Source organism: Gordonia sp. DT218, assembly GCF_049847105.1.
Classification (GTDB): Bacteria; Actinomycetota; Actinomycetes; order Mycobacteriales; family Mycobacteriaceae; genus Gordonia.
Genome location: NZ_JBNCNS010000002.1, coordinates 171,057 through 228,727, shown reverse-complemented (window position 1 = coordinate 228,727; position 57,671 = coordinate 171,057). Strand labels below are relative to the sequence as shown.

The 57,671-nt window shown below is 68.3% G+C and carries 24 protein-coding genes (2 of these 24 cut by a window edge); 13 read left to right on the top strand and 11 right to left on the bottom strand.

What is annotated here, in order from left to right; all coding sequences use genetic code 11:
• The 4 genes in view from ACPXCG_RS07745 to ACPXCG_RS07730 are tightly spaced (each overlapping or abutting the next) and all read left to right on the top strand, a layout consistent with a single transcriptional unit that may run on beyond the window.
• Window positions 1–7,064, top strand: partial view of an amino acid adenylation domain-containing protein gene (locus tag ACPXCG_RS07745; protein WP_425790771.1) — the 3' portion only. The gene continues 6,718 nt to the left of window position 1, outside the view; the window shows 7,064 of its 13,782 coding nt (coding positions 6,719–13,782); the start codon falls outside the window, past its left edge; it ends in the stop codon at window positions 7,062–7,064.
• Window positions 7,061–7,321 carry an MbtH family protein gene (locus tag ACPXCG_RS07740; protein ID WP_425790769.1) on the top strand — a complete coding sequence of 87 codons (261 nt, stop codon included), beginning with the start codon at window positions 7,061–7,063 and terminating at the stop codon, window positions 7,319–7,321. The genes ACPXCG_RS07745 and ACPXCG_RS07740 overlap by 4 nt, the downstream gene beginning before the upstream one ends.
• Window positions 7,314–8,396 carry an ABC transporter ATP-binding protein gene (locus tag ACPXCG_RS07735; RefSeq protein ID WP_425790767.1) on the top strand — a complete coding sequence of 361 codons (1,083 nt, stop codon included), beginning with the start codon at window positions 7,314–7,316 and terminating at the stop codon, window positions 8,394–8,396. Before ACPXCG_RS07740 ends, ACPXCG_RS07735 begins: the two co-directional genes overlap by 8 nt.
• Window positions 8,396–9,175, top strand: a complete 780-nt coding sequence (locus ACPXCG_RS07730) for an ABC transporter permease (RefSeq protein WP_425790765.1) — start codon at window positions 8,396–8,398, stop codon at window positions 9,173–9,175. Before ACPXCG_RS07735 ends, ACPXCG_RS07730 begins: the two co-directional genes overlap by 1 nt.
• Window positions 9,176–9,260: 85 nt before the next feature.
• Here ACPXCG_RS07730 and ACPXCG_RS07725 read toward each other — a convergent pair whose 3' ends face one another.
• Together ACPXCG_RS07725 and ACPXCG_RS07720 are read right to left on the bottom strand one after the other, a co-directional pair.
• Window positions 9,261–10,112: an anti-sigma factor gene (locus ACPXCG_RS07725; RefSeq protein WP_425790763.1), complete on the bottom strand. Its 852-nt coding sequence runs from the start codon at window positions 10,110–10,112 to the stop codon at window positions 9,261–9,263.
• On the bottom strand, window positions 10,105–10,686 hold the full coding sequence (locus ACPXCG_RS07720; RefSeq protein WP_425790761.1) for a sigma-70 family RNA polymerase sigma factor: 582 nt from the start codon (window positions 10,684–10,686) through the stop codon (window positions 10,105–10,107). Before ACPXCG_RS07720 ends, ACPXCG_RS07725 begins: the two co-directional genes overlap by 8 nt.
• Before the next feature lie 118 nt (window positions 10,687–10,804).
• Here ACPXCG_RS07720 and ACPXCG_RS07715 point away from each other — a divergent pair, with 118 nt between their 5' ends.
• Window positions 10,805–11,818 carry an alpha/beta hydrolase gene (locus tag ACPXCG_RS07715; RefSeq protein WP_425790759.1) on the top strand — a complete coding sequence of 338 codons (1,014 nt, stop codon included), beginning with the start codon at window positions 10,805–10,807 and terminating at the stop codon, window positions 11,816–11,818.
• A gap of 26 nt (window positions 11,819–11,844) precedes the next feature.
• On the opposite strand, the gene ACPXCG_RS07710 is transcribed toward ACPXCG_RS07715, so the two are convergent.
• Complete coding sequence (locus ACPXCG_RS07710) at window positions 11,845–12,174, bottom strand: response regulator transcription factor (protein ID WP_425792071.1); 330 nt, start codon at window positions 12,172–12,174, stop codon at window positions 11,845–11,847.
• Window positions 12,175–12,455: 281 nt separating this feature from the next.
• Window positions 12,456–13,172, bottom strand: coding sequence for a LuxR C-terminal-related transcriptional regulator (locus tag ACPXCG_RS07705; protein WP_425790757.1), 717 nt, complete (start codon window positions 13,170–13,172; stop codon window positions 12,456–12,458).
• A gap of 187 nt (window positions 13,173–13,359) precedes the next feature.
• Here ACPXCG_RS07705 and ACPXCG_RS07700 point away from each other — a divergent pair, with 187 nt between their 5' ends.
• Entirely contained in the window at window positions 13,360–14,133 is a 774-nt protein-coding gene (locus tag ACPXCG_RS07700; RefSeq protein ID WP_425790756.1) for an acetoacetate decarboxylase family protein, read from the top strand.
• 130 nt (window positions 14,134–14,263) lie between these two features.
• Complete coding sequence (locus tag ACPXCG_RS07695) at window positions 14,264–15,271, top strand: alpha/beta hydrolase (protein WP_425790754.1); 1,008 nt, start codon at window positions 14,264–14,266, stop codon at window positions 15,269–15,271.
• Between the two features lie 102 nt (window positions 15,272–15,373).
• On the opposite strand, the gene ACPXCG_RS07690 is transcribed toward ACPXCG_RS07695, so the two are convergent.
• Window positions 15,374–16,231 (bottom strand): glycosyltransferase family 2 protein, encoded by an 858-nt coding sequence (locus ACPXCG_RS07690; RefSeq protein WP_425790752.1) that lies wholly within the window; start codon window positions 16,229–16,231, stop codon window positions 15,374–15,376.
• Between the two features lie 187 nt (window positions 16,232–16,418).
• On the opposite strand from ACPXCG_RS07690, the gene ACPXCG_RS07685 reads away from it, so the two are divergent.
• Window positions 16,419–17,429: a pirin family protein gene (locus tag ACPXCG_RS07685; protein WP_425790750.1), complete on the top strand. Its 1,011-nt coding sequence runs from the start codon at window positions 16,419–16,421 to the stop codon at window positions 17,427–17,429.
• Window positions 17,430–17,436: 7 nt separating this feature from the next.
• Here the strand turns inward: ACPXCG_RS07685 and ACPXCG_RS07680 are convergent, their stop codons facing one another.
• Window positions 17,437–18,120 carry a CE1759 family FMN reductase gene (locus ACPXCG_RS07680; protein ID WP_425792070.1) on the bottom strand — a complete coding sequence of 228 codons (684 nt, stop codon included), beginning with the start codon at window positions 18,118–18,120 and terminating at the stop codon, window positions 17,437–17,439.
• A 2-nt stretch (window positions 18,121–18,122) separates the two neighbouring features.
• Window positions 18,123–19,247 (bottom strand): LLM class flavin-dependent oxidoreductase, encoded by a 1,125-nt coding sequence (locus ACPXCG_RS07675; RefSeq protein ID WP_425790749.1) that lies wholly within the window; start codon window positions 19,245–19,247, stop codon window positions 18,123–18,125.
• Window positions 19,248–19,385: 138 nt separating this feature from the next.
• On the opposite strand from ACPXCG_RS07675, the gene ACPXCG_RS07670 reads away from it, so the two are divergent.
• Both ACPXCG_RS07670 and ACPXCG_RS07665 read left to right on the top strand, forming a co-directional pair.
• Window positions 19,386–19,898: a DUF4878 domain-containing protein gene (locus ACPXCG_RS07670; protein ID WP_425790747.1), complete on the top strand. Its 513-nt coding sequence runs from the start codon at window positions 19,386–19,388 to the stop codon at window positions 19,896–19,898.
• Window positions 19,899–20,077: 179 nt separating this feature from the next.
• On the top strand, window positions 20,078–20,740 hold the full coding sequence (locus tag ACPXCG_RS07665) for a DUF4190 domain-containing protein (RefSeq protein WP_425790745.1): 663 nt from the start codon (window positions 20,078–20,080) through the stop codon (window positions 20,738–20,740).
• Window positions 20,741–20,790: 50 nt separating this feature from the next.
• Here the strand turns inward: ACPXCG_RS07665 and ACPXCG_RS07660 are convergent, their stop codons facing one another.
• From ACPXCG_RS07660 to ACPXCG_RS07645, 4 genes are all read right to left on the bottom strand, one after another.
• Window positions 20,791–21,099, bottom strand: a complete 309-nt coding sequence (locus ACPXCG_RS07660) for a hypothetical protein (RefSeq protein ID WP_425790743.1) — start codon at window positions 21,097–21,099, stop codon at window positions 20,791–20,793.
• A 257-nt stretch (window positions 21,100–21,356) separates the two neighbouring features.
• Window positions 21,357–21,599 (bottom strand): MbtH family protein, encoded by a 243-nt coding sequence (locus ACPXCG_RS07655; RefSeq protein WP_425790741.1) that lies wholly within the window; start codon window positions 21,597–21,599, stop codon window positions 21,357–21,359.
• Window positions 21,596–46,618 carry a non-ribosomal peptide synthase/polyketide synthase gene (locus ACPXCG_RS07650; protein WP_425790739.1) on the bottom strand — a complete coding sequence of 8,341 codons (25,023 nt, stop codon included), beginning with the start codon at window positions 46,616–46,618 and terminating at the stop codon, window positions 21,596–21,598. The genes ACPXCG_RS07655 and ACPXCG_RS07650 overlap by 4 nt, the downstream gene beginning before the upstream one ends.
• Entirely contained in the window at window positions 46,615–54,696 is an 8,082-nt protein-coding gene (locus tag ACPXCG_RS07645; protein ID WP_425790737.1) for an amino acid adenylation domain-containing protein, read from the bottom strand. Before ACPXCG_RS07645 ends, ACPXCG_RS07650 begins: the two co-directional genes overlap by 4 nt.
• 502 nt (window positions 54,697–55,198) lie before the next feature.
• Between ACPXCG_RS07645 and ACPXCG_RS07640 the strand changes: the two genes are divergently transcribed.
• The 3 genes in view from ACPXCG_RS07640 to ACPXCG_RS07630 are tightly spaced (each overlapping or abutting the next) and all read left to right on the top strand, a layout consistent with a single transcriptional unit that may run on beyond the window.
• Window positions 55,199–56,623 carry an ATP-binding cassette domain-containing protein gene (locus ACPXCG_RS07640; protein ID WP_425790735.1) on the top strand — a complete coding sequence of 475 codons (1,425 nt, stop codon included), beginning with the start codon at window positions 55,199–55,201 and terminating at the stop codon, window positions 56,621–56,623.
• A complete protein-coding gene (locus tag ACPXCG_RS07635) occupies window positions 56,620–57,414 on the top strand; it encodes an ABC transporter permease (RefSeq protein WP_425790733.1) in 795 nt (264 codons plus the stop codon). The genes ACPXCG_RS07640 and ACPXCG_RS07635 overlap by 4 nt, the downstream gene beginning before the upstream one ends.
• Window positions 57,411–57,671: the start of an ABC transporter permease gene (locus ACPXCG_RS07630; RefSeq protein WP_425790731.1), read on the top strand. 561 nt of this gene lie beyond the right edge of the window; the window shows 261 of its 822 coding nt (coding positions 1–261); its start codon is at window positions 57,411–57,413; its stop codon lies off the right edge, out of view. The genes ACPXCG_RS07635 and ACPXCG_RS07630 overlap by 4 nt, the downstream gene beginning before the upstream one ends.

Here is a 57,671-nt window from a genome sequence, read left to right as displayed (position 1 = left end):
CGCACGACGGCCATCCGGTCATCGACATCCTGCCCGCCGATGCCGTGACCCTGGATCTGACGCCGACGGAGATCGGCGAGGACGAGTGGGTCACCGCCTCGGAGCAGTTGGCCCGCACGGCCTTCGACCTCACGACCCAGGCACCGGTCCGGGTGGTGCTGCACCGCATCACCGATCGGGTGGCCGGGGAGCCGGACACCGAGGGTCACCACAAGCTGACCATCGTCGTGCATCACATCGCTGCCGACGGATGGTCGATGGCGCCGCTCGCGCGTGACATCGCCGGCGCCTACGCGGACCTGCGAGACGGTCGATCACCGTCGCAGGCCGCACTTCCGGTCGGCTACCGCGACTATCTCCGGTGGCAGGCCGAGAATCTGGAAGGCCGGCTCGACGAGCTGGCCGGGTGGTGGGGTCGAGAACTCGACGGTCTCGACTCCACCCCCATCCTGATCCCTGAGCCCGCATCGACCGCGGAGTCCGTGGACGCCGACGCCACCACGGCGGCGGCGGACGTCGTCGAGGTGGAACTCGACGGTGCGCTGCGGTCGGCGCTCGGCGCCATCTCGGACGGCCGGACAACGGAGTTCATGACGATCCACGCCGTCTTCGCGGCGCTCCTGCACCGGCTGCACGCCGACCCCGACACACACATCGGCGGAACCCCGTCGGATGTCGTCATCGGCACCCCGGTGGCCGGTCGCACCGACCCGCGCCTGTCCGACCTGGTCGGCATGTTCGTGAACTCCGTCGTGCTCCGCACCCCGGTGGACGGTTCGGCCGGGTTCACCCACCTGCTCGACGAGATCCGGCCCCGCGACCTCGAAGCACTGTCGCAGGCCGACATGCCGTTCGAGAACGTGGTGGCGACCGTCAATCCGCCCCGCACAGGCCGGCATCCGATCTTCTCGATCGCACTCGCGTTCGACGCGGTACCCGGAGTCTCCAACTCGGCGCTGGGCGTCGACGTCCACCTCGACGGACTCGAGGTGACCGCGGAAGAGGTCGAGACCGGTGCTGCCCGCTTCGATCTCGAGCTGCGCCTGCGTGGCGACACAGCCCGGTTCACCTACGCGACCGATGTCTTCAGTCGCCCCCGTGTCGAGGCCATCGCACGGGGCCTGGTGGAGATCACCCAGCAGATCGTCGCCGACCCGGAGCGGCCGATCGATGATCTCCCGCTGTCGATCGACACCCCGGAACCCGTTGCGGCACTCACGGAGCCACTCCATCTGGCCGACATCCTGCGAACCACCGTCGCCGAGCATCCGGATGCGATCGCACTTCGCGACGGCGAGACCTCGTTCACCTACGCGGAACTCGATCGACGCGCCGCACGCTGGGCCGATCGTCTGAGCCTCCTGGGTGTCGGCGCCGAGGACGTGATCGCCGTGGCCTTGGATCGGTCCGCGGAATCGGTGGTCGCCACCTGGGCGGTCACCCGCACCGGTGCGGCCGTGCTGCCGCTCGATCCTCGCTACCCGTCCGACCGCGTCCGGCACATGCTCGACGACGCGCAGGCCGTCGTCGGGATCACCGGCCCGGACCGGTTCGGTGAACTGCCACATCATCTCTGGTGGCTGACCACCGACGAGCTCGACCTGCTGCCGGTGCCGACGGATCGCGCAGATCTCGCTGCCGACGATGTCCGCCGGAACCCGGACACCGTGGCCTACATCGTCTACACCAGCGGCTCGACCGGGAAGCCCAAGGGCGTCACCGTGACCCACCGCGGTCTCGCGGCCTACGCCGCCGCCCAACAGCAGACCTACGAACTCGCCGAGGGCGACCGCACCCTGCACTTCGCCTCGCCGGGTTTCGACGCGTCGATGCTCGAGTTCCTGATGGCGTTCGCCACCGGCGCGACCATGGTCGTCGCCCCGCAGTCGATCTACGGCGGCGACGAACTCGTGGAGTTCATGGCGACCGAGCAGGTGACCCACGCGTTCATCACCCCGGCCGCGCTCTCCGCCGCCACCACGTCCGACCTCCCTGCGCTGCGATGCCTCGGCGTCGGCGGCGAGGCTTCGAGCCCGGCCCTGGTGGCGCAGTGGGGCGCCGACAGGCGCTATCTGAACCAGTACGGGCCCACCGAGACCACCATCGTCTCCACCATCTCCCGGCCGCTGCGTCCCGGTGACCCGATCACCATCGGCACCCCGATTCCCGGCTGTGGCGCCCTCGTCCTCGACCATCGGTTGCACCCGGTGCCGCCGATGGTGCCCGGAGAGCTCTACCTGTCCGGCCCCGGTGTCGCACGCGGCTACCTGGGACGCGCGGACGTCACCGCATCCCGATTCGTCGCGGCACCGGACGGTTCCGGCACGGTGATGTACCGGACCGGCGACATCGTGCACCGCGACCCGTCCGGATCGCTGGTCTACCACGGCCGCACCGACAATCAGGTGAAGGTGCGGGGCTTCCGCATCGAACTCGACGAGGTGTCGGGTGCACTCGCGGAGCATCCCGCCGTCGACTTCGCGACCACGCTCGTCCGCGGCACCGGCGCCGATGCCGTCCTGGCGTCATACGTGACGCTGCACGACCACACCGATCCGGCCTCGGCACCGACCGGTACCGATCTCCGGAACACGGTGCGCGGTCGGCTACCCCGTCAGATGGTGCCGTCGTCGGTCACCGTGCTCGACCGGATTCCGCTGACCACCAACGGGAAGCTGGACCGGGCGGCGCTGCCCGAGCCGGTGGCCGTCGCCGATCCGGGTGGCCGCGCACCGTCCACCGCCGCGGAGACCTCGATCATCGGGATCCTCGCCGATGTCCTGGGTGTCGACACCGGTGCCGTCTCCGCCGACGACGACTTCTTCGGTCTCGGGGGCACCTCGCTCCAGGCGACCACCGTGGTCGGTCGGCTGAACAACGCCTACCCGTCGGTGGACTGGCGGGTGCGGGACATCTTCGACACCCCCACCATCGCCGGGCTGGCCCGGATGGTCCCCGCCGACGCGGTGGCCGCTGCGGCGTCCGCACCTGCGGAGCCGGCCGCCGATCGGCCCCGACCGACGCGGGTGCCGCTGGCACCGGTCCAGCGTCGCCTGTGGTCGCTGGCGCGCACGGCACCGGACGCCACCGACTACCTGATGCCCTTCGCGGTCCGTCTGAGCGGCGCACTCGATCCGGAGATCCTCCGCGACACCCTGATCGACCTCGTGAATCGGCATGCGTCCCTGCGCACCATCTACCCGGTGGTCGAGGACACTCCCGTCGGTGTGGTGCTCGACGACACGGCGAGCATCGTCGGCGATCTCACCCCGATCGCGGGCGACGACACGATGCGCGATCGGCTGCTCGCGCCGATGGATGTCACCACCGATGCGCCGCTGCGCGCCGCGGTCATCGAACACGCCTGCGACGAGCACACTCTGGTGCTGGTGATCCATCACATCGCCGCCGACGGCGCCTCACTGCCGGTGCTGATGGGCGATCTCGTGACCGCCTACACCGAGCGCGCGGCCGGACGCACGGAGATCTGGACGCCGGCGGTGGTCGACTACCGGGATTACGCATCGGAGGTCGCCGGTGACGGAGGCGTCGCGGATTCCGCCGAGGCGGATCGACGCTACTGGGCCGACGTACTCGCCGGTTCACCTGCCGAGACGACGATCCCCACCTCGTCCCCGGCCGACCGACCCGACGGCGGCGAAGGGGCATCGGTGGTGACCGCGGTGGACGACGAACTCCGCACCGCACTGGCCGAGTTCGCCCGTGAACGCTCGACGACGCCGTTCGCCGTGCTGCACACCGCACTCGCGGTTCTGCTGCATCGCCTCGGGCTCGGTGACGACCTGGTCATCGGTACCCCGGTGGCCAATCGCGCACCGCGCGGCTCCTCGGCCGGCTACGAACGTGTCGTCGGGATGTTCGTGAACACCCTGGCGCTGCGCACCCGTCTCACACCCGAGGAAACGGTTGCGCACCTGCTCGACGCGACGCGAGCCGCCGATCTCGAGGCGCTCGACCACCTCGACGCGCCCTTCGACGACGTCGTCACCGACGTCAACCCCACGCGCGAGATCGGGAGGCATCCCCTGTTCCAGATCGCGTTGTCGGTGCACGACTTCGCCGAGTCCTCGCCGGCGGATGGCGGATCGATCCCGATGACCGACGAGCTCACGCTCGGACTATCCGAGATCGGCACGCGCACCGCCAAGTTCGACATGCAGTTCACCGTGACCGGGATGGCCCCGGCCGCAACCGAGGCGGCCGTCGAGCTGACCTATGCGACCGCACGGTACTCCCGAGGGGATGCCGAGCAGATCGTCACGCGACTGCTGCGCGTGGTCCGCGCGTTCATCTGCGACCCGGACCGTGCGGTCGGGGACATCCGGATCACCGACCCGCTCGAGGTCGCTGAGGTCAGTCCCGCCACCGGCCCGGACGCGGCGCCGCAGGCCACCTTCGGCGAACTGCTCGCCGACGCCGTCCGGCGCAATCCAGAGGGCTGGGCCGCGGTCACCGACGGTGACGCGATCACCTACGCCGATCTGGACGCACGATCGAACCGCCTGGCCCGGGTCCTGCTCGGACGCGGGGTCGGTGACCAGCCGGAAACCGTTGTCGCGATGGCCATCCCCCGATCGATTCAGGCCGTCGTGACGATCTGGGCGATCATCAAGTCCGGCGCCGCGTATGTGCCGGTCGACCCGACCTACCCACCCGAGCGAATCCGTCACATGCTCGACGACAGCGGCGCATCGATGGTGGTCACCACCTCGTCGAGCCGCGCAGGCTTCGGCGACGCCCTCCACCTCCCCGTCCTGGTGCTCGACGACCTGTCGACCCGGACCCGGTTGGGCCATTCCTCGCCCACCCCCATCCGGGAGAGCGAGCTGGCCGCGCCGGTCCGGCCGGATCAGTTGGCGTACATCATCTACACCTCGGGTTCCACCGGCCGCCCGAAGGGTGTCCTGGTCCCGCACAGCGGCCTCGCCGCCGTCCACGAGGAGCTCCGGACCCGGATGCACCCGGACCGCGAATCCCGTGTCCTGCACTTCGCCTCGCCCAGTTTCGATGCGTCGGTGCTGGAGTTCCTCATGGCCGCCGCCGGCGGCGCGGCCCTCGCGATCGTGCCGCCAGGGATCTACGGGGGCACCGAACTCGAACGCTTCATCGATCGTCATCAGGTCAGTCACGCGTTCATCACGCCGGCCGCGGTGGCCACCATGGACCCGGCTGCGGTGCCGCGACTGCGGGAGCTCGCCGTCGGCGGCGAGGACTTCGGCTCCGAGCTGGTCCGCCGCTGGGCACCCGGCCGCATGATGTTCAACGTCTACGGTCCCACCGAGACCACCGTGATCATCACCGGCAGTACCGCATTGGACCCGGGCGGCCTGCTGACCATCGGAACCCCGAACAACGGGGTGGGCACACTGGTGCTCGACCGGCGTCTACACCCCGTGCCGACCGGTGTGGTCGGTGAGCTCTACCTCATCGGCGACCAGGTCACCCGCGGCTATCACCGACGACCGGAGCTCACCGCGACCAGGTTCGTCCCGGCGCCGATGGTCACCGGCGACGCATATGCCGGTCAGCGGATGTACCGCACCGGCGACCTGGTGCGGTGGACTCCGGACGGCCGTATCGAGTACGTCGGCCGCGCCGACAATCAGGTGCAGGTCCGCGGCTTCCGGATCGAGCTCGGGGAGATCGACGATGCCCTCGCCGCCCATCCCGCAGTGGATTTCGCGGTCACCGTGGTGGACGAGTCCGCCGGTGCCCCGACGTTGCGCAGCTATCTGACGACCTACCAGGGCGTGACGATGGACAGCGACGACATCCGCGCCCATCTCGGATCGCGGCTACCGCGGCACATGCTGCCGTCGTCGATCACCCGGCTGGACGAGGTGCCGCTCACGCCGACCGGCAAACTCGATCGCGAGGCGTTGCCCGCCGCATCCGGGGCGACACCGTCACGCGCGCCGCGTCCGGGCATCGAACAGCAGATCGCCGCGGTCTTCTCCGACGTGCTGGCGCTCGACGAGAACTCGGTGGGCGCCGACGACGGCTTCTTCGATCTGGGCGGCAACTCGCTGATGGCCACCACCGTCGCCGCTCGGCTGGGCGACCTGCTCGGCTGCGAGGTCCCTGTCCAGACGCTGTTCGCGGCGCCGACCGTCGCCGAGTTGGCCGCGGTCACCGAGACTGCCGGGCGCCGGGCCGGCGCCGGACCCGATGGCGCGCCCTCGATCACCGGCGTCGGTTTCGACCCGCTGCTGGCGCTGCGACGGGCACCGTCGAACGCGGAGACGACGCAACCACCACTGTTCGTGATCCACCCGGCGATCGGGCTCTCGTGGAGCTTCGCGTCGCTGCTGCCCCACGTGGCACCGGACCGTGCGGTCTACGGACTGCAGAATCCGATGCTCACCGGCGAGCCCGCGGCACAGACGATCTCCGAGCTGGCCGCCGACTATGTGGCCCGAATCCGCACCGTCGCGCCGCACGGGCCCTATCACCTGGTGGGTTGGTCGCTCGGTGGACTGATCGCCCATGAGGTGGCGATCGCGCTGCAGGCGGCCGGCGAGGAGGTGGCACAGCTGGTGCTGCTGGACTCGTTCGTGCTCGCCGACCGCCCGGACCTCGCGACCGAACCGTCGGTGGCGGAACTGCTGTCCGAGTTCGGCATCACTGCCGCCGATGATGGGCGAGAGCCCTCGGTCACCGAGGCATGGCAGGCCGTGCGTGCCGCGGGCGGACCCCTCGCCGGGCTCTCCGAGGCCGACTTCGCGGCCGTCCACCGAACGTTCCGGCACGCGACACCGCTCGCCGCGCACTGGCGTCCCGGCACGTTCCACGGCGACATGACATTCGTGACGGCGGCGGGTGACCCACCGCCCGGGCGCCCCGCGGTGGACGACTGGCGCGATCACGTCAGCGGTGAGATCGCCGAGACCATCGTGGACTGCGCCCACGCGCGGATGCTGCTGCCGGAGAACGTGACCGGATTCGCGGCCGCGATCGACTGCACCACCGGCGATGCCAACCCGGCACCCGCCACCACCGATCTGGACACCGATAACGGAATCGCCAACGAGGAGGAAGCATGACTAATCCGTTCGACGACACCGAAGGGGTGTTCTTCGTGCTGGTCAACGACGAAGGGCAGCACTCACTCTGGCCCGAGTTCGCACCGGTACCGGAGGGCTGGCGCACCATGCACGGCCCCGCCGGACACGACGACTGCCTCGCCTACGTGGAAGAGAATTGGCGCGACATGCGGCCGACCAGCCTGATCCGGGCGATGGAGTCGGCTGCGGCAGCAAAGGAGAGCGAGGACCGCATTGGGACGGCACAGCATGATTGACGCCACCGATCACACCGACGACATCGAGGACACCGGCGATGCGCGTGCCCTCCGGCTGTCGGGCGTCCGGAAGACCTACCGCTCCGGCCTTTTCGGGCGTGGGCCGCGGGTCCATGCGCTCGACGGACTGGATCTGACCGTTCCCACCGGAACCGTGCACGCGCTCCTCGGACCCAACGGCGCAGGCAAGACCACCACGGTCCGGACCGTCGCGACCCTGCTCCGGCCGGACGAGGGAGAGGTGGAGGTCTGCGGGCTCGACGCGGTGGCCGAACCGGACGCCGTGCGTGCCCGGATCGGCGTCTCCGGCCAATATGCCGCCGTGGACGGCACTCTCACCGGTTTCGAGAATCTCCGTCTGGTCGGTCAGCTGTACAAGCAGTCCCGCGGCGAGGCCTCCGACCGTGCCCGCGAACTGATCGCGGACCTCGCGTTGGAGGACGCCGCCGACCGGCCGATGCGTACCTACTCGGGTGGCATGCGCCGACGGCTCGACCTCGCCGGAGCGCTCATCAACCGCCCCGAGCTGATCATCCTGGACGAACCGACCACCGGTCTCGATCCCCGTGGCCGGCGACAGATCTGGGAGGTGATCGAGACCCAGGTGGCGGCCGGTACGACCGTGTTGCTCACCACCCAGTACCTCGAAGAGGCCGATGCGCTCGCCGATGCCATCACCGTCATCGACCATGGGCGCGTGCGGGCACAGGGCACCGCCGACGAGCTGAAATCGACCACCGCACAGTCGCTGCTCACCATCGAAGTACGCGGGACCGACGATTCCGAGGATTCCGACGAGCGATCCGGCCTGGTGGCCACCACCCTCGCCGAGGTCGGCCTCGGGATGCCGAGCAGGCTCGGGCCCAACCGCTGGTCGGTGCCGGTCGCCGACGGCACCCGAAGCGGCGTGGACGCCGTGAAGATCTGCGACCGCGCCGGAATCGACGTGGTCGACGCCGAGGTGACCACCCCGACCCTCGACGACGTGTTCCTGCGCCTCACCGGCAGACCCGAGGACGACGATCCCGACGCAGGCGAGGCGCAGGCCCGCACCGAACGATTGGAGCGAGTGTGATGTTCGCCGACACCGCCGTCATCGTCGAACGCAATCTCCTGACCGTCCGACGTATCCCGACCCTGCTGGTGAGCGCGACGATCCAGCCGCTGATGTTCGTGTTCCTGTTCGCCTACGTGTTCGGCGCCACCTTCGGCGGCGGATCGTATCGAGAGTTCCTGATGGCCGGGATCTTCACCCAGACCGTCGTCTTCAATGCCGCCTTCACCACCGTCGGACTGGCAAACGACATGTCCGACGGCATCATCGACCGGCTCCGGTCCCTGCCGATGTCCCGGCTCGGCGTGATCGCGGGCCGGGTCACCTCGGACATGTTGCTCGGGATACTCGGACTCGGGGTGATGGTGGCCTGCGGGCTGGCCATCGGCTGGCGCGTCCGTGGCAGTGCTCTCGATGCGGCCATCGCCTTCGGGGTCCTGTTGCTGTTCGCTCTGGCGATGGCGTGGGTCGGTGCGGTGACCGGATTGGCGGCGCCCAATGTCGAAGTGGCCCAGAGCATCGGGTTCCTGTGGATGTTCCCGGTGACCTTCCTGTCCAGCGCCTTCATCTCGGCGCAGAGCCTGCCCGGTTTCCTCCGGCCGATCGCGGAGTGGAATCCGGTCACGGCCGTCGCCACCGCCTGTCGCCAGAAATTCGGCAATGTCTCACCGCCGGATTTCCCGGCGCCCACCGGCTGGGTCGCCGAGCATGCGGTGAGCTACTCGATCGGCTGCAGCGTCGCCATCCTGGCGATCTGTATCCCGTTGTCGCTCATCCTCTACCGCAAGTCCACCGCGTAGGGGCTCGCCCCGACGTCTCCGGCGGCGTCCCCGCATCGGCTCACGCCGGCGCGGGGACGCTTGCGTTTCTCACACCCGAGGGTCCCTAGATCGGGATCTGGGTGAGGATCGGCGTGGTGGGCTGAGCCGACCCGCCTCGGGGTTCGATGGTCACCGCCAGCACCTTCGAGTTGTCGAGAGCATCGACGAGCGTGGGTGCGTTCGCCCCGCCGGGCGGGATGAGTCCGGCCGAGACCGGATTGTCCGCCTTGCCGACGAGCCAGAGTTGGTATTCGCGGTCGTCGGCGATCGGATTGCGCAGGTCACGCAGGAGGGCGACCGCCTGATTGCGTTCGCGCGAGGTCACCACCGACATCGTGCCGCGATCGTCCTGCAGATCACCGACGGCCAGTTGGGCATCGGGCGCCTTGAGGACGTCGAGAACCTGCTGATCCGACTCGGCCACCGTGGAGGCGGGCGGCGCATCGGGAGCGGTCGTCCGGCCGACGATCACGCCGGCGCCGAGCGCGACGACGACCGCCGCGGCAGCGGCGGCCACCCCGACGGCCCATCGTCGGCGGCGGCGATGCTCATCCATCGACACGACGTTGCCGGCCGTCGGTGCATCCGGCTGATCGGGCTGATCGACCTGCGGCGGAACGGGTTCGTCGGGTCCGCCGACCGCGGCGCCGCCCGCGTCCGCCGCCTCGATGTCGACAGTGGCGGCGAAAACAGTCTCGAGAACACGACCCCGCAACGCGTTCGGCGGTTCGAGAGCATACGAGCTCGCGAGATCGGCCATCGCCGAGCGGGTGTCGGCGATGCGTCCGTCGTAGATCCGACGCTCCACCGGCGACAATCCGCCCAATTCGCGCTCCACCCGGGCGTCCTCGGCTGCGGTGAGGATGTCCACGGCGAAGAGTTCGACGTGGTCGTCGAGCCAGTCGGTGTCAGGCATCGTTCTGGCTCCTCAGGCAATGGCGCAGCTTACGCAATCCGTCCCGGATACGGGACTTGATGGTGGGCAACGGCGTCGAGGTCTGCTCAGCGACCTCGGGATAGCTCATTCCGCTGAAATAGGACATCTCGATGCTATCCCGTTGCAGATCGGTGAGCCGGTTCAGACACGTCCGGAGTTCGTCGTTCTCCTCACGATCGACCACGATCTCCAGCGGCGCAGGCGTTCCCGCGGGCGCCTGATTGGTGGCGCCGTACTCGGCGATCTTCCGGTGTTGCAGTTCTTCGGTCCGTACCCGGTCGACGGCCCGTCGGTGCGCGATCGTCATCATCCAGCTGATCACGGTGCCTCGCGCGGGGTGATAGTCGGCGGCCTTCTGCCAGAACACAAGATAGGCCTCCTGCACCACCTCCTCCGCATAATTGCGGTCGCGCACGACACGGAGGGCCAAACCATAGATCCGGGCGCTCGTGAGGTCATACAGACGCGCGAATGCCCCCCGGTCGCCGCCGGCCGAATCGGCCAGCAGCGTTCGGAGGAGATCGGTGTCGTTACCCGCACCTGTGGAAGTCACTCCCCCACGGTAGCCAAAGAGTCCCGCATCATGCGCGCGTTCACGATGTCCCGAGCGGCTCACGGAACGGTCAGGTTCATCACCTAGACTGAGCAGCCACGCTCTCGGACCAGAACGGATGTACATCGTGGGTAGATCTCAGCGCCTCCTCCTCGGGGCGATACTGACGGTGGTCGCAACCGTCGCGGCACTGGTCGCAGCCGTTCCCGGTATGTCCGCTGCGGCCACGACATCGCATGTCGTGAGCCGCTACGACGACGATCCCCAGCAGGTCACGCTGATGGTCTACTCGGCATCCATGGGACGCAACATCCCGGTCACCGTGTTGACGCCGCGTAATCGATCCACCCCGAGTCCCACCCTGTATCTCCTCAACGGTGCCGGCGGCGGCGAGGACTCCGCGACCTGGGATGCCCGGACCGATTACAAGCAGTACTTCGCCGACCAGAACGCCTATGTGGTGACGCCCATCGGCGGCGCGTTCTCGTACTACACGGACTGGCAGCGCGACGACCCCGCACTCGGGCGCAACAAGTGGCAGACCTTCCTCACCAAGGAACTCCCGCCCCTCATCGACGCCGAGTTCAACACGACCAAACGCAACGGCCTCGCCGGGATCTCCATGGCGGGTACCTCGGTGCTCAACCTGGCCATCGCCGCACCCGGTCTGTACAAGTCCGTGGCGGCCTTCAGCGGTTGCGCGCGGACCAGCGACCCGGTCGGGCAGGAGTACATCCGCCTCGTCGTGCAGGATCGCGGCGGCGCGAACATGACCAACATGTGGGGACCGCTCAACGGCCCGGGATGGCGTGCGAACGATCCGTACCTCAACGCCCAGAAGTTGCGCGGCACCAAGCTGTACATGACCGCCGGCACAGGGTTGTCCGGACCGCACGAGCAACTCAGCGACCCGGGCGTGAATGGCGATCCGTTGTTCCTCGCGAACCAGGCGGCGCTGGGCGGTGTGATCGAGGCCGCCATCGACCAGTGCACGCGACAGATGGCGACCCGGCTGGCCGACCTCCACATCCCGGCCAGCGTCAAGCTACGACCGACCGGCACCCATTCATGGGGCTACTGGCAGGACGACCTGCACCAGACCTGGCCGCGGATGGCCGCCGACCTGCGCTGAGGACCAGGGCCACGCCGGCAGGCCGGTCACCAACGATCGAGGCTGGTGTACCCGTCCTGCAGCGCACGGGCGAGCAGATGTGTCTTGGTCGGGGCGTCCCGCCCGACCGCCGAGTACTTTGCCCGGATGCGTGCGAGATGAGTGCTCACCGTCGACGCCGAGATGAACAACGACGCGGCCGCGTCTTCCTTCGACTCGGCCGCCAACCAGCCGAGCAACACCTCGACCTCACGTGACGAGAGCACCGGCCGTCGGTGCGGCGTCACCGCCCCGTCGAAGTTCCGATGGTCCGAGATTCGGGCCACACTGCGATCCGGCCTGTCCTCACCGGAGGTGTGGTGCTGCGGCGCCGGCACGCCGATCTCGCCGCGGCGGGCATCGGCGCCCCGCGCCAAGTGAATGGGCACTCGTGAACTGGCGGTCACTGGTCATCCTTCGCTCTGCACGACCGCATGCGTAATACGGTCTGTTGTCCCACGGAGCGCCCCAGTCCCCCCGACAAGACCGCACCACAGGTAATGAACATTAGGGACTTGTCGCCGTGATCGTTAGACCCAGAACTGGGGACATCGCGTGTTCACGCGATCGTGCAGAGCGTTTGCGACGGGTGCGACCTGGCTGATTCGGTCGCGCCGGGTCACCCCTCGGACCGTCCTGGCCCGTCGCGGCGCGATTGCCGGCCCGCCGCGGCCCCCCGTCCGGGAACCGGCAACCAGCCGTCCTCGACTGCTCGCTTGAACAGATCGAGTTTCGTCCGTGTGGGCCGGCCCGCGGCCGCATATTTTTGACGGATCCGTTTGAGGTACTCGTTGACCGTTTCCGCGGTCACCCCGAGCGCCGCCCCGACGCCGGCGGATGTCTCACCCGACGCATAGAGGGTGAGTACCCGCTGCAGCTGCGGACTCAGGTCCACGGCCTCGAGCTCCGGGTCGGCATCGATCGCGGCGGCCCACTCGGTGGTCAACACCTCACATCCCGACCCTGCCGACCTGATGGCTTTCACGATCTCGTCTTCGGATGCCGATTTGAGGACGACCCCGAGCGTGCCGGCGCGGGCCGCCGAGCGCAGCAAGGAAGGGTGCTCCCCAGAGGTGTAGACCACCGTGCCGATACCCGCGTCCGTGAGACGGGTCACGTTCTGGCCCGGCGTCGTCCCGTCGTCGAGGCGCAGGTCCAGGATCACGATGTCGGTCTGGATTCCTTGTTCGAGAAGGCCGCTGACCGTGGACGCCGAGCACACGAGATCCATGTCGGGTTGCCGATCCAGGATGCGTTCGATGCCCCAGACCGGGGAAGGGTGATCGTCGACCATTCCGACCCTCAGCACCGTCGGCGCATCCGGTGTCATCGCCATCCCTTCCGGTCATTCCCTCCTCCGTCGAGGGTATCGGCATCACCGTCCGCAGTCCTGCCCACCCGGCGACCTCGCGTCGGTTCACTCGACCCGCTGGCCCCGCGACGATCGACCTGGCACCATGAGAAAACGAGAACGTGTTCTAGTAGAACCCCCGATTTCCGGTCGAACCCGAGGAGACCCGCCGATGGCTTCCGCCGCATCCACTCACGACGTACTGGGCACCACAGTCACCATGCCGGTCGAGATCCGGCATGCCCGATGCTTCGTCGCCGGCTTCACCGCGGACAGCGACGCCGTCGAGCACGCGATCCGCACCGGTGGCGATGCGGGCGACGCGTACCCGCGTCCGCTGCGCATCCGGCCCGGACGCACCATGTGCATGCTGGTGTTCGTCGACTACGTCGACGGCGACCTCGGACCGTACAACGAGTTCGGTGTCTGCTTCCTCGTCGAGGATCCGACCCGGCCTCCCTCGTCACCGATCCGGGCTCTTCGCTCCCTGATCGGCGGCGATGCCCGTGCGCTGATCCATCACCTGCCGGTGGACGGCGACTTCACCCTGGCCGCGGGCCGCGGCATCTGGGGCTTCCCCAAGACCCTCGCCGATTTCGAGGTCGATCACGATTCGTCGACCAAGCACGGCCGCGTCGTCGCCGACGGACAGCTCGTCGCGGACCTGACGGTCCGCCCGGGGATACGGGTCCCGGACTCCGCGCAGGACACCGTCCTCAACGCCTACTCCCAGCTCGACGGCGTCCTGCGGATGACGCCGTGGCGACTCACCTCGACCTCGGGCACCCGCACCCGCATGGGCGGCGCCGACCTCGTCCTCGGGACCCACCCGATCGCCGACGAGCTACGCTCCCTGAAGCTGAGCCGGCACGCGCTGATGGCGTCCTCGGTCTCCCGGGTCACGATGGCTTTCGAGGACGCGACGGTCATCTCCGCCACACCGTGACCACCCTGTAACAATCCGCCGCCGCGGACCGACTACTTTGTGAGTTCATCCGCCCGCAACCCGTGGGCCGTCCTCGACCGTGCCGGATCCGGCGACGGTCGGAATCCCGACCAAAGGAGTGAATCGCACCGTGAGCCCGCTCAGGCGCTGGACAACGGTCCTGTTGATCGTCGTCGGGTCGGTGGCGTCACTCCTCGCCACCGCCGGCACCGCTCAGGCCGCGCCGGCGAAGCCGTCGCGGATCGTGAAGGTCGTCCACGACGGACCGCAACAGGACACCCTGACCGTCTACTCGGCCGCAATGGGCAAGACCTTCCCGGTCGAGGTGCTCACCCCGCGCGACCGCAGCACCCCGTCTCCGGTCTTCTATCTGCTCAACGGTGCGGGCGGCGGCGAGGACGGGGCGACGTGGGCGGCCCGCACCGATTACAAGAAGTACTTCGCGGACAAGAAGACCTACGTGGTGACTCCCATCGGCGGCGCCGCGTCGTACTACACCGACTGGATCCACGACGACCCCGAGCTCGGACGCGTCAAGTGGCAGACCTTCCTCACGAAGGAACTCCCCCCGCTGATCAACCGACAGTTCTCGACCACCGGACGCAATGCCATCGGCGGCATCTCGATGTCCGGGACGTCGGTGCTGAATCTGGCGATCGCCGCGCCGAAGCTCTACCGGGCCGTCGGTGCATTCAGCGGTTGTGCCCGCACCACCGATCCCCTCGGCGAGGCCTACGTCCGGATCGTCGTCGAGAGTTTCAGTGCACGCAAGGTCACCAGCATGTGGGGCCCACCCGGCGGTCCGGTGTGGCGTGCGAACGACCCGTACCTCAATGCCGAGAAACTGCGTGGCACCAAGATCTACATGACGAGCGGCAACGGTCTGCCGGGTCCGCACGAGACTCTGAACGATCCCTCCGTCAAGGGCGACGCCGCGTGGCTGGCCAACCAGACCCTGGTCGGCGGTGTCCTGGAGAGCGCCGTCGGGCAGTGCACCGGCCAGATGGCCCGGCGCCTCGCCGATCTGCACATCCCGGCCGACGTGTCGGTGCGTCCCAACGGCACCCATTCCTGGGGGTACTGGCAGGACGATCTGCGCCGGACATGGCCGAAGATCGCCCGCGACCTGGCATCCTGACCGCCTGGCATCCTGACCGCGCACGCCCGTCGTCGGGCATCACCCGGCAGGCATCACCCGGCAGGCATCGCCCACCAGGGCCGGTGACCCGACGACGCGGCGTCAGCCCCACTCGGCAGTCATCGGCGACGCCCGCTCGTCCTCTCGCGCGAAGAGCCGCCACGGTCGCCACGTCCGCGTCCGCGGATCGAACGGCTTCACCCGCAGCCACCAGACGAAGAGGGACGTGTACAGCAGCGGTGACTGCGCCACCATGAATCTCGCCTGGCGATGCCGACCGTGAACCTTCGTGGTCTTCACCGCCGCGGCCCGATATTTCCGATTGGCCCACGGGCTCATCCGGAATCGGCGGGGCGACACCCCCGCCAGCATCGCCGGCACCACCCACACGACCGCGTCCTTCTCGAGCAGCGTGAAGAACAGATCGATGTCCTCATGGGTACCCGGAAGATTCGGCACATCCGACCGGACCGAGTCCCATGCGGTGCGGCGTATCGCCATGTTGTTCCCCAGCAGCGTGAACGCCTTGCGGCCCTCCGAGGAGCGTTCGGCGTTACGGCGCTGACGCTTCTCGAACCGGTGCTCGAGTGGGACGTCGTACAGGTAGTCGAAGCCGGTGACCGCGGCGACTTCTGGTCGCCCGGTCATGAACTCGACGAGTGACGCGCACCAGTTCGGGTCCAGCCGCGTGTCTGCATCGATCCGGCCGATGACGTCGGTGGACGACGCGTCGAAACCGGCATCGCGCGCCCACCCGACGCCTTGGCGCGGCGCGGTCACGATGCGGATGGGAAGCCGATGGGAAAACGACTCGGCGACGGCGACCGTCCGGTCGCTGCAGTTGTTGTCGACGACGATGCACTCGTCCACGGCACGAGTCTGAGCGGCGATGCCCTCCAGGCACGCGGCGATGACCTCTTCTTCGTTGTAGACCGGAATCACCACACTGACCGTGAACATCTCGCGTCTCCCTCGCTGTCGGTGCTCGTCGCATGTTAACCAGCGCGACCGCGCAGCGCGGCGTCGGCACCGCGCATCCGGTGGCGGATTCACCCGTCCGGACCCGTCATCCGGATACCGACATCGACGAATCCGCACCAGCGCTTCTCTAGACTGAGACCGCCAGCCCATTCGTCGAAGGATGCCCATGAGCAATCTCGAGATCCAGCCTGCCGAGCTCGACTGCCGGTCGGGTGCGACAGATCCCGCGCAGGACTCGGGGAGGCCGGCCGTGGAGGTGCTGACCGCACGTGACGTCCCGCTCGGCGGGCCGCGGGCGATGACGGTGCGTCGCACGCTGCCGCAGCGCAGACGATCGCTGATCGGCGCATGGTGCTTCGCCGACCATTACGGCCCGGACGACGTCTCCGCGACCGGCGGCATGGACGTTCCGCCGCATCCCCACACCGGGCTGCAGACGGTGAGCTGGCTGTTCTCCGGCGCGATCGAGCACCGCGACACCATGGGCAACCACGCGGTGGTGCGGCCGGGAGAGCTGAATCTGATGACCGCGGGCCACGGGATCGCCCACACCGAGGTCTCTACCCCCGACACCACGTTGCTGCACGGCGTTCAGCTGTGGATCGCGTTGCCGGCGGCCGCGGCCGACACGACCAGGGACTTCGCGCACCACGTACCGGCCGTGATCGAGCGGGAGGGCGTCGCCGTGCGCGTGTTCCTCGGGGAACTGCTCGGCGAACGTTCGCCCGTCCAGACCTTCACGCCACTGATGGGCGCCGAGATCACCATGACGCCCGGCGCCGAGATCGATCTGCCGGTGTCGCCGTCCTTCGAACACGGGATTCTCGTGGACGCCGGGCGCATCCGACTCGTCGACGTCGCCGCCGAACCGCTCGAGCGCACCGAACTGGGATACGTGGGCGTCGGAGCGACACATCTGCGGGTGCGCAATGACGCCGAAGAGGATGCGCGCCTGGTGATCCTGGGCGGCACCCCCCTCGACGAGGAGATCATCATGTGGTGGAACTTCGTCGGCCGCAGTCACGACGACATCGTCCGGTACCGACAGGAATGGACCGATCACAGCGACCGATTCGGGCAGGTGGAGGGCTATCAGGGCGAGGTCCAGCACCTGCCCGCACCGGCCCTGCCCACCACACACCTGCGACCCAGGCGCAACCCGCCGGGCCGCGCCTGAGGCCCGTTCAGGCCTGCTCGCCCAACAACTTTGCGAAGTTGGCGATACCCGCCTTCTCGACCGCCGACTGGTGGGCCCCTCGACTGTCGTCCTTGTCCCGGTCCGCCCCGTTCGCCTGCGCCCGGCCTGCCGGGGCGCCCTGCTCGAGCCGGCCGGGTGGCAGTGCGGCGACGAGTTCGGTTGCCGCACGACGGATTCGGTCCGACAGCAACGCGGTGTCGCCCGACGTGCCGGCCCAATCTTCGGCCGCCGCGTAGACCGCGGTCGGCATGACCACCGCGCGGAGGTAGGCGAACAGCGGACGCATGGCGTGATCGAGAACCATCGAGTGCCGCGGACTGCCGCCGGTCGCCGCGATGACCACCGGGAGGCCCTGCATCCGATCCACCTCGACGAGGTCGAAGAACGACTTGAACAGACCGCTGTAGGACGCATTGAAAACCGGTGTCGCGACGATCAATCCGTCGGCGCCGTGGACCGCGTCCACCGCCGCGCGCACCCCGCCGACCGCAAATCCGGTCGTCATAGACCGCGCGACGTCGACGGCGAGATCCCGGAGGTCGATGACCTCGACGTCGATGTTCAGCCCGTCCCGCACCGCGTGCTCGGTGATGGCGTCCACGAGCCGGTCGACGAGCAGGCGGGTCGACGACGGGTCACCGAGCCCCGCGTTGACCGCGACCACCCGCATGCTCACGAGCGCACCGCCTCCGGCTGTGCCGGCTGACCGGCATCCGCAGTGGCCGACACGTCGCGGGCGGCCACCAGCGAGGCGTGCGTCGGCGCATCGGGAACATCGGCCGGACGGCCCTGTGCGAATCCGGCCCGCAGATCGGGCAGGACGTCGCCGAGCAGGTCGAGTTGCTCGAGCACCGTCTTGAGCGGCAGGCCGGCATGGTCCACCAGGAACAGCTGACGCTGATAGTCACCGAAGGTCTCGCGGAAAGTGAGCGTCTTGTCGACGAATTCCTGTGGGCTGCCGACGGTCAGCGGTGTCTCCGAGGTGAATTCCTCCAGGGACGGACCGTGTCCGTAGACAGGGGCGTTGTCGAAGTACGGACGGAACTCACGGACCGCGTCCTGTGAGTTCTTCCGGATGAAGAACTGTCCGCCGAGACCGACCACGGCCTGGTTCGCCGTGCCGTGCCCGTAGTGCTCGAACCGCTCGCGGTAGAAGCCGATCAACTGCTGGAAGTGCTCCTTCGGCCAGAAGATGTTGTTGGCGAAGAAGCCATCGCCGTAATAGGCGGCCTGCTCCGCGATCTCGGGGCTGCGGATCGATCCGTGCCAGACGAACGGGGCGACGCCGTCCATCGGCCGCGGCGTGGAGGTGAAGGAAGTGAGCGGGGTGCGGAACTTGCCCTCCCAGCTGACCACGTCCTCGGTCCAGAGCCGATGCAGCAGGTGGTAGTTCTCGATGGCGAGCGGGATGCCCTGGCGGATGTCCTGACCGAACCACGGATAGACCGGGCCCGTGTTCCCCCGGCCGAGCATGAGGTCGACGCGGCCGTCCGCGAGATGCTGGAGCATCGCGAAGTCCTCGGCGATCTTCACCGGGTCATTGGTGGTGATGAGGGTGGTGGCCGTCGACAGCTGGAGCGTGCTGGTCTGGGCGGCGATGTAGGCGAGGGTGGTGGTCGGCGACGACGAGAAGAACGGCGGGTTGTGGTGCTCGCCGATTGCGAACACATCGAGGCCGATCTCCTCGGCCTTCTTGGCGATCTCCACGGCTGCCGTGATCCGCTCGTGCTCGGTCGGCGCCACCCCTGTGGTGGGATCGACCGTGATGTCACTGACGCTGAAGAGTCCGAACTGCATGTCGCGCCTCCTGTGTCTGATGCAAATCTGTCTGATACGAACGTCACCCAATCTAACCGGACCGCGGTCCGATTAATTCCGCGATCGGGCCCCCAGCTGCGTAGGTTAGTGTTGGCTCATCCAAGAGGAGGAGGCGAAATGAAGGTTCGGAAGTCCGTGGCCGTAGCGCTGCTCGCCGGAGCGACGATGCTGGTCGCAGCCGGCTGTTCCGACGAGGCGAACGACACCGTCAGCAGCGCCGCAAGCGGTGCGTCGGCAGCGGTGGCGTCGGCAGCCAGCGACGCCAAACAGGCCGTCGTCGGACTGAGCACCGACGATGCCCAGGTGATCCTGCGCAAGTCGGTCGACCCGGCAACCTCGTCAACAGAACTCGACGCAGTGGTCGACACCACGAACCCCGTCACCAAGGCCGCCATTCAGGGCTACGCGAAGGCCTCGAACATGGCCGGCTACACCCCGGAGGTGTACACGGTGAAAGAAGTGAAGGCCGACGGTGACGACAAGGCGGTCGCGACGGTGTCGATCAAGAGCCCGCACGCACCCCAACCGGTCGACGTCACACTCGCCTACGTGAAAGCCGACGGTGACTGGAAGCTCGCCGGCAGCGCGGTGACCCAACTCTCGTCCATGGGTGGCCAGCACGGGGGCTGATCCCGAGACATTCGACGAATCTCGCCGCATCCCCGCAGGGGGTGCGGCGAGATTTCTGTCTGCCGGGCGGTGCGATGTCGTGACCTGCCCGCGTGCGCGGTCACCGGCGGACGCGAGGGGAATCAGGAACAATGGACCGGCGGCGCGGAATCTGCTCGCCGGCCGTCAGGAGGTTCGCCATGCGGGTGACCGAACACCCCACCCAGCCGATCGATGCGCCGGTCACCGATCGCCACCTACGGTGGCCACCGCCCGAGGATGCCGACCGACCGGCCGCCGAAGATCTGTCGATCGCCGACAACCCGGTCACCGGCGAGAACATCGGACACGTGCCTGCTCAGATCATCGCCGCACCGCCGGTGCATGCGCCGTTGCCCAGGGTCGGCGAGATCTGGGACCTGCCGGTACACACGGTCGACCCGGCCTGGTCGGATCCCGCATGGACCGCGGCAGCGTCCACGTATCCAGCATCCGTATATCCAGGGTCCATATATCCAGCGTCCACATATTCGGCGTCGCCATATTCACCCGGATACGGACAGCAGAAGCGGCCGGCGCCGGCCACCGCGACGGCCGCCGTGGTGGCCTCATCAGCGTCCCTGCCACTCGCGCTGCTCGGGGTCGGCGCGGTGCTCGGATTCCTCGGCGTCGTCCTGGGGATCGTGGCGGTCGTCCAGATCGGGTCGGGCCCACAGATCGGTTCGGGCCAACAGATCGGGTCGGGCCAACAGCGCCGTCAGGGGACGGGCCGGGCGGTGGCTGCCATCGTGATGGGTACGGCGAGCGTCGTCGTGGGCACGCCGATCCTACTGGTGATCCTGGCCGTTCTCGCCGTCATCTGAGACCGGCGAGGAACTCCGGAGCCATTCCTGGTCTCGACGGAGACGGGGTCTCAGCCGACGGCGCGCAACTCGTTGTCGGCACCGCCCTCGATGTCCCGTCCCAGCCAGGCGACGACCTCGCCGACCACTCGATTGCGCTCGGCGGTGCCGTCGATGCGGGTCAGGGACGGCATGCAGTGGAGCAGGCCGGCATGGAACGCGGCGTCGCGGGACAGGCCGTGGCGATCCATCACGGACTCGTACGACGAGATGCTCTCGTCGAGGGCACGATAGCTGACGACGTCGTCGCCGAAGCGCACAGCCGTCAGGCGCGGTGTCACCTGCGCCCGCTTCTGGATGTCTTCCAGCACGTCAGTCATCTTCACAGCCACTCCCCCGACTTCGTGATGTCGACCCTGGCCACTCTGCCTCCCAGTTCGAGCCGGCACCGGGTCCTTCTTATATAGCTTGCCTTGCTAACGGCACTTTGGAAACCGGTGACGCGGTATCTGTCGGCGAATCCACAGAAACTCTGCGTTAATTGCCGTGTTCAGATGTTACGTCCGTGAACAGAGTTATCGGAGTGACCAATGGGCTTGATGTGCAAGCGTTATCGCTGCGACATTTCGCCGCGATCTCACTCCGACGCTGAGCCGCCCTGCGCAGCCTTGTCCGCCTCCATGGCGTCGATCAGGCTCTTCGGCCGCAGATCGGTCCAGTTCTGCTCGACGTACTCCAGGCAGGCCGCACGGCTGTCCTCGCCGAAGACCTTGGTCCAACCGGCCGGGATGTCGGCGAACGTCGGCCACAGCGAGTGCTGGTTCTCGTCGTTCACCAGCACGAAGAATCGGCCGTTCTCGTCATCGAAGGGATTCGTCATAGTCGGTCCTTTCCACTCTCACCGGTCACGGACTCGTGACCACCATCGATAGTCAACCATTGGTTCAGCTCGGGCCCGATCACCTCCAGCGCCGAAGCGTTCGCCAGACCGAGGTGGTCGGCGTCGACATCGACGTTCGCGATCGAGCCGTTGACATAGGGTTCCCAGCCGCGGGCGACCGCGCTCGGGTCCGCTTTGTCCCTGGTGGCCGTGAACACCAGCAACGAACCATCGAACGGTGCTGGTCGGAACTGTTCCACGAGTTCCTCTCCGGTGGCAAAACTGTCCATGACCCACTGCACCTGATCGGCGCTCAACAGCCCCATCGACGATATCTGCTGCCGGATGATCTCCGCGACGTCCTCGGCGGACTCGGCACGGACGTCCTCGCCCAGGTCGAAGAGGTCTCGCCAGCCGCCCAGGAAGTCGCCGACGAAATCTCCACCGAGTCGGACGCCTGCGGATTCCTCGTCCGATGCCGGAACCGGTGAGGAGTCCATCACGCCGAGGAATGCCACCTCCTGCCCCTCGGCCTGCAGCGCGGTGGCCATCGCGTAGGCCACATAACCGCCCAGCGACCATCCGAGCAGGTGATAGGGCCCGTCCGGAGAGATCCGGCGGATCTCGGCGAGGTAGCGGTCGGCCATCTCCTCGATCGACTCGGCACTCGGTTCCCCGGCCACGGCGTGCGGGTCCTGGACGCCGTAGACGGGACGATCCCGGAGATAGGGCACGAAGCCGCCATAGAACCACGCGAGCCCGCCCGCCGGATGGATGCAGAACAAGGGTGCCCGGGAACCCTGGGCGTTGAGCGAGATGACCACATCTCCGCCGCTGCCCGACCCGCCGCCGATCCTGGCCCCGAGCCCGCGCGGGGTCGGATCGTTGAACAGCCAGGCGAGCTCGACGTCGGCGCCGCGCTCACGCAGTCGGCCGACCACTTGGGTCGCCGACAGCGAGTTGCCGCCCAGGTCGAAGAAACTGTGGAGGGCCCCTACCGCATCCACGCCGAGGACGTCGGCGAACACACCCGCCACCGTCCTCTCGTCGTCGGTCGCGGGTTCCACATACCGCTCGGCGTCGGTATCGATCACCGGTTCCGGCAGGGCGCGCTTGTCGAGCTTGCCGACCGGCGTCAGTGGCAGCGAGTCGAGTACCGCGATACTCGCGGGCACCATGTGTGAGGGCAGCCGCCCTCCGACGAACTCGCGCAGCACGCGGACGTCGACCGCTGAGTCCGCGACGACGTAGCCGGCCAGCGCGGTCGCCACCGATCCGCCCACGCCCAGTACCACTGCCGATTCCACCGAGGGATGCGAGGCGAGGACCGCCTCGATCTCACCCAGCTCGATGCGCAGCCCGCGCAGCTTCACCTGGTCGTCGGACCGACCCGCGTACTCGACCACGACGTCGCCGGTGTCGTCCCGGCGCCACCGCACCACGTCGCCGGTCCGATACATCCGGGCGCCTGCGTCCCCGAACGGGTTCGCGACAAACCGTTCGGCGGACAGCCCGGGTCTGTCGAGGTAGCCGCGCGACAAGGCGCGACCCACCGCGTACAACTCGCCCGGGACCCCGACGGGCACGGGATGAAGTCGACTGTCGAGGACCAGCAGTTCCACCCCCGCGAGCGGTCGGCCCAGACGAACCGGCCGGCCCGCCTCCATCGCGGTGCTGAGAGTGATGCCGATCGTCGTCTCGGTCGGTCCGTAGAGATTGTGGATCGGCACATGCGGCGACCACGCCTCGACCAGGGCCGGCGGCACCGCCTCACCGCCGGCCATCAGACCTTCGAGGTCCGGCAGCCCGGCCGGGTCCAGCGTCGACAGCACCGTCGGGGTGAGGAACGTGTGGGTCGTGCGGTGTTCGCGCATGAAGTCCTGCAGCACCGGACCACCGACCGCATCTGCCGGCCGGTAGGCGACCGCGCCGCCGTTGACGGTCGCGAGCAGGTACTCGAGCACCGATGCGTCGAAGCTCGGCGAGGCGAATCCCAGCACCACCGGAGCATCACCCACCGACAGCCGGGCCGACTCCTGCGCAGCGAAGTTCGCCAGCCCGGTGTGGGTCACCGAGACGCCCTTCGGGCGTCCGGTGGAACCCGACGTGTAGATGACGTACGCAACGTTCTCGGGCCGGACCGGCCCGAGCTTCTCGTCCGTTCGGAGCGGGTCGTCGCGGAGACTCCCGACCTCGGCTCCCACCGCGTCGTCGTCGAGACGCACCCAGGCGAATCCCTGGTCCGGCAGGACGCCGGTGGCGATGGTCAGACCCAGGATCGCGCCGGAGTCCTCGACCATGGTGGCCACCCGATCGGCCGGATAGTCCGGGTCTATCGGCACGTAGCCCCCGCCGGTCTTGGCGACCGCCCAGATCGCGGTCAGCAGTTCGACCGAACGCCCGACCGCCAGCGCCACCAGGGACTCCACCCCGATCCCACGTGAGATCAGCCACCGCGCAAGCTGATTGGACCGACGGTCGAGCTGATCGTAGGTCAGTGACGCGCCGGTGCCGTCGACCACCGCGACCCGGTCCGGATGTCGGGTGGCCACGTCGGCGAACATCTCGGCGAGCAGCCGCGGCTCAGTGCCGACGCCGCCGGAGACAGGTGCCAGAGCACGCCCGTCGACGGCCCCGACGAGCGGGATGTCGGCCGTGAGCAGGTCCGATCGGGTCGCGACGGTACGCAGGATCTGCACGAGCGCATCGATGAAGACCTGGATCTGGCTCTCGTCGAACGCCGCGGGCAGGTACTTGAGGGTGAGCGAGATCCGTTCCCCGGGAACCGGTGACGTGGACATGTTCAGCGGATAGTGCGTCGCGTCGGTGCCCTCGAAGTCCTGTATCTCGAGGCCACCGGTCAATGCCGCGTCGGTGGTCGAGAGCGAATCCGTGTCGACCGGATACGACTCATGCACCGTCAACGTGTCGAACAGTGGCCCACCGACCCCGGCCAATGCCGTCAACTCCGGCAACACCAGATGCTGATGGTCGAGCACCGACACCTTCGCCGCCTGCAACCGGCCCAGTACGTCCGAGATGGGCGCAGCCGGGTCCACATCCACCACGGCGGGCAGGGTGTTGATGAAGAGTCCGACCATCGACTCCACACCCTCCAGGTCTGCGGGGCGTCCCGACACCGTCTCGGCAAAGGTCACCACCTGATTGCCGGTCAGCCGCGACAGCAACACCGCCCACGCGAACTGCAGCACCGTGGCCACCGTGGCGCCCTCGGCCCGCCCCACCGCCTCGATCCCCGCGGTCAGTTCGGCATCCAGGATCGTCGAACGGTCCTGCGGCAACGATTCCGCGGTGGCCTCGACGCCCGGCGCGACCAGGGTCGGTCCCTCCAGCGGGGCCAGCACCTGACGCCAGGCCGCCGGCCCGGCAGTCCGGTCGACCTCGGCGAGACGTCTCAGATGGTCCGCGAAATCGCCGCTGCCCCTGCCGACCTGGCCGGTGTAGGTGACACCGCCGGCGTAGAGCGCCAGCAGGTCGGCCAGCACCAACGGACCCGACCACCCATCGATCAGGATGTGATGATTGGTGACCACCAGGTGTGCGGCGTCGCCATGACGAATCAGAGCGAACCGCATCAGCGGTGGCGCCTCGAGGTCGAACGGTGCCGAGCGCTGCGCGTCCGCGATCTGTCGGATCGCCTCGTCGACCTGGCCGCCGCCATCCCCTCCGTCGAGATCGACGACCTGCCAGGGCAACACGACAGACTCCGGGATCACCGCGACGACCGCACCGCTGCCGGTACGGACGAAACCGGACCGCAGGGCACGATGGTGTGCGAACAAGGCCTCGGCCGCGACCTGCAGACGGGCGACGTCGATGGTCCCACCCAGCTTCAGGATCGACTGCACCACATACACATCCACCGATGATTCGGTGCCGCCGTGCCCAGCGATCTCCGACTCGAAATGGAGTCCCCGCTGCAGCGGCGCCAGTGGCCAGATGTCCGCGCGCGGGTACCGCAGGTCGAGGGCGTCCAGATCGGCCTGCGAGACCCCCGTACCCGGCACATCCGACGGCGACAGTCCCGGATCATCCTCCTGCACCGACTCGACCACGGCCGTCAATTCGGCCGACCAGCGCTGCGCGAGGTCGGCAGCGTCCGCGGCCGACACGATCCCCTGGACGAACAGGAAGTCCGCCACGAGTTCACGGCCTTCATCCGTGGTCTCGGCACCGGGAGTCTGCGAGCGGGCCGCTTGTTGCGTGCCCACGTTCACCGTCAGCACATTCATCGCCGTCATCGCCCCGGAGACCGACGCCGGCAGCGACGGCGCCTCCACATCGACCATGAACGGGAGTTCGATCTCGTCTCGGGCGCCGCGGGTGCCTGCGCCGAAGAAGTTGAAGCCGATCGACGGCAGCGCACACCCGCCCAGTCGCGGATCACCACCGAAGCGCAACAACCCGAACCCGATCCCGCGGTCGGGCTGGCCGAGTCTCTCCTCCTTGGCCGCCTTCACCGCGTGCACGATGCTGCCGGCCGGGTCGACCGTCATCGGTGTGATCGCGGTGAACCAGCCCACCGTCCGCGACAGATCCGCGGACCGCGGGTCCGAACCCCGCTCGACAACCTCCTCGTAGCGGCCGTGTCCCTCCATCAGCACCGACACCGCCGCGTCGTCCGCGATGTCGCGCGACCGCTGCCAGGATCGGACCGCCCGTGCCAACGCCGCCACCAGCGCATCGTTCACGTGGCCGGCAAATGCCTCCGGCACCGCCGTGAGCAGCGCCTCCGTCACTCTCGAATCGATCCGAACGCGTTCCGCGGACACGGAACCGAAGCGATCCCGCGTGCGGTCCAGCGGCGAGCCGAAGCTGGTCGGTTCCCGATCCACCCGGGCCAGCCAGTGGTCGACCTCGGACTCGTGGTCGGCGATCTGTGTGTCGAGCGCGGCATGCCAGGCGCGGGCCGAGGTCACCTCGGCCCGAACCGAGAGCTCCTGACCTGCCTGCATCTGACTCCAGACAGTCACCACATCCTCGATCAGAATCGGCCACGACACCGCGTCCACGGCGAGATGGTGGATCGCCAACACCACGCGCGCACCGTCGGAACCCGTGACCAGGATCGAGGACACCAACTGTCCGACAGCAGGATTCAACTCACTGAGGGCCACAGCGTGCGCCGCGTGCAACGCCTGGTGGAACCCGGCCGAGGCCACCGCTGCGTCGGCACTCGCCTCGTCGACCACACACCTACGACCGTCACCGGCCGTCCCGACCCACACATCGTCGTCGAAGACGAGCCTCGCCGACATCGCCGGATGCGCCGCCACCACCGTCTGCAGCACCTGGCGCAGCGTGATGACATCGAGTCCATCCGGCGCCACCAGCACGACCGACTGCGAGAAGTCCGCGAAATCCTCCGCGGAGTCCGACAACTCGAGCATCCAGGACGCCACCGGCGGGATGACCATCTCGGGGGGGTCACCGGCAGGCTCCTCCAGGAGCGCCAGTTCCTCACCACCGGCCGCCACCGCACGCGCCATCGCCCGGACCGACTTGTGTTCGAACACATCTCGCGGCGACACCACCAACCCGGCCGCCCGGGCCCCCGACGACACCTGGATCGCCAGGATCGAATCCCCGCCGAGCGCGAAGAACGATTCGACGACGCTCACCCGGTCGACACCGAGGACGCCCGCCACGACCTGGGCGAGCGTCTCTTCCACCGATGACTCGGGTGCCACGTAATCCTCGCCGGCGCCGCCGATCTCCGGCATCGGCAGGGCGCGCCGGTCCAGCTTGCCGTTGGCCGTCAGCGGCAGATGACTGATCGGGACGATCAGCGCGGGCACCATGTACCCGGGAACCGCGCGGGCCACGGTGTCACGCACGGACTGCGAGTCCGGTGCCACATCGGGCTCGGCAACCACATAGCCGATCAGCTGTTCACCACGACCGGGTAGGTCGACGACGCCGGCGGCGGCCGCGGTCACACCGTCCACTCCGAGCAGCGCCGCCTCGATCTCGCCGAACTCGATCCGGAATCCGCGCAGCTGCACCTGAGCGTCGCCGCGTCCCAGGTACTCGATGTCGTCGCCCACGCGGCGGGCCAGGTCGCCGGTCCGGTACATCCGGCCGCCGTCGGGACCGAACGGGCTCGCGACGAACCGCGTCGACGACAGGCCGCGCCGGCCCAGATACCCCTGCGCCAGCTGACCGCCGGTGACGTACATCTCGCCGATCACGCCGGGCGGTACGGGGTGCAGACGTCCGTCGAGGATGTGGATGCCGAGCGAATGCAGCGGGCGACCGATCAGCGAGGCGTCACCCGCGGCGACCAGCGCGCGGTCCAGTGGGCGGAAGCTGACATGCACGGTGGTCTCGGTGATCCCGTACATGTTCACCAGCTGCGGGGAGTCCCCGGGGTGATCGTCGAACCATCGGCGCACCTGGTCGAAACTCAGTGCCTCGCCGCCGAACACGAGATAACGCAGCGGGAGATCCACGCTGTTCCGGCGGCGCGCGTCGATCAGTTGATAAAAGGCCGACGGCGTCTGACTCAGGATGGTGACGCCCTCGTCCGCCAGCAGTTCGACGAACGCGTCGGGATCACGGGCGAGGTCGCGGTCGACGATGACCAGCCGACCACCCGACAGGAACGGTCCCCACAGCTCCCAGACCGAGAAGTCGAACGCATACGAATGGAACATGGTCCACACGTCGGTGGCCCGGAACTCGAAATCGCCTGCCGCGGTGTCCATCAGGGTCACCACGTCCTGATGGGTGATCTCCACCCCCTTCGGCAGGCCCGTCGACCCGGAGGTGTAGATCACGTACGCCCGCGCCGACGGCGGGATCACGACGGGCGGGGCGGTCTGTGCGGCACCCTCGGCCACCAGATCCGCGACGTGCGCGGTCGTCACGCCGGGCGGCAGCACCGAGAACAATTCGTGGCCTGCGGTGGCCGCATCCGTGATCACGGTGCCCACCGCGGCATCCGAGACGATGAAGGCCAGGCGTTCGGCGGGATTCGTCGTGTCGAGCGGCAGGTACGCCGCCCCCACCTTGAGCACACCGAGCACGGCGGCGACGAGATCCACCGTGCGCGCGGTGGCCACCCCGACCAGATCGCCGAACCCGACACCGCGGGCCCCGAGTGCGGCGGCGACCGCGTCCGAACGCGTCTGCAGCGCCTCGTAGGAGAGGGTGACGCCGTTGGCCGTGACCGCCTGTCGCCCACCGTGTGCGTCCACCGTCGACCGGAACAGGTCGACGAGAGAGCGACGGGTGTTGACGGTGTCGACGACGGGTGCCGGCAGGGCCGACAACACGGCGGCCTCGGCGGCCGACACGAGGGTGACGTCACCGACCGGCCCGTCGACCGACTCGAGGCACCCGGCGAGCACACGCACGAAGCGGTCCGCCATCGTCTCGATCGTCGACCGATCGAAGAGGTCTGTCGCATAGACGATCTGGGCCGGCCAGGACGTATCCGGCGAGTCGGCGGCGATACCGAAGGTCAGGTCGACCTTGGCCGGGGTCTCGGGGGGCTCCACCGGCGAGATCGTCAGACCGGCGACCGTGGTCGCGCCCACTCCCGCCGCGAGCTCCGGCAGGGCTGCCTGGTGGAAGGTCAGCAGGATCTGGGTCAGTGGCGCGAACGCCTCCGACCGGACGGGGTCCAGGTGGTCCACCAGCGCCTCGAACGGGACGTCTGCGTGGGCGAAGGCGTCGAGATCGGTCACCCGGACCTGATCCAGGATCTCGCCGAAGGACATCGGCGCATCGACCCGGGTGCGCAGCACGAGGGTGTTGACGAACATGCCCACCAACGCGTCCAGCTCTCGACGGCCACGGCCCGCGATCGGGGTGCCGACCGCGATGTCGTCGGTCGCCGACAGCCTCGCCAGCAGCACCGACAACCCGGCGTGCACCACCATGAACGGAGTCACGCCGAACTCCGTGGCCACCGATCCGATCCGCTCGACCACGTCGGCGGGAATCCGGAACGGAACCTGATCACCCCGCTGGCTCGCGACCACCGGACGCGGTCGGTCCGACGGCAGTTCGAGCACGTCGGGCAGCCCGGACAGCCGCTTCGCCCAGTATGAGAGCTGTTGCGCCACCACCGAATCGGCATCACCCGCCGAGCCGAGCACCTCGTGCTGCCAGATCGCGAAGTCGGCGAACTGCACCTCGAGCGGCGCGAAATCCGGCGCCATGCCGGCCGCGCGCGCGGCGTATGCGGCCATCACGTCGCCGATCAGCGGAGCCATCGACTCGCCATCGGCCGCGATGTGGTGGGCCACCAGCGCGAACACCCACTCGGCGCCGCCGACGTGCCACAGTCGGGCACGCACGGGCCACTGCGCGGTCACGTCGAAACCCGCGGTCACGTCCGCATCGAGTGCCGCAGCGGAGTCGACGATCGCCCAGTCCAGCTGTCCGGCAATGCCGTCGACGGGCGCGATCTCCTGGATCGGCGACCCGGCCACCGACGGGAACGTGGTACGCAGGACCTCGTGTCGCGCCACCACGTCGGCCAGCGCCGAGCGCAGCGCGGCGACGTCCAGAGCGCCCGTCAGCCGCAACACCACCGGGACGTTGTAGGTCGAGGCCGAGGGATCGAACTGATTGATGAACCACATGCGCGATTGCGCGAACGACAGCGGCACCCGTTCAGGACGCGGCACAGCCGCCTTGACCGGCGCCAGACCGAGTCCCCGACCGTCCAGTGACCGGGCCAGCTCACGGACCGACGGCGCCTCGAAGACGTCGCGGACGGACACATCGACTCCGGACACGTCCGAGACGCGGGCGGCCACCCGGGTCGCGGAGAGCGAGTTGCCGCCCAGTTCGAAGAAACTCTCCATGACGCTGACCGGTCCGATTCCCAGCACGTCGGCAAACACCTGCGCCACCGACTCCTCCGCCCCGGTGGCGGCGGCCACGAACTCACGCCCGCCGTCGGCCATCGGCTCGGGCAGAGCGCGTTTGTCCAGCTTGCCGACCGGTGTCAACGGCAGCGCATCCAGCACCGTCAGACTCGACGGCACCATGTGCGACGGCAATCGCTGCCCCACAAAGGCCCGCAGCTCACCGGTCTCGACGTGCTCCCGGAGCACGACATAGCCGGCCAGCGCGGTGGCCACCGAACCGCCGACACCGATCACCACCGCCGATTCGACCGAGGGATGAGAGGCGAGGACCGCCTCGATCTCTCCCAGCTCGATACGCAGACCACGGAGCTTCACCTGATCATCGCTGCGACCCAGATAGTCGAGCGCGATCTCGCCGGAACCGTCGCGCCGCCAGCGCACGACGTCGCCGGTGCGATACAGCCGCTCGCCATCGACGCCGAACGGGTTCGCGACGAACCGTTCGCAGGTCAGTCCGGGCCGTCCCACATATCCGCGGGCGAGCACCCCACCGGCGATGTACAACTCACCTGCGACACCGACCGGCACCACGCGCAGCCGCGAATCCAGTACCAGGAGGGCGACTCCGGGTATCGGCCCGCCGAGGGTCGTCGGCACGCCGGGCCGCATCGCGTCACTCATCGCCACGACGATGGTCGTCTCGGTGGGTCCGTACATGTCGTGGAACCCGACCAGCGATCCCCAACGATCGACCATCGCGGGCGGTACCGCCTCGCCGCCGGCGGCGAGCACCCGCAGATCCGGCAGTCCTTCGGGTTCCAGCGTGGCGAGCACTGTCGGCGTCAGGAACGTGTGTGTCACCCGCTGTGCACGCATGAACTCGGCCAGCGGTTCCCCGCCGAGCGCATCGTCGGGGCGGTACACGAGTGCCGCACCCGCGGCGACCGCCATCAGCCATTCCAGGACTGACGCGTCGAAGCTCGGGGAGGCGAACCCCAGCACGCGCGAGCGATCGGTCACGTCGAAACGGTCGACCTCGGTCAGCGCGAAGTTCTCCAGTGTGCGGGCGGTGAGCTGCACGCCCTTCGGTGTACCGGTGGAGCCCGACGTGTAGATCACATAGGCGACGGCATCCAGATGGGGCGTGCCGATCAGTTCGTGATCGGCCACCGGAGCCGGACTCATCTCGTCGATCGCCGCCAGGGTCTCGGCGGAATCCATGGTGGCCCAGTCGGCCATGGTTCCCAGGGCAGATCGGTGGCGCCCGGCGGTGAGGCCCAACCGAACACCCGAATCGGCCAGCATGTGCTCGATGCGCTCGATGGGATACGCCGGGTCGATCGGCAGGTGGCCGGCTCCGGTCTTGGCCACCGCCCAGATCGCGGTCAGCAACTCGACCGATCGGCCCAGGGCCAGCGCCACCAGCGATTCGACGCCGACACCCTGCGAGACCAGCCATCGTGCAACCTGATTGGATCGGGCATCGAGGGCGTCGTAGGTCAGCGCGGCCCCGGTCGCGTCGACCACCGCGACACGGTCGCGATGGCTCTCGACGACATCGGCGAACATCGCACTCAGCAGCCGGGGCGGCGCGGCAGGTCCACCTCTCACCGGCGCCAAGGCGGCGACGTCACCGGCGGTGAGCAGATCGATGTCGCCGACCGCGACGGTGGGATCGTCGACCATCGACTCGACGATCCGCAGACATGCCGTCAGGAATTCACGGACCGTCGACTCGTCGAAGATCGAACGCGCATAGACGAAATCGACGGTCATCGGCGATACCGCCGTCCGCCCGGTCACCGCCACCGACAACTCGAACTTGGCGACCTGATCTGCCAAATCGAGTGGTTCCGCACGGAGTCCCGCCGTCTCGAGGGCTGCCGTTCCCCGATCGCCGTCGACGTGGGTGAACGCGATCTGGGCGAGGGGCGGGAAGGCCGTCGACCTGGTCGGCGCGAGTTCGTCGATCAGCTCCTCGAACTGGACATCGGCGTTGGCGAACGCATCGAGATCCTCGCGCCGCACCTTCGCGACGAGGTCGGTGACCGTCTGGGCCGGGGGCACCGCGGTGCGCAGCACCAACGTGTTCACAAACATGCCGACCAGATCACCGAGCGCCGCATCCGTGCGGCCGGCGATCGGCGTGCCGATCACCACATCGTCGGTCGAGGCCAGCCGCGCGATCAGGATCGCCAGTGCCACATGGGTCGCCATGAACGGGGTGACTTCTTCGGCGCGCGCGAACTCCTCCACCCGGCGGGCCAGATCGTCGTCGACGGTCATCGACACCACACCGGCCATGGTCTGCATGACCGCCGGCCGCGGCCGATCCATCGGCAGATCGGTCACCGACGGCACAGCCCCGAGGTGCTCACGCCAGTAGCCGAGCTGCTGCGCGAGTCGGCTCGCCGGGTCGTCGACGTCACCGAGCATCTTGCGTTGCCACAGTGCGTAATCGGCATACTGCACCGCGAGGGGTCGCGCACCGGGGACCGAGTCGTCGACCCGCGCGAGGTACGCGGACAGCAGATCACGGACGAACACCGCGGTCGACGACCCGTCGAACGCGATGTGGTGAGCGGTCAGCACCACATCGTATGTGTTGTCGGCGGAACGGCGCACGCACCCACGGATCGGCAGGTCGACGGTCACGTCGAAGCCCTTCGCCGCCGAGGCCGTCACCTCACGTTCGTCGTCCACCACACGCCAATCGAACAGATCGCGGGCACGGTCGGCAGCGAGAATGCGCTGGACGGGAGCGTCGCCGTCGAGCGGGTACACGGTGCGCAGCACCTCGTGGCGTTCGATCACGTCGCCCAGCGCACCCACGAGATCGTCGAGGTCGAGGTCACCGGTCAGCCGCAGCGCCATCGGGATGTTGTACGCGGGCGACGAGGGGTCGAACCGGTTGATGAACCACATGCGAGACTGCGCCATCGACAGCGGCAGCCGCTCCGGCCGCCGGGAAGCGACCAAGGGCGCCACGGTCTGTGCACGCCCGCCCACCGCCGCGATCAGCGCCCGCACCGAGGGGAACTCGAAGAGGTCGCGCACCGACACGTCGACACCCAGATCGTCGGCAACCCGGGCGGCGGCACGCATCGCCGACAGCGAGTTGCCACCGACCTCGAAGAACGATTCGGTCACCCCGACCTGCTCCACGCCGAGCACCTCACCGAACACCTCGGCCACCATCACCTCGGCGTCGGTGTCCGGAGCCACGTATTCGCCGACCTCGAACACCGGGGCGGGCAACGTCTTCCGATTGAGTTTGCCGGAGCTGTTGAGTTCGATGTCGTCGAGGAACATCCATACCGTCGGTCGCATGTACGCCGGCAATGCCTCGGCGACGAGCGTCGTGACCGCGGCTTCGTCGACAGAGGCGGGCGCCACATACGCGACGAGGTGGTGGCCACCGATGGGCGCGTCGACCACCGCACACGCCACGTGCACCACCCCGGGTGCCGAGGCGATGACCGACTCGATCTCGCCGAGCTCGATGCGCTGCCCACGCAGCTTCACCTGGAAGTCGGTGCGGCCCAGATACTCGATCTCGCCACGATGTGCCACACTCGGCCCGCTCGCTCCGCTCCCGGCGCCGGCCACACTCAGCCCGCTCGCTCCGCTCCCGGCGCCGGGACTCCAACGGACGAGGTCGCCGGTGCGGTACAACCGCTCGCCGTGGCCGCCCAAGGGATCCGCCACGAACCGCTCGGCCGTCAGCCCGGGGCGTGAGGCGTAGCCGCGTGCCAGCTGCACGCCACCCAGATACAACTCGCCGGGGACACCCGGCGGCACCGGGCGCAGGCGCGCGTCCAGCACGTACGTCGACGTGTTCCATTCCGGCTGACCGATCGTGACGCGATCGGCGCCGGTCACGTCGACGGCCGTCACGTCGACGGTGGCCTCCGTCGGCCCGTAGAGGTTGACGATCTGCACGCCCGGCAATGCGCGGTGCGCGTGGGTCGCCACCGAGACGGGCAGCGCCTCACCCGAAGTGAGCAGCCAGCGCAGCACACCGAGCCCGTCCAGCTTCTCGGCCGGGACCACGTCCAGGAAGACCGACAACATCGCCGGCACGAAATGCACCGACGTCACGCGTTCGTGCGCGATGAGATCGGCGATGTAGACCGGTTCCAGGTGACCACCTGCGCGCGCGACGATCGTCGTGGCCCCCATCATCACGGGGGCGAACAACTCCGGCACCGACACGTCGAAGGTGAACGGCGTCTTCAGCATCACCCGCTCAGCCGCGGTCCAGTCGAAGATGTCCAGGCACCACCGCATCCGGTTCACCAGCGCGCGGTGCGACACGGTCACGCCCTTCGGGCGGCCTGTCGATCCCGAGGTGAACAGAGTGTATGCGGCATCATCGGAACGCAAGGGCGCCGGCCGATCCGCGTCGGTCACGATCGGTACCGACAGGTCGACCTCATTTGACGCGTCCACCTCGACCGTCCGCACGCCGTCGACCGTCGCGGCGACGACGGCTCGTCCGGCACCGACGACGAGCACGCGGACGCGGGCGGTGTCGAACATGTACTCCACGCGGTCGACCGGGGTGTCGGGATCGATGGGGACGTATTGCGCGCCTGCGGCGAGGACGGCATTCACCGCGACCACCATCTCCACCGAACGCTCCAGCGAGACCCCCACGGCCACACCCGGTCCGGCACCGGCGGCGATGAGTTCGCGGGCCAGCACCGCGACCCGCGCGCCGAACTCGGCGTAGGACACGGACCTGTTGCCGAACACCAGCGCAACGGCATCAGGTGTACGGAGAGCCTGTGCAGCAACGAGGTCGGGTACCAGATCGGCGGGCACATCGACGACGGGGCCCAACGACCAGCTCTCCACGACGGCCCGCTCGTCGGTGGAGATGAGATTCACGTCGCCGACGGCGGCGGGCGGGCTCGCGACCAGTTCGGTCAGCACCGACACGAACCGGTCGGCCATGTTCTCGACGGTCGGGCGGTCGAAAAGATCGGTCGCATAGACGATCGAGCACGCCCAGTCGCCTTCCACCGCCGAACTCACCGTCACTGACATGTCGAGCTGTGCGGGAACCCACGACGGTTCGATCGACTGCACCGACAGCCCCCCTATCGACAGCTCGGCCGACTCCGCCGACGCGGCCGGATCGAAGGAGAGCATAACCTGCGCCAGCGGCGCGAATGCCTCCGAGCGCGTGGGATTGAGCGCCTCGACGACGGTTTCGAACGGGACGTCCGCATGAGCGAAGGCATCGAGATCCGTCAGCCGGATGTCGTCGAGCAGAGCCGCGAACGTCATCGCGGTGTCGACCCGGGTCCGCAGGACCAGGGTGTTCACGAACATCCCGACGAGTGGGTCGAGCGCTGCCTGACCGCGGCCCGCGACAGGGGTCGCGATGGTGATGTCGTCGGTGGCCGACAGCCGCGCCAGCAGGACTGCGAGACCGGCGTGCACCACCATGAACGGCGTGACCCCGAACGCCCGGGCCACGACACCGATCTGCCGTCCGAGTTCGGCGGGCAACACGAACCCGGCGCGTGCACCCCGATGGGAGGCGACGGCCGGACGTTCCCGGTCCGTAGGGAGTTCGAGCACGCCGGGCGCGTCGACGAGTTGGTCTCGCCAGTACGACAGTTGCCGGCCGATCACCGTATCCGGTGCATCCGGCGACCCCAGCACACGGTGCTGCCAGATCGCGTAGTCCGCGAATTGGACTGCCAGCGGCGCAAATTCGGGCTCTCGTCCCTCTGCCCGAGCGACATACGCGGATACGACGTCGGTCACCAGCGGCAACATCGACTCGCCGTCCGAACCGATGTGATGTGCGATCACCGCGAGCAGGTACTCGTCGTCGGAAACCGCGAGCAGCCGTACCCGCAGCGGCCATTGTGCGGTCACGTCGAAGCCGGTCGTCATCGCCGTCTCCACGTCGGCCTGCGTGTCCACCACGGCCCAGTCCAGCCGTTCGGTCACCTGGTCGACCGGATCTATCACCTGCACCGGCAGACCGTCGACGGCCGGGAAGGTCGTCCGGAGCACCTCGTGGCGCTCGACGGTGTCCACCACCGCGGCGCGCAGGGCATCCACGTCGAGTGCGCCGGCCAGGCGGAGGACCGCCGGGATGTTGTACGTCGCGGTGCCGGGCTCGTATCGGTTGATGAACCACATGCGGGTCTGCGCGAACGACAGCGGGATGGGCGCCGGTCGCGGGGTCACGGCCACGAGGGGCGCCAGACCCGCGCCACGCGACGAGACCGCGGCCGCCAGGCCGCGGACCGTCGGGGCGTCGAAGATGTCCCGCACCGACACCGCGGCACCGAACTCGTCGGCCACCCGGGCCGCCACCCGCATCGCCGACAGCGAGTTGCCGCCGACGGCGAAGAAGGATTCGGTCACGCCGACCTGCGCCACGCCGAGCACCTTCGCGACAATCGACGCGACGGATTCCTCGGCATCGGTGGCCGGGGCCACATATTCGGCCGCCTCGAAGACCGGGGCGGGCAGCGCACGCCGGTCCAGCTTGCCCGCGCTGTTGAGGGCGATGTCGTCGAGCAGCATCCACACCGATGGACGCATGTACTCGGGCAACGCCTCGGCGACCGCCGCCTTCACCGCACCCTCGTCGACCGTGGACGGGGCGACGTAACCGACGAGATGTTGCCCGCCGCCCTCGGTCTCGACGACCGTGCACGCCACGTGCACCACCCCGGGCGCGGAGGCGATGACCGACTCGATCTCACCCAGCTCGATGCGCTGTCCACGCAATTTGACCTGAAAATCGGTGCGCCCCAGGTACTCGATCTCACCTCGGTGATTCCAGCGGACGAGGTCACCGGTTCGATACAACCGCGAACCCGATGCCCCGGACCCCGCTCCACCGAAGGGATCGGCCACAAAGCGCTCGGCAGTCAAACCCGGACGCGACTCATAACCGCGTGCCACCTGGACACCACCGAGGTAGAGCTCACCCGGGACGCCGGGCGGCACCATCCGCAGGCGGGCATCGAGGACCAGTGTCGACGTGTTCCACACCGGCACACCGATGGGCACCACGTCGGGCGCATCGGTCACATCCACAGATGCCACTTCGACGGCAGCCTCGGTGGGACCGAACAGGTTCACTATCGCAACCTGCCCGAGCAGCTGGTGGGTGTGTGCGACGACCGGCGGCGGCAGCGCCTCACCCGAGCAGAACAACCACCGCAACGAGTCCAGCGTGGTGATCTTCTCGGCGGGCACGACGTCCAGGAACACCGAGAGCATCGACGGCACGAAATGTACCGACGTCGCGCGCTCGCGGGCGATGAGGTCGGCGATGTACATCGGATCCGCATGCCCGCCCGGGCGCGCCACGATGATGGTCGCGCCCGCCATCACCGGGGCGAACAGCTCCGGCACCGAAACGTCGAAGGTGAACGGCGTCTTCAACACCACCCGGTCACCGGTCGACCACGGATAGTGGTCCAGACCCCACCAGAGTCGGTTCACCACCGACCGGTGCGACACCGTGACGCCCTTCGGACGGCCGGTCGATCCGGAGGTGAACAGCGTGTAGACCGCGTCGTCGGCGCGCAACGGGGCCGACCGATCCGCATCCGTCACCGGCGCGACCGACAGGTCGACGGCCCCCGAGGCGTCCACCTCGAGCACGGTGACGCCGTCGCCCAGCGCCGCCACCGACGCCGGCGCACCATCGCCGCCGACCAGCACCACACCGACGCCCGCGGTGTCCGCCATGTACTGCACGCGATCCGCCGGGATCGCGGGATCGATCGGCACGTAATGCCCGCCCGCCGCGACGACGGCATGGATCGCGACCACGAGCTCCACCGAACGGTCCAGCGAGACCCCCACTGCCACACCGGGAGACACACCGGCAGCGATCAGGTCACGAGCCAGCACCGACACCCGCGCTCCGAATTCCGCATACGTGAGTGCGCGACCGTCGAAGACGAGGGCTGCATCGTCGGGTGTCCGAAGTATCTGTGCGACAACGGCATCGGCCACCGAACCCGCCGGGACGCTTACGTCGGCGCCGACCGACCCACCGGCGATCAACGCCCGGTCACGGTCGGTGAGCAGCGGCACGTCGGCGACGAGCATCGCCGGCGCGGAGGCCGCGGCACCGAGGATCTCGACCACGGCGTCGGCGAACACGCGGATCTGGTCGTCGGCGAATGCATCCGGCAGGTACTTGATGGTGATCGACAACCGATCACCCATCGGCGAGGTGATCATGTTCAACGGGTAATGCGTCGAATCGCTGACCACCGCCTCCCGGATGTCGAGGCCACCGGTGAGAGCGGCGTCGCTGGTCGAGAGCGACTCGGTGTCGACCGGATACGACTCGTGCACGGTCAGCGTGTCGAAGGAGCCCGAAACATCCGTCAGGGCCAGCAGTTCCGGCAGGCCCAGGTGCTGATGGTCGAGAACCGACACCTTCGCCGCCTGCAGGCGTGCGAGCACCTCCGAGATCCGAGCCGACGGGTCGACGTCGACCACCGCGGGCACAGTGTTGATGAACAGGCCGACCATCGATTCGACACCCTCGAGATCGGCCGGGCGGCCCGACACCGTCTCACCGAAGGTGACCACCCGGTTGCCGGTCAGCCGGGACAGCAGCACCGCCCAAGTGAACTGCAACACCGTCGCCACGGTCGCGCCCTCGGCCCGCGCGAGCGCCTCGACGGCAGCGGTCAACTCCGCATCGACGACCACGACATGGTTCCTCGGCAACGACTCACGGGTCGCCACGCTGCCCGGCGCCACCAACGTCGGGCCCTCGATCGGTGCCAGCACCTCACGCCACGCGGCGAGACCGGCGTCGTCGTCGACGACGGCGACATGCTTCAGGTAATCCTCGAAGTCGCCTCCGCCCGTACCGATCCGGCCGGTGTAGGTGTCGCCCGTGGCATAGAGCGCCAGCAGGTCGGCGAGCACCAGCGGACCGGACCATCCGTCGAACAGGATGTGATGGTTGGTGATGACCACACTCACGCCACCGGCATCGCGGGCGAGCACGACGCGTAGCAGTGGCGGCCTGGACAGATCGAACGGCTCGACCCGCTCACCCGCGGTGATCTCGTCAACCCGAACCTTCCGCTCGACGTCGTCGACCGCACCGAGATCGACGGTGCGCCAGGGCACCCGGACCTCATCGGGCACCACTGCGACCACAGCACCACCCTCGGTCTGGACGAAGCCCGACCGCAGCACGCGATGATGGGCCACGAGGCTCTCCACCGCTGCTCGCAGTCGTGGCTCGTCGACGTCGCCGCCCAGCCGCAGGACCGCCTGGCTGACGTACACGTCGACGTCGTCGGCGCCCGCCCCCGAGGACAGCGCGGACTGGAGGTAGAGCCCCTTCTGCAGGGCGGAGAGGGGCCAGACCGGTGCACCGGGGTGACGCTCGGCGAGCACATCCAGGTCGGCCTGGGTCACCCCCGAACCCGAGACATCCGATGGCGACAGCCCCGGATTCCCACCGCTCGTGACCACGTCGACGATGGCCGCCAACTCGGCCGACCACCGGTCGGCGAGATCCTCGACATCCGCGGCGGACAGGATCCCGCCGGCGAACAGGAAATCCGCCGACAACTCACGACCGCGAGGCGTGAGCTTCGTCCCGACGTTCACGGTGATGGCGTTCATCGCGGTCATGCCACCCGCCACCGACGACGGCAGGGCCGGAGCGTCGGCGTCGACCATGAACGGGACCGTCATCGGTTCGGCGTCGACGCCGCGGCCGCCGGCACCGAAGAAGTTGAATCCGATCGACGGCAACGGCCGTCCCGCCAATCGCTCGTCGCCACCGAATCGGAGCAACCCGAACCCGATTCCGTGATCGGGCTGGGTCAGACGCTCCTCCTTCGCCGCCTTCACCGCGTGCACCACGTCGGCGGCCGGATCCACGAGCATCGGGGCGATCGAGGTGAACCATCCCACTGTCCGCGACAGATCCGCGGTGCGCGGATCGGCACCGTGCGCGAGCACGTCCTCGTACCGACCGTGCCCTTCGACCAGCACACCGACCGGCGCGGAGTCGGAGATCCCCCGCGCGACTTGCCAGGAGCGCACCGCACGTGCCAGGCCCGCCAGCAACGCATCGTTGACATGACCGCAGAACGCCTCGGGGACCACTGTCACCAACGCCTCGGTGACCGCCGCATCGACCCGGTGCGGCACCGATCCCACTGTCGAGAACCGGTCGCGCGCAGGGTCGATCACGGCTCCGAGGTCGGTCGGGTCACCCGACCGCGACAACCAGTGGCCGATCTCGGCCGAACGATCGGTACGCCGGTGCGCCAGTGCCGTGTGCCACGCACGCGCCGACGTCACCTCCGGTCGCACCGTCAACTCGTCGCCGGACACCAACTGTCCCCACACCGTGATGACGTCTTCGATCAGCACCGGCCATGACACCGCGTCCACACCGAGGTGATGGATGGCCACCACCACCCGCGCGCCGTCGGCACCCGACACCAGCACAGCCGAGATCAGCACGCCGTTCGACGGATCCATCCGCCCCAGCGCCGCCGCATGCGCCGAGCGCACCGTGTCGGCGAACTCCGGCGTCCCGGTCGCCGCGGGCGTCGAGACCTCGGCGACCACCGGAGGATGACCGACTCCAGCGGTCTGGCACCACCGGCCGCCGGTGTACACCAGACGGGCGGACAGCATCGGGTGCGCATCGGCGACCGTGCCGAGCACCGCACTCAGCACGGCGACGTCCGCTGCATCCGGCGCCACCAGGACCACCGACTGCGAGAAGTCGGCGAAGTCCGCCGGGGTGTCGGACAACTCCAGCATCCAGGACACCACCGGCGACAGTTCCACCTCGCCGGTGGGGCCCCCGGCCGGTTCGTCGACCATGGGCACCCGATCGCCACCGGCCGCGAGCGCCCGGGCCATCGCACGCACGGACTTGTGCTCGAACACCTCGCGCGGCGACAACGACAGCCCGGCCGCGCGGGCCGCCGAGGACAACTGGATCGACAGAATCGAATCACCGCCGAGCGCGAAGAACGACTCGACGACGCTCACCCGGTCGACGCCGAGAACCCCGGCCACGATCGCTGCCAGGGTCTCCTCTGCCGACGACGACGGCGGGACGTGGTCGGCGGTGTCGGTGACGATCACCGGTGCCGGCAGGGCGCGCTTGTCCAGCTTTCCTGCCGGGGTCAGGGGCAAGGCGTCGAGCACCATGATGCTCGACGGCACCATGTGCGACGGCAGGCGTTCGGCGACATGATCGCGCAGCGACGCGACGTCGACCGACCGGTCGGCGACCACATAGCCCGCCAGCGCGCTCGCCACCGATCCGCCGACTCCGACCACCACGGCCGACGCGACGGCCGGATGAGACTCCAGAGCAGCCTCGATCTCCCCCAGTTCGATGCGCAACCCGCGGAGTTTCACCTGGTCGTCGCTACGCCCCACGTACTCGAGCACGAGCTCGCCCGTCTCGGTGCGGCGCCATCGGACGACGTCGCCGGTGCGGTACATCCGATCGCCCCGGCCTCCGAACGGATTCGCCACGAACCGTTCCGACGTCAACGACGGACGGCGCAGGTACCCGCGGGCGAGCGCCACACCGCCCGCGTACAGGTCACCGGGCACTCCGACGGGGACGGGATTCAGCCGGCCGTCGAGCACCAGGAGCCCCACACCGTCGATCGGGCCGCCGATGTGGACCGGCGAGCCGGGTGTGAGTGCGCGACTCATCGCCACGGCGATCGAGGCCTCGGTGGGCCCGTAGGCGTTGAAGAAGGAGAGCCCCGACGACCACCGGTCGACCAGGGTCTGCGAGACCGCCTCACCACCGGACATGAGGACGCGGAGATCCGGCACCGAATCCGGCTCCAGGGTCGCCAGCACCGTGGGGGTCAGGAACACGTGGGACAGTCGCTGGTCGCGGATCAGCGCCGCCAGCATGTCGCCGCCGAGCACGCTGTCCGGCCGGTACACGAAGGTCGCTCCGGAGGTCGACGCGAGCAGCCATTCGAGAATCGACGCATCGAAACTGGGAGAGGCGAATCCGAGAACCCGAGACCGTGTGTCGACGCCGAACCGGGCGACCTCGGCGACCGCGAAGTTGTGGATGCCACGATAGGTCACCGACACCCCCTTCGGGGTGCCCGTCGAACCGGATGTGTAGATCACATAGGCGATGGCGTCGAGCCGTGGTGCGGCGGGCAACTCGTCGGCCCGCACCGGCGCGTCGTCGAATGCGCCACCGATCTCCTCCGATCCGATGCCGTCCACCGGGCTCCAACGCACCCCTGACGGCAACGCCGAACGCAGCCGCGTGGTCGTCAGGCCGGTGCGCACCTGCGAGTCGGTGAGCATGTGCTCGATCCGCTCGGCGGGATAGTCCGGGTCGATCGGCAGATAGCCTGCACCGGTCTTGGCCACCGCCCACATCGCCGTCAGCAGTTCGACCGAGCGGCCGATCGCGAGCGCGACAAGGGATTCGGTGCCGATCCCCTGCGCGATCAGCCAACGCGCCAGCCGATTGGAACGGGCGTCCAGCTCGGCATAGGTCAGTTCCGCCCCGTGCCCGTCGGACACCGCGACGTGTTCCGGATGAGCGCGGGCGATCTCGCCGAACACCTCGGCCAGCAGCCGCGGGGCCGCCACCGGCCCACCGGTCACCGGAAGCAGTGCCCTGGCCTCGTCGTCGGCGAGCAGAGAGGTGTCACCGATGGGCAGGGCGGGCTCGAGGGTCAGCTTGTCGAGCAGCCGGACCAGTTGTGCGGCCATGTGCTCTGCGGTGGGGGCGTCGAACAGATCGACCGCGTAGATCAGCGAGCCGTGCCACCTGTCACCACCGTCCGTGATGCCGACGGTGAGATCGACCTTCGCCGGAACACCTTCGACAGCAATGGAACTCACTTCCAGTCCGGCGATGTCCGCGGTGAGGACGCCACCCTGGGCGAACTCTGCGAGCACCGACTGATCGAAGGACAACAGGACCTGTGTGAGGGGGGCGAAGGCTTCCGACCGCACCGGTTGTAGGTGCTCAACCACCGTCTCGAAGGGCACATCCGCATTCGCGAACGCCTCCAGATCGGTGACCCGCACCTGATCCAGCATGTCGACGAACGACATTTCCGCCCCGACACGTGTCCGCAGCACCAGCGTGTTCACGAACATCCCCACCAGTGGATCCAGCACCCGCTGACCGCGGCCCGCGATCGGCGTGCCGACCGCGATGTCGTCGGTCGCCGACAGCCGGCCCAACAACACGGCCAGGCCCGCGTGCACCACCATGAACGGCGTCACGCCGCGCTCGCGCGCCAGCACCGAGATCCGGTCGACCACCCAGGTGGGCACCTCGAACGAGACCTCCGCGCCACGCTGCGACGCGACGACCGGACGTGGCCGGTCCCCGGGGATCTCGAGCACGTCGGGCGCGCCGGCGAGTTGCGTCGACCAGTAGGCGAGCTGACGCCCCACCACCGAATCGGCGTCGTCGGCAGAACCCAGCACCTCATGCTGCCAGATCGCGAAATCCGCGAACTGCACGTCCAGGGGCGCGAACTCGGGCTCGACGCCCGCCACCCGCGCCGAATAGGCTGCAACCACATCGGCCACCAGCGGCCCCATCGACTCGCCGTCGGCCGCGATGTGATGCGCCACGAGGCCGAACACGAACTCGTCCGCCGAGCTACGCCACAGTCGTGCCCGCAGCGGCCACTGCGATGTCACATCGAACCCGCCCGCTATCGCGGCCTGCAGTTCGTCGCCCGAATCCACCACCGCCCAGTCCAGTCGTTCGGCGACCTCCTCCGGAGAATCGACGACCTGTACCGGAATACCTTGCCGCGCCGGGAACGTCGTACGCAGCACCTCGTGCCGGATCACCACATCCGTCAGGGCGGCACGCAGCGCGTCCACGTCGAGATCACCCGCCAGGCGCAGCAGCACCGGGATGTTGTACGTCGACGCCGCCGGATCGAACTGGTTGATGAACCACATCCGCAGCTGCGCGAACGACACCGGCACCTCGTCGGGCCTCGGCTGCACGGGCGTGACGGGTGCGAGCGCAACCCCACGACCGCCGACCACGTCGGCCAGGCCACGCACCGACGGCATGTCGAACACATCCCGCACCGACAGATCCACGTTGAAGGCCTCGCCTGCGCGCCCGACGATACGTGCCGCGGCCAGGGAGTTGCCGCCGAGATCGAACACCGAGTCGGCGACGCTGACCCGTTCGAGACCGAGCACGTCCGCGACGATCTCGGCGAGGATCTTCTCGGTCTCGGTGCCGGGTGCGACATACTGCGCCACCGTGAGGATCTCGGGTTCGGGCAATGCCCGGCGGTCCAGTTTCCCGTTCACCGTGAGCGGCAGCTGATCGATCGGCATCACCACGTCGGGCACCATGTAACTCGGCAACGCCCCTGCCGCGGCGATGCGGATCTCGGATGGGGCCACATCGGTGTCGGCCTCGAGCACCACGTAACCCACCAGGAGTTCGTCACCGTTGTCGCGCTGCCGGACCGCCACCGCGGCCGCGTCGACTCCGCGCGTGGCCAGCAGCGCCGACTCCACCTCGCCGAGCTCGATGCGGAAGCCACGCAGTTTCACCTGCGCATCCGACCGACCGAGATACTCCAGCGTCCCGTCCCGCCGGATCGCGACGTCACCGCTGCGATACATACGCGTTCCGTTGCCGGTGAACGGATCGGCGACGAATCGTCCCGACGTCAGCCCCGGACGGCCGAGATACCCACGCGTCACCTGGGTGCCACTGACATAGATCTCGCCCGGCACTCCGTCCGGCACCGGACGGAGTCGGTCGTCGAGCACATGGATCGTCAATGCGGGCAGACCCTCACCCACATCCGAGCCCTTCGCGGACGCCACGAAGTCGGGATCCAGTGCCCGGAACGTGGAGTGCACCGTGGTCTCGGTGATCCCGTACATGTTCACCAGTACGGGGCCCACCGTGCCCTCGGCCTCGAGCCGGTCCTCGTACCACCGACGCACCTGCGCGAAATCCAGTGCCTCACCGGCGAACACCATGTAGCGCACGCTCGCGGGCAACGGATTGCGCGACGACGGACGCACGGCCGCGGCGAGCTGGTAAAAGGCCGACGGCGTCTGCGAGACCACCGTGACCGATTCCGTGGCGAGCAGTTCCGCGAACTCGTCCGGGCTGCGGGTGGTCAGGAAGTCCACCACCACCAGCCGCCCGCCGAACAGCAGCGGTCCCCACATCTCGAAGACCGACACGTCGAACGCATAGGAGTGGAACATCGTCCACACATCTGCCTCGGTGAACCCGTAGTGCCGCTGAGCCGCAGACATCAGCGCGATCACGCTACGATGTTCCACCACAACACCTTTGGGTCTACCAGTGGAGCCCGACGTGAAGATCAGGTAAGCGACTTGTCGAGGGTCGATCGACGCCGGGAGCGAGTCTTTCCCCGACGAACCGGCCGTCATCAGTTCGTCGACGGTGCTGCGCTCGACGTCGAGGAAGTCGAGTGTCTCCCGTCCGCCGTGGTCGGTGATGATCAGCGACGGCGCGGCATCCGCGACGACGAACGAGAGTCGCTCGGCCGGATGTGACGTGTCCAGGGGCAGATAGGCCGCGCCGGACTTGAGGATACCGAGAATCGCGACCATCACCTCGACGGTCCGTGGGGTGGCCAGTCCGACGACGTCTCCTTCGGCGACGCCGGCGGCGACCAGCCCGGCGGCGACGGCATCCGACCGCTTGTCCAGCTCGCGATAGGTCAGCGCAGCGCCGTCCAGGTCCGTCACCGCGACGTGTTCGGGGAACCGGTGGACCGCCGAGCGGAAGATCCCCGGCAACGATCCCCAGTCCGATGTCCCCGCCACCGCACAGGCCCGTCCGCGGATCTCCTCGAGCGCGGCCTGTGTCGCGGTGGCGATTCCCGCCGGGTCGAGACCGTCCCGAGGGATCAGTGCCGTCACGATGGCGCTCACCGCCGCCTCGGTGTCCAGGCCCCGGGCGGTGAACACCGCCGCGGTCGCACTCACACGCGTGTTCAGATCTGCGAAGGTGGTGCGCCCACCGGCATGCGACAGGGCGATTGTCTCCGGCTCGATCTGCGCCGCAATGGTGATCAGGTCTCGTGTCGGCGGACGCCGTCCCCATCCCGTAGAAATGTCCACCACGTCCGCACCGATCCCCGTCACGTCCGTTCGCTACCTTCCGCCTCGACCGAATTCGTAGGGTTTCCGCCGCGCGCGGCGTCACGATCGCGCCGGCCGGCGGCGATCACGCCATGGGCACGCTCACGGAGCTCGGCCAGCAGTCCGTCGAAACCCTCCGGGCCGGATTCCGCCAGCCCGGGAACAAGTGTCATGAGAGCCATCGTCAGCGCCGAATCCGAATCGGACGCTGCAGGATTCATCGCACTGGTCATGATCTCGAGGTCCCCGAAACCGAGTGCCGCCGGACCGCCGACCGCGGTGGCGGTGCGATCGATCGCGGCGGCCTCGAAGACCAGCACGGCCAGACTCTCGTCCGCGTCGTCCACCGGCGATCCGGCCGCCGCCACCACCTCGTCGTCGAGACGGATGCGCACGTCACCGACCACACACTCCGGGTCGTCCGCGACCGCCTCCAGCAGCTGCAGATACCGCAGGGCCATCCGATCGATCGTCGTCCGGTCGAACAGATCTGCGGCATAAAGGAATTGCCCGCGCAGCGCGCCCCCGCTCCCGTCCCGGTCCGGGTCGTTCGGGAAGAGGGTGAGCTGCAGGTCGACCTTGGCCGATGCCAGCTCCTCGTGTATCGGCTCCACCGTGAGCCGATCGAACTGCAGCGTCGGGAACTCCACGTCCTGGAACGCGAGCATCACCTGATAGACCGGGTTGTAGGACGTGGGCGGCTTGGGCAGCGTCCGCGACACGATGTTCTCGAACGCGATGTCGGTGTGCGACATGTCCGCGAGATCGTCGTTGCGCACACGCTCCAGCAGGTCGACGAACCGCTCACCCGGGCTCACCCTGGTCCGCAGGGCCAACGTGTTGACGAACATCCCCACCACGTCGTCGAGACTCTGCTCGCCACGGCCGGCGAACGGCGTTCCGATCACCAGGTCGTCGCGGCCCGAGATCCGGTTCAACAGCATCGCGAACGCGGCGTGGATCACCATGAACGACGTGGTGTGATGTTGCCGCGCAACGATGTCCAGATTGGTCACCACAGACGCGGGGACCTCGAAGTCCACCATGTCGCCGCGGAAACTGGGCGTCTTCGGCCGGGAGTGGTCGTGGGGCAGCTCCAACCGCTCGGGCGCTCCCGCCAGCCGCTCGTCCCAGTATGCGAGTTGACGCTCCTCCTCGGTGACGCCGTCGCCGTCGGTGACCGCCAGACGTTCGGACAGCCAGAGGCTGAAGTCCGCGTACTGCACCGGCAGGGGTTTCCATGCCGGCTCCGCCCCCGCGCTGCGTGCCGCGTACGCCGTCATCAGATCCCGCGCCAGTGGCGCCATCGAGGCCCCATCCGCGCTGATGTGGTGGACCACGAAGACCAGGATGTGCTCGTGCGCAGAGACCTTGAGCAACACCGCCCGTACCGGCGGTCTGGTGGTGATGTCGAAACCCTCGCCGGTGACCTGACCGATGGCCGACTCGATCGATGTCGTGACGGTGCGCTCCTCGATGGTCAGCTCACTCTCGACCACGTCGGCAGGCATGATCACCTGGATCGGCTCGTCATTGATCATCGGATAGGTCGTGCGCAGCGATTCGTGTCTGCGAACGATGTCGGCGGTCGCGAGCTGGAGCGCGACGACATCGAGATCGCCCGTCAGTCGCAACGCCATGGCGACGTTGTAGGCCGCGGACTGCGGATCGGCGCGGTTGACCAGCCACAGCCCACGCTGCATCCCGGACACACGTACCAGCTCCGCTCGGCTGCGCGCGAGCAGCGGCGGGCCGCCCTGCCCGGTCGGACCACCGGCGAGAGCCTGGGCGAGCGACGACACCGTCGGGCGCTCGAACAGCAGCTTCACCGGGACCTGTCGATCCAGGAGCGCGGACAGTCGGGAGGTCACCTTGGTCGCCGAGAGCGAACTGCCACCGAGGTCGAAGAAGTCGGCGTCGGCACCCACCCGATCCTGGCCGAGCACCTGGCCGAAGATGCCCGCGACGACCGCCTCCATCTGCGAGGTCGGCGCCCGGTACGGCGCGGACACGGTGAAGTCCACCGGCGGAAGTGATTTCCGGTCGATCTTGCCGGCGGTGGTCAACCGGAATTCCTTCACGATCACCACCGCGTGCGGGACCATGTAGCCGGGCAGTTGCGCAGCCGCGTGTTCGAGTATCCGCTTGGGCTCGGCCGCCGCGCCCTCGACCAGTCGTGCGTAGGCCACCAGCACGTCGTCACCGCCCGGCCCGGGAACCCCGAGGCTGACCACCTCGGTCACCATCGGGTGATGCAGGATCGCGGCGTCGACCTCACCCGGCTCGATCCGTAGCCCGCGGATCTTGAGCTGGAAGTCGGTGCGGCCCACGTACCGGAGATTTCCCGACGCCGTTCGCATGGCCCGATCGCCCGTGCGATACATCCGATCTCCGGCGGAGAACGGGTTCGCCACGAACCGGGTGGCGGTGAGATCGCTCCGCCGATGATAGGCACGGGCGAGCTGGGCCCCGGACAGATACAGCTCACCGGGCACCCCCACGGGGACCGGGCGAAGGGTGTGATCGAGCACCAGACTGCCGACTCCCGGCACCGCTTGCCCGATCGTGACCTCGTCGCCGTCGTGCAACGGCCCCGCCGCGGTGGCCCAGATCGTCACCTCGGTCGGGCCGTACAGGTTGAAGAACGCCCGGCCGGCCCGCGCCCACTTCCGCATCAGATCGGGGGGGCACGCCTCTCCGACACTGATCACGCGGCTCAGGCTGGGTACGGCGGCCGGTTCCAGCGTGCCGAGCGCGGACGGGGTCATGACCGCATGGGTGACCCGATGCCGGTCGATGAGCTCGGCGAGTTCGTCGCCGCCGAACACACCCGCCGGGCTGACGACGAGCTCGGCACCCGTGCACAGTGCCATGAGGATCTCGAAGATGGACGCGTCAAAACTCGGTGACGCGACGTGCAGCACCCGGGAGCGCTCGTCGAGGCGCAGGATCTTCTGCTGATTGGCCACCACGTTCGCGAGGCCGACGTGACTGAGCGCGGCCGCCTTCGGGCGCCCGGTGGAACCGGAGGTGTAGATCAGGTACGCGAGATCGTCCACGCGCGGGGCGCGCCGGAGCTCACCGGCGTGCAGGCGCGCACCGCTGTGACCGGCCAGTTGCAGCTCCACCGCCGCGTCGTCCACCTCCAGCCAGGAGACACCCTCGGGTGCCTTGCCCCGGACGGCCGTCGATGTCAGTCCAAGGGCCGCCCCGCTGTCGGCGAGGATCTCCGCGAGCCGTGACGGCGGATGGCCGGGATCGATGCTGACGAACGCGGCGCCCGACTTGATCACCGAGACCATCGCGAGCACCGAGAGATGCGAACGCGGGATGCAGATGGCGACCACGTCGCCCGGGCCCAGACCACGGGCGACCAGTTCCCGCGCGAGTTGATTCGACACCACTTCCATGGTCGACCAGGTGATGGTGGACGTGCCGCTGATCGCCACCGCCGCCGGATTCGCGTGCACCACTCCGGCGACCAGCAGGTCGCGCAGGGTCTCCGGGATCACTCGCGTTTCCGGAGGAGCGGTCAGCGCCGCCCGCTCCTCCCCCGCCACGAGATCGATCGTGCCGACCGGTCGGGTAGGCGACTCGATCATCGTCCGCAGGACGGTGACGAGTTGCGTCGCGACCCGCTCGATCGTTCGGTGATCGAAAATATCTGCAGCGTAAGCGTATTCCACGTCCAGACCGGTTCCACCGACCTGGTCGGTGACCGTTACCGAGAGATCGAACTTGGCCGCCGGAACACGTGCGTCGAGCATCTCGGCCGACTCGACCCAGTCCCCGAGCGCCGTCGCCTGCCCTGGATGCATGGTCAGCGCCACCTGGAACAACGGGGTGTGGGCCGCCGATCGTTCGGGGGCAACTGCTTCCACGACTCGCTCGAAGGGGATGGACGAGTGCCGCATCGCCCGGGTGCGGATGGTGTGCGCCCGGTCGAGCAGTTCGGCGGTCGTGTCCTCCGGGCGCATCGACGTCCGCAGCACCACGGTGTTGACGAACATGCCCACCAGGTCGGCGGTCGCGGGCTCGTCGCGGCCGGCGACGGCCGTCCCGATCGCCACCTCGTCCACCTCTGCCCACCTTGCGAGCAACACCGCGAATGCGGTGTGCACCACGGAGAACGGCGTGACATTGTGATCCCGGGCGAGGGTGCGGATACCGGCCGCGAGGTCGGCGTCGAACACCGTGTCGACGTATCCGCCGTTACCGGTCGCGACGTGCGGACGCGGATGGTCGGTGGGCAACGGCAGGAAGCCCGGGAGCCCCGACAGTTCCTCCTCCCAGAACGCCAGGCCCTCCCGGGCGACCGGGGTCGGGTTCTCCGGGTCACCGAGGAGTTGATGCTGCCAGATCGCGAAGTCGGCGTACTGCACCGTCAGCGGCGGCAATGCCGGGCCGTCGCCGGAGCGCCGCCCGGTGTAGGCCACGAAGAGATCGCGGATGAGCGGTATCAACGAGAATCCGTCTCCCGCGATGTGGTGGAGCACCACGACCACGACGTAACCGGTCTGATCGCGGAGAATCCTCGCGCGGAACGGGATGTCGTGGGCCAGGTCGAACCCCCGGGCCGCCTCCGCGGCGATCGTCTCGTCGACTCCCTCGTCGACGACCGCGACCTCGATGTCCAGAAAGTCCATCGCCTCGGCTCGCGACAAGATCTCCTGCACGGGCTCGCCGCCCACGGACGCGAACCTGGTGCGCAGGGTCTCGTGGCGATCGACCAGGTCACCGAGTGCACCTTGCAGCGCATCGACGTCGACGTCGCTCCAGAGCCGGACGGCGCCGGGCATGTTGTAGGTGCTCGCCACCGGATCCATCCGGTTCACGAACCACAGGCGCGTCTGCGAGTGCGACAACGGGATCGTATCGGGACGCTGCTCGACCCGGATCAGTTCGGGTCGACCATCGGCCCCGCCTCGCCGGGAACGCTCCGCGATCTCGCCGACGTCGACCGAGGTGAACACATCGGTCAGGTCGATCCGAACATTGTGCTCGACCCGGCCCCTCGACACCAGGCGCGCGGCCATGAGCGAATCACCGCCCAGCGCGAAGATGTTGTCGCGCAAACCGACACGTTCGACACTGAGGAGTTCACCGATCAGTGCTGCCAGCGTGTGCTCCACCGGCGTGCGCGGCGCCTCGTAGGCGATGACCGGACGCAGGTCCGGCGCAGGCAGTTGCTTGCGATCGAGTTTGCCGGTGGCGTTGATCGGGAACTGATCGAGCAGCACCGCCGACGACGGGACCATGTGCGACGGTAGGTGACGACGGCACCAGGACAGCGCCGCGGCCTCACTGACCGAATCGTCGTCGGACCGCAGATATGCGACCAGGACCGGTCCCGGCGCCAGGTCGGTGCGCGGCACCACCGCGGTCGCATCCACTCCCGGCATGCTGTCGAGCACCGACTCGATCTCACCGGGTTCGATCCGTTGCCCGCGGATCTTGACCTGGAAGTCGGTGCGCCCGAGGTAATGCAGCTGGCCATCGGGGCTCCAGCGAACCAGGTCGCCGGTACGGTACATCCGGGAACCGTTCGGACCCAGGTGGTTTGCGACAAACCGGTCGGACGTCAGATCCGACCGACCGACATAGCCGTCGGCGAGCTGACACCCCGCGAGATACAGTTCGCCCGCGACACCGGCGGGAACGGGCCGCAGCCGCGTGTCGAGGACGTAGACGTCGGTGTTGGCCACCGGCCGGCCGATCGGCACCGGGCCGTCGTCGGCGACCACCCGATACTCGGTGACATCGATCGCGGCCTCGGTCGGACCATAGAGATTGACCAATTCGGCCGACGACCCCTCCAGCACGCGGTCGGCGAGGAGTCGCGGCAGCGCCTCGCCGGAGGTGAATACCCGCCGCACGGTCGGGGGCAGCAGTGTCAGGTGCCCGTCGTTCTGCAGGACCTCGGTGTAGACGTCGAGCATGGACGGCACGAAGTGCAGGACGTTCACCTGCTCCTCGGCGATCAGGTCGAGAAGGTATTCCGGGTCGCGGTGTCCGTCCGGCCGGGCGATCACCATCTGCGCTCCCTGGGCCAACGGCCACAACAGCTCCCAGACGGAGACGTCAAAGGTGAACGGCGTCTTGTACAGCACCTTGTCGCCTGCGACCAACGGGTAGTTGTCCTGCATCCAGGCGAGCCGGTTGTGCACTGCAGCGTGCGACACCTGCACACCCTTGGGGGTTCCGGTCGACCCCGAGGTGAACAGGACGTACGCGGCCTCGCTGCCGCCACCCGTCACACGGGCCGGCGCGAGATCGGCGATCGCAGCAGGATTGTTTGCGGCAGAGTCGAATCCGATGGAACTCATCAGTGCCGCGTCGACGATCAGGTGGGCGGCGACGGTCTCGGCGATGAGACGGCGACGCTCCTGCGGCTGTGCAGGATCGACGGGGACGTAGGCCGCTCCGACGGAGAGCGTCGCGTAGATGGCGGCGACCTGTGCGATGCCGCGGTCGAGGGCCACCACCACGTGGTCGCCGCGGCCGATGCCCGAATCGACCAGGTGTGTTGCGATCAGAGTCCGGAGGCGATCGAACTGGGTGTAGCTCCAGCGCCGTCCTCCGGACTCGATGGCGACGTCGTCGCCGCGGTCACGAACCCGCTGCTCGAAGGCGGCGAGCAGGTGTGCATCGGGATCCGGCGGCGTCGCCTGTGGTCCGATACCGAGGCCGACCATCTCCTCGCGCTCACCGTCGAGCAGCAGATCGACGTCACCGATCAGCAGATCCGTATCGGAGAAGATGCGGTCGAGGAAGGCCATGAAGCGCTGCAGATGCCCCTCGAGTTCGACGGCCGAGTAGAGATTCGGATTGCCGTGGAAGTCGACCACCAGCCGCGCGCCAGGGCTGGCCTGATAGACGTTCAGCCGCAGATCCTCCAGAATACCCGATGTGAGAATGTGGTAATCAACTGTGGCACCGGTCAATTCGATCGGCTTGTCGAAGAACATCAGGTTGATGATCGGGCCGAACGACGCGGTGTTCGCATCCTGCAGGCCGGCGTCGATGCGGATGTCCTCGAACCGGTACCGCTGGTGGCGGAGGGCACCGGTCAGCTCGAGCTGGACCTGTTCGATCAGGCCGCGCATCGTCAGCCGCGAGGCGTCGCGGACCCGAACCGGCAGCATGTTGGCAAGCATTCCGCTGGCGCGCTTGATCTTTGCCGTCGAGCGACCGGTCACGGGGAGGCTCAACACCACGTCGTCGGTGCCGGCCATCCGGGCCAGGTAGGCGGAGAAGCCCGCGGTCAGGAGCACCGCCGCCGATGTGTTGGCCTCGGCAACGACACGGTCGAGATCGGACTGCTGGGATGCGCTCAGCTCCGACCCGGCGACCAGGTTACGAGGTGACAGCTCCGCGGCCACCGATCGATGTGCAAGCGTGACGCGTTCCGGCAGATCCCGGACCCGCTCGACCCAGTACTCGCGGTCGGTCACCCGGCGGGTACCGGCGATGTACTTCTTGTCGTCCTCCACGAGTTCGGCGAGTGACGCGCCCCGGTTCGGGATGAACTCCGAACCCTCGACGGCCGCGTTGTACCTGGTCACCACCTCGAGCACGCCGGTCAGCCCGGCATAACCGTCCATCGCGATGTGATGAGCCCGCACATACCAGAAGGAACGGTCGTCGGCGACCCTGATGACCGTCGACACGACCAGGTGGTCACGTCGCAGATCCATGTGCTGCTGATAGTCGTCGTTCATCCATCGGAGCGCGGCACCGACGGGATCCGCATGGTCGCGGAAATCGAGGAAATCGAGATCGTTGTCGAGATCCTGATCGACGATCTGCATCGGTACGCCGTTGACTTCTAAGATCCGGGTGAAGGCGGACTCACGTTCACGGGCATTCGTGACGATCGCGTCTCGGAAGTACTCACGATCGAGCGGGCGGTCTTTGTCCCGGATATCGAGATACTGAGCAACGGTAACGGAATAGTCGGCAGAGAGATTCTCGGCAAACCACATCCCGCGCTGCGCGGCGGTCAGCGCGAAGGGGACCAGTTCGGCCCCGCTCTCTGTGTCTTTCTCAGTGGCGTCATGGGCGTTCTCGACCGAACCCATAGCCCCTCTTTCCCAGGTCAGCGGCCAGCCCGGCCCGGCGTCGGTGGACGTTCAACCGACGCTCGGGTCGTTGTGGGCTGTCTGTTCGCGGGAACTCCGTTCCCACGCAACAGTGTGCGTCATTATCCACCCTTCAGAACGAAATTCACCATGATTCGGTTGAATGTACGAGCCCTTTCACGGGTATCCGAATCTCTGGTAAACAGCTAGCTCACGATAGGAATTCGGCAGTGGGGCCCAGATCGTTACGCGCCCGACTTCGAAGTCGTCCAAACGTACTAATGCGGTGTGCGGCGATGTAATGATTCCGAGTCCGAGAGCGAGAATCTTTCCAGACCGTTCCGACAATTTCGGTACCATCGCCCACACCGGACGCACGAAACCGCCCACGGGCACGGGGCCGGCGTCCCCGGACAATCCATGCGGAACCGCGCGGCCCGTGACGGGCGGTGAACACCCCGCCCCGACTCGGGCGACCGAGATGGCCCGATAGGAGCAGTCGATGGTCGAGCAGTCCGGCGGGCCGACGGCCGCCCGATCCAGCCTGTCCACGACGCACGGCGGGATGCCGGGCACGCCGGCCTCCGCCGACGGGCCGGTCGAGCAGCTTCCGGCCGACGCCTCTCGCGTCATCGCCGGGGATGTGGAATCGACCCCGGACACACCCGCGGCACCCCGACACGCGGCGGTCGTCGCCGATGAGGCGCCGACGATGCCCGTCCAGGCGGTGCCGACCGAGGAAGGTGGCCCGCCGATCGACGACGACCCGCCACGCGGTGTGGCGTCCGGTTGGCACATCGTCGAATCCTCCTCGCCGACAGAGACCGACGCGGTCCCGGATGCCCGGACACCGCAGGCACCGTCGCCGGTGGCGGGCAACACCGATCCCACCGCCGATCCCACTGCGGAAGGCGGCTCCACGGCGCGGCCCGCCATCGAAGTCGTCGACCTGCACAAGCGATTCGGGGACAACGTCGCCGTCGAGAGCGTCAGCTTCTCGGTCGCGCGGGGTTCCATCCTCGCACTACTCGGGCCCAACGGCGCGGGCAAGACGACGACCGTCAACATGTTGTGCACCCTCCTCAAGCCCGACGGGGGCAGCGCGGTCGTCGGCGGCCACGACGTGGTGGCCGACGCCGCCGGGGTCCGCCGATCGATCATGCTGACCGGTCAGTTCGCCGCGCTCGACGAAGCGCTCAGCGGTCGGGACAATCTGATCCTGTTCGGGCGGCTGATGGGTCTGTCGAAGGCGGTGGCACGGTCGAGAGCCGACGAACTGCTCGCATCGTTCGAGCTGACCGCGGCCGCCAAACGCAAGGTCGGCGAGTACTCGGGCGGTATGCGGCGCCGGATCGACATCGCATGCGGGCTCGTCACGCAACCCGAGATCGTGTTCCTCGACGAACCGACCACCGGACTCGATCCGCGGAGTCGCCAGGAGGTGTGGAAACTCGTCGAGTCCCTGCGGCGTCAGGGCGTGACCACGCTGCTGACCACGCAATATCTCGAGGAGGCCGACACCCTGTCCGACCACATCGTGGTGATCGACAAGGGCCGGGTGATCGCGTCCGGTACCGCCGACGAGCTCAAGACGGCGACCGGCGCATCGCATTATCAGGTGACCCCCACCGATCCCGAGGATCTCGATCGACTGCTCGCGTGCCTGGACGGGATCGCGGTCGGCGGGCACGGCGCCGCGATCCCCGCGCACGAGCCCGACGAGGCCGCCACCTTTGTCACGGTCCCAGCCACCGCCGGGGCCGACACGCTGGTCGAGATCGTCCAGCGCACCAAGGAGGCCGGCATCCGGCTGTCGGATGTGGCGCTGTGCCGCCCGAGCCTCGACGAGGTCTTCCTCGCCCTGACCGACCCGGCCGACACCACGGCCGTGTCGGCCGCCGGCGACGAGCAGAGTCCGGCCGGATGACCCTCGAGGCGGCACACCTCGGCCGGCCCAGGACCCGGGCCGGTGCGCAATGGTGGACGCTGACCGGTCGGGGTATCTCCTCGATGGTGCGCAACGGTGAGATCATCTTCGCCTTCGTCGCGCCGGTGCTCCTGGCGATCTGCTTCTATGTCCCGCTGCGGTCGATCATGAACGCGGATCCGGGGATGGACTATGCGGACTTCCTGATGCCGATCATCTCGTTGCAGTCGGTCAGTTTCGTCGCGTCGTCGGCGGCCATGAGGTCCGCGGTGGACGCCACCAAGGGCATCAACACCCGGTTCCGGACCCTCCCGATGCCGCCGGTGATCCCTCCCCTTGCCCGGATGGGCACCAACACCGTGCTGCTCGTCATCTCGATCATCTGCGCGACCGCGACCAGCCTGGTGATGGGATGGCGGCCGAACGGGGGCGTGCTGGACACGATCGGGTTGTTCGCGGTCGTGCTGGTGGTCGGCATTCTCATCGCTGTCCTCGCCGATGCGGTCGGGCTGCTCTCCAACAGCCCGGAGGCCACCAGTCAGGCACTCTCGCTGCCGATTCTCATCCTCGGCATGTTGTCTACCGGCTTCGTGCCCGAAAGTCAGTTCCCGGAATGGATTCAGCCGTTCGTGCGGAACCAGCCGATCTCCCAGTTCGCGACCGCGATGCGTTCGCTCAGCGACGGCACCGCCACCCTCGACCTGCTCACGCCCACGATCTGGTGGTGTGTCGGCCTGGCTGTCGCCGGGGGCGTGCTCACGGCGCTGGGTGTCCGCCGGGTGGTGCGATGACCACCGTCGCGGCGGCGCCCGTCGGCCGGCTCCCCGTCGAACGGTCGGCGCGGGCATTCGTCGAGCAGAGCGCGGTGCTCGCGTGGCGTCAGATCTCGGTCATGGTGCGGGACCGGGGCACCTTCCTCCAGCTGGTCCTCGTGCCGCTCCTGACGCTCGTCATGTTCAAGGTGGTGCTCGGTGATGCGATCGGCACTGCCACCGGGCAGGACAGCACCTACGGCACCGTGCCATTGGTGATCCTGGTGAGCGCCATG

Coding starts and splice junctions, on each gene's coding strand:
- ACPXCG_RS07740 (WP_425790769.1), top strand. CDS start 7,061: ATGACTAATCCGTTCGACGACACCGAAGGGGTGTTCTTCGTGCTGGTC.
- ACPXCG_RS07735 (WP_425790767.1), top strand. CDS start 7,314: ATGATTGACGCCACCGATCACACCGACGACATCGAGGACACCGGCGAT.
- ACPXCG_RS07730 (WP_425790765.1), top strand. CDS start 8,396: ATGTTCGCCGACACCGCCGTCATCGTCGAACGCAATCTCCTGACCGTC.
- ACPXCG_RS07725 (WP_425790763.1), bottom strand. CDS start 10,112: ATGCCTGACACCGACTGGCTCGACGACCACGTCGAACTCTTCGCCGTG.
- ACPXCG_RS07715 (WP_425790759.1), top strand. CDS start 10,805: ATGTACATCGTGGGTAGATCTCAGCGCCTCCTCCTCGGGGCGATACTG.
- ACPXCG_RS07705 (WP_425790757.1), bottom strand. CDS start 13,172: ATGGCGATGACACCGGATGCGCCGACGGTGCTGAGGGTCGGAATGGTC.
- ACPXCG_RS07700 (WP_425790756.1), top strand. CDS start 13,360: ATGGCTTCCGCCGCATCCACTCACGACGTACTGGGCACCACAGTCACC.
- ACPXCG_RS07690 (WP_425790752.1), bottom strand. CDS start 16,231: ATGTTCACGGTCAGTGTGGTGATTCCGGTCTACAACGAAGAAGAGGTC.
- ACPXCG_RS07685 (WP_425790750.1), top strand. CDS start 16,419: ATGAGCAATCTCGAGATCCAGCCTGCCGAGCTCGACTGCCGGTCGGGT.
- ACPXCG_RS07680 (WP_425792070.1), bottom strand. CDS start 18,120: ATGCGGGTGGTCGCGGTCAACGCGGGGCTCGGTGACCCGTCGTCGACC.
- ACPXCG_RS07675 (WP_425790749.1), bottom strand. CDS start 19,247: ATGCAGTTCGGACTCTTCAGCGTCAGTGACATCACGGTCGATCCCACC.
- ACPXCG_RS07670 (WP_425790747.1), top strand. CDS start 19,386: ATGAAGGTTCGGAAGTCCGTGGCCGTAGCGCTGCTCGCCGGAGCGACG.
- ACPXCG_RS07665 (WP_425790745.1), top strand. CDS start 20,078: ATGCGGGTGACCGAACACCCCACCCAGCCGATCGATGCGCCGGTCACC.
- ACPXCG_RS07660 (WP_425790743.1), bottom strand. CDS start 21,099: ATGACTGACGTGCTGGAAGACATCCAGAAGCGGGCGCAGGTGACACCG.
- ACPXCG_RS07655 (WP_425790741.1), bottom strand. CDS start 21,599: ATGACGAATCCCTTCGATGACGAGAACGGCCGATTCTTCGTGCTGGTG.
- ACPXCG_RS07645 (WP_425790737.1), bottom strand. CDS start 54,696: ATGGGTTCGGTCGAGAACGCCCATGACGCCACTGAGAAAGACACAGAG.
- ACPXCG_RS07640 (WP_425790735.1), top strand. CDS start 55,199: ATGGTCGAGCAGTCCGGCGGGCCGACGGCCGCCCGATCCAGCCTGTCC.
- ACPXCG_RS07635 (WP_425790733.1), top strand. CDS start 56,620: ATGACCCTCGAGGCGGCACACCTCGGCCGGCCCAGGACCCGGGCCGGT.